Source organism: Leclercia adecarboxylata (assembly GCF_006171285.1).
Taxonomy (GTDB): Bacteria; Pseudomonadota; Gammaproteobacteria; order Enterobacterales; family Enterobacteriaceae; genus Enterobacter; species Enterobacter barmai.
On sequence record NZ_CP040889.1, the window covers coordinates 2,932,643 to 2,990,313 of the forward strand.

The 57,671-nt window shown below is 56.0% G+C and carries 51 protein-coding genes (1 of these 51 cut by a window edge); 35 read left to right on the plus strand and 16 right to left on the minus strand.

All coding sequences use genetic code 11. The annotated features are described in order from the left end of the window. The 6 genes from hrpB to fhuB form a co-directional block, all read left to right on the plus strand. On the plus strand, window positions 1-947 hold the end of the coding sequence (hrpB, locus tag FHN83_RS15765; RefSeq protein ID WP_139564348.1) for an ATP-dependent helicase HrpB. It extends 1,483 nt beyond the left edge of the window; only the last 947 of its 2,430 coding nucleotides appear in the window; its start codon lies beyond the left edge, outside the window; the stop codon is at window positions 945-947. Between the two features lie 186 nt (window positions 948-1,133). After that, a complete protein-coding gene (gene mrcB / locus FHN83_RS15770; protein WP_139564349.1) occupies window positions 1,134-3,659 on the plus strand; it encodes a bifunctional glycosyl transferase/transpeptidase in 2,526 nt (841 codons plus the stop codon). A gap of 232 nt (window positions 3,660-3,891) precedes the next feature. Beyond that, window positions 3,892-6,147 carry a ferrichrome porin FhuA gene (fhuA, locus tag FHN83_RS15775; RefSeq protein WP_139564350.1) on the plus strand — a complete coding sequence of 752 codons (2,256 nt, stop codon included), beginning with the start codon at window positions 3,892-3,894 and terminating at the stop codon, window positions 6,145-6,147. Between the two features lie 54 nt (window positions 6,148-6,201). Beyond that, window positions 6,202-6,999: a Fe3+-hydroxamate ABC transporter ATP-binding protein FhuC gene (gene fhuC, locus FHN83_RS15780; RefSeq protein ID WP_138370459.1), complete on the plus strand. Its 798-nt coding sequence runs from the start codon at window positions 6,202-6,204 to the stop codon at window positions 6,997-6,999. Further along, window positions 6,999-7,886, plus strand: coding sequence for a Fe(3+)-hydroxamate ABC transporter substrate-binding protein FhuD (gene fhuD, locus FHN83_RS15785; RefSeq protein WP_419146393.1), 888 nt, complete (start codon window positions 6,999-7,001; stop codon window positions 7,884-7,886). Before fhuC ends, fhuD begins: the two co-directional genes overlap by 1 nt. Then, window positions 7,883-9,865, plus strand: a complete 1,983-nt coding sequence (gene fhuB / locus FHN83_RS15790; RefSeq protein ID WP_139564351.1) for a Fe(3+)-hydroxamate ABC transporter permease FhuB — start codon at window positions 7,883-7,885, stop codon at window positions 9,863-9,865. Before fhuD ends, fhuB begins: the two co-directional genes overlap by 4 nt. Window positions 9,866-9,957: 92 nt before the next feature. Here the strand turns inward: fhuB and hemL are convergent, their stop codons facing one another. Continuing rightward, window positions 9,958-11,238, minus strand: coding sequence for a glutamate-1-semialdehyde 2,1-aminomutase (gene hemL, locus FHN83_RS15795; RefSeq protein ID WP_139564352.1), 1,281 nt, complete (start codon window positions 11,236-11,238; stop codon window positions 9,958-9,960). Window positions 11,239-11,423: 185 nt separating this feature from the next. Between hemL and clcA the strand changes: the two genes are divergently transcribed. Continuing rightward, a complete protein-coding gene (gene clcA / locus FHN83_RS15800; protein ID WP_039030320.1) occupies window positions 11,424-12,800 on the plus strand; it encodes a H(+)/Cl(-) exchange transporter ClcA in 1,377 nt (458 codons plus the stop codon). A 79-nt stretch (window positions 12,801-12,879) separates the two neighbouring features. Further along, window positions 12,880-13,224, plus strand: coding sequence for an iron-sulfur cluster insertion protein ErpA (gene erpA, locus FHN83_RS15805; protein WP_039030319.1), 345 nt, complete (start codon window positions 12,880-12,882; stop codon window positions 13,222-13,224). A 94-nt stretch (window positions 13,225-13,318) separates the two neighbouring features. Here erpA and FHN83_RS15810 read toward each other — a convergent pair whose 3' ends face one another. Genes FHN83_RS15810 through mtnN form a run of 3 tightly spaced genes read right to left on the minus strand, consistent with a single transcriptional unit; the run spans window position 13,319 to window position 15,451 of the window. After that, a complete protein-coding gene (locus tag FHN83_RS15810; RefSeq protein WP_138370463.1) occupies window positions 13,319-13,942 on the minus strand; it encodes a TRIC cation channel family protein in 624 nt (207 codons plus the stop codon). A gap of 17 nt (window positions 13,943-13,959) precedes the next feature. Further along, window positions 13,960-14,760, minus strand: coding sequence for a vitamin B12 ABC transporter substrate-binding protein BtuF (gene btuF / locus FHN83_RS15815; protein ID WP_139564353.1), 801 nt, complete (start codon window positions 14,758-14,760; stop codon window positions 13,960-13,962). After that, complete coding sequence (mtnN, locus tag FHN83_RS15820) at window positions 14,753-15,451, minus strand: 5'-methylthioadenosine/S-adenosylhomocysteine nucleosidase (RefSeq protein WP_039030316.1); 699 nt, start codon at window positions 15,449-15,451, stop codon at window positions 14,753-14,755. Before mtnN ends, btuF begins: the two co-directional genes overlap by 8 nt. A gap of 82 nt (window positions 15,452-15,533) precedes the next feature. Between mtnN and dgt the strand changes: the two genes are divergently transcribed. The 3 genes from dgt to cdaR all read left to right on the plus strand — a co-directional run bounded on the left by dgt (window position 15,534) and on the right by cdaR (window position 19,926). Beyond that, window positions 15,534-17,048, plus strand: coding sequence for a dGTPase (dgt, locus tag FHN83_RS15825; RefSeq protein WP_139564354.1), 1,515 nt, complete (start codon window positions 15,534-15,536; stop codon window positions 17,046-17,048). Window positions 17,049-17,178: 130 nt separating this feature from the next. Beyond that, window positions 17,179-18,609 carry a serine endoprotease DegP gene (gene degP, locus FHN83_RS15830; protein WP_139564355.1) on the plus strand — a complete coding sequence of 477 codons (1,431 nt, stop codon included), beginning with the start codon at window positions 17,179-17,181 and terminating at the stop codon, window positions 18,607-18,609. Window positions 18,610-18,768: 159 nt separating this feature from the next. After that, complete coding sequence (cdaR, locus tag FHN83_RS15835; protein ID WP_039030313.1) at window positions 18,769-19,926, plus strand: DNA-binding transcriptional regulator CdaR; 1,158 nt, start codon at window positions 18,769-18,771, stop codon at window positions 19,924-19,926. Window positions 19,927-20,064: 138 nt separating this feature from the next. Here the strand turns inward: cdaR and FHN83_RS15840 are convergent, their stop codons facing one another. From FHN83_RS15840 to map, 4 genes are all read right to left on the minus strand, one after another. Continuing rightward, window positions 20,065-20,454 (minus strand): DUF3461 family protein, encoded by a 390-nt coding sequence (locus tag FHN83_RS15840; protein WP_032616607.1) that lies wholly within the window; start codon window positions 20,452-20,454, stop codon window positions 20,065-20,067. 111 nt (window positions 20,455-20,565) lie between these two features. After that, entirely contained in the window at window positions 20,566-21,390 is an 825-nt protein-coding gene (gene dapD / locus FHN83_RS15845) for a 2,3,4,5-tetrahydropyridine-2,6-dicarboxylate N-succinyltransferase (protein ID WP_039030312.1), read from the minus strand. A 30-nt stretch (window positions 21,391-21,420) separates the two neighbouring features. Further along, window positions 21,421-24,096 carry a bifunctional uridylyltransferase/uridylyl-removing protein GlnD gene (glnD, locus tag FHN83_RS15850; protein ID WP_139564356.1) on the minus strand — a complete coding sequence of 892 codons (2,676 nt, stop codon included), beginning with the start codon at window positions 24,094-24,096 and terminating at the stop codon, window positions 21,421-21,423. Window positions 24,097-24,158: 62 nt separating this feature from the next. Continuing rightward, window positions 24,159-24,953, minus strand: coding sequence for a type I methionyl aminopeptidase (gene map / locus FHN83_RS15855; RefSeq protein WP_138370465.1), 795 nt, complete (start codon window positions 24,951-24,953; stop codon window positions 24,159-24,161). 321 nt (window positions 24,954-25,274) lie between these two features. Between map and rpsB the strand changes: the two genes are divergently transcribed. From rpsB to tilS, 20 genes are all read left to right on the plus strand, one after another. Further along, on the plus strand, window positions 25,275-26,000 hold the full coding sequence (rpsB, locus tag FHN83_RS15860; RefSeq protein ID WP_032616611.1) for a 30S ribosomal protein S2: 726 nt from the start codon (window positions 25,275-25,277) through the stop codon (window positions 25,998-26,000). A gap of 117 nt (window positions 26,001-26,117) precedes the next feature. Next, a complete protein-coding gene (gene tsf, locus FHN83_RS15865) occupies window positions 26,118-26,969 on the plus strand; it encodes a translation elongation factor Ts (RefSeq protein ID WP_039030310.1) in 852 nt (283 codons plus the stop codon). A 150-nt stretch (window positions 26,970-27,119) separates the two neighbouring features. After that, window positions 27,120-27,845, plus strand: a complete 726-nt coding sequence (gene pyrH / locus FHN83_RS15870) for a UMP kinase (RefSeq protein WP_032616613.1) — start codon at window positions 27,120-27,122, stop codon at window positions 27,843-27,845. A 168-nt stretch (window positions 27,846-28,013) separates the two neighbouring features. Continuing rightward, window positions 28,014-28,571 (plus strand): ribosome recycling factor, encoded by a 558-nt coding sequence (gene frr, locus FHN83_RS15875; protein WP_039030309.1) that lies wholly within the window; start codon window positions 28,014-28,016, stop codon window positions 28,569-28,571. Window positions 28,572-28,663: 92 nt separating this feature from the next. Further along, a complete protein-coding gene (gene ispC / locus FHN83_RS15880) occupies window positions 28,664-29,863 on the plus strand; it encodes a 1-deoxy-D-xylulose-5-phosphate reductoisomerase (protein WP_039030308.1) in 1,200 nt (399 codons plus the stop codon). A 185-nt stretch (window positions 29,864-30,048) separates the two neighbouring features. Further along, window positions 30,049-30,807, plus strand: a complete 759-nt coding sequence (gene ispU / locus FHN83_RS15885; RefSeq protein ID WP_039030307.1) for a (2E,6E)-farnesyl-diphosphate-specific ditrans,polycis-undecaprenyl-diphosphate synthase — start codon at window positions 30,049-30,051, stop codon at window positions 30,805-30,807. Window positions 30,808-30,819: 12 nt separating this feature from the next. Continuing rightward, the gene (gene cdsA / locus FHN83_RS15890) at window positions 30,820-31,677 is read left to right on the plus strand and encodes a phosphatidate cytidylyltransferase (protein WP_039030306.1); all 858 of its coding nucleotides are present in this window, start codon (window positions 30,820-30,822) and stop codon (window positions 31,675-31,677) included. An 11-nt stretch (window positions 31,678-31,688) separates the two neighbouring features. Beyond that, a complete protein-coding gene (gene rseP, locus FHN83_RS15895; protein ID WP_039030305.1) occupies window positions 31,689-33,041 on the plus strand; it encodes a sigma E protease regulator RseP in 1,353 nt (450 codons plus the stop codon). A gap of 29 nt (window positions 33,042-33,070) precedes the next feature. Beyond that, entirely contained in the window at window positions 33,071-35,488 is a 2,418-nt protein-coding gene (gene bamA / locus FHN83_RS15900) for an outer membrane protein assembly factor BamA (RefSeq protein ID WP_039030304.1), read from the plus strand. 118 nt (window positions 35,489-35,606) lie between these two features. Next, window positions 35,607-36,101 carry a molecular chaperone Skp gene (gene skp / locus FHN83_RS15905; RefSeq protein ID WP_039030303.1) on the plus strand — a complete coding sequence of 165 codons (495 nt, stop codon included), beginning with the start codon at window positions 35,607-35,609 and terminating at the stop codon, window positions 36,099-36,101. 3 nt (window positions 36,102-36,104) lie between these two features. Then, entirely contained in the window at window positions 36,105-37,130 is a 1,026-nt protein-coding gene (lpxD, locus tag FHN83_RS15910; protein WP_039030302.1) for a UDP-3-O-(3-hydroxymyristoyl)glucosamine N-acyltransferase, read from the plus strand. A 102-nt stretch (window positions 37,131-37,232) separates the two neighbouring features. Beyond that, window positions 37,233-37,688 carry a 3-hydroxyacyl-ACP dehydratase FabZ gene (gene fabZ, locus FHN83_RS15915; protein ID WP_007373234.1) on the plus strand — a complete coding sequence of 152 codons (456 nt, stop codon included), beginning with the start codon at window positions 37,233-37,235 and terminating at the stop codon, window positions 37,686-37,688. Between the two features lie 3 nt (window positions 37,689-37,691). Continuing rightward, a complete protein-coding gene (gene lpxA / locus FHN83_RS15920) occupies window positions 37,692-38,480 on the plus strand; it encodes an acyl-ACP--UDP-N-acetylglucosamine O-acyltransferase (protein WP_032616625.1) in 789 nt (262 codons plus the stop codon). Continuing rightward, on the plus strand, window positions 38,480-39,628 hold the full coding sequence (gene lpxB, locus FHN83_RS15925) for a lipid-A-disaccharide synthase (RefSeq protein ID WP_139564357.1): 1,149 nt from the start codon (window positions 38,480-38,482) through the stop codon (window positions 39,626-39,628). Before lpxA ends, lpxB begins: the two co-directional genes overlap by 1 nt. Further along, entirely contained in the window at window positions 39,625-40,221 is a 597-nt protein-coding gene (gene rnhB, locus FHN83_RS15930) for a ribonuclease HII (RefSeq protein WP_039030300.1), read from the plus strand. The genes lpxB and rnhB overlap by 4 nt, the downstream gene beginning before the upstream one ends. Window positions 40,222-40,255: 34 nt before the next feature. Beyond that, complete coding sequence (gene dnaE / locus FHN83_RS15935; protein WP_139564358.1) at window positions 40,256-43,738, plus strand: DNA polymerase III subunit alpha; 3,483 nt, start codon at window positions 40,256-40,258, stop codon at window positions 43,736-43,738. Window positions 43,739-43,750: 12 nt separating this feature from the next. Next, window positions 43,751-44,710 (plus strand): acetyl-CoA carboxylase carboxyl transferase subunit alpha, encoded by a 960-nt coding sequence (gene accA / locus FHN83_RS15940; protein WP_039030298.1) that lies wholly within the window; start codon window positions 43,751-43,753, stop codon window positions 44,708-44,710. Between the two features lie 100 nt (window positions 44,711-44,810). Next, window positions 44,811-46,949, plus strand: a complete 2,139-nt coding sequence (locus FHN83_RS15945; protein WP_139564359.1) for a lysine decarboxylase LdcC — start codon at window positions 44,811-44,813, stop codon at window positions 46,947-46,949. A gap of 59 nt (window positions 46,950-47,008) precedes the next feature. Further along, the gene (locus tag FHN83_RS15950; RefSeq protein ID WP_039030296.1) at window positions 47,009-47,398 is read left to right on the plus strand and encodes a VOC family protein; all 390 of its coding nucleotides are present in this window, start codon (window positions 47,009-47,011) and stop codon (window positions 47,396-47,398) included. 62 nt (window positions 47,399-47,460) lie between these two features. Next, window positions 47,461-48,753 carry a tRNA lysidine(34) synthetase TilS gene (gene tilS, locus FHN83_RS15955; RefSeq protein ID WP_139564360.1) on the plus strand — a complete coding sequence of 431 codons (1,293 nt, stop codon included), beginning with the start codon at window positions 47,461-47,463 and terminating at the stop codon, window positions 48,751-48,753. 28 nt (window positions 48,754-48,781) lie between these two features. Here tilS and rof read toward each other — a convergent pair whose 3' ends face one another. Together rof and FHN83_RS15965 are read right to left on the minus strand one after the other, a co-directional pair. Then, a complete protein-coding gene (gene rof, locus FHN83_RS15960; protein ID WP_039030294.1) occupies window positions 48,782-49,042 on the minus strand; it encodes a Rho-binding antiterminator in 261 nt (86 codons plus the stop codon). Further along, complete coding sequence (locus FHN83_RS15965; protein WP_139564361.1) at window positions 49,029-49,229, minus strand: YaeP family protein; 201 nt, start codon at window positions 49,227-49,229, stop codon at window positions 49,029-49,031. The genes rof and FHN83_RS15965 overlap by 14 nt, the downstream gene beginning before the upstream one ends. Window positions 49,230-49,427: 198 nt before the next feature. Here FHN83_RS15965 and FHN83_RS15970 point away from each other — a divergent pair, with 198 nt between their 5' ends. The 3 genes from FHN83_RS15970 to nlpE are packed head-to-tail and all read left to right on the plus strand — an operon-like array spanning window position 49,428 to window position 51,117. Continuing rightward, window positions 49,428-49,973, plus strand: coding sequence for a YaeQ family protein (locus FHN83_RS15970; protein WP_139564362.1), 546 nt, complete (start codon window positions 49,428-49,430; stop codon window positions 49,971-49,973). Then, the gene (arfB, locus tag FHN83_RS15975) at window positions 49,970-50,392 is read left to right on the plus strand and encodes an alternative ribosome rescue aminoacyl-tRNA hydrolase ArfB (RefSeq protein WP_039030291.1); all 423 of its coding nucleotides are present in this window, start codon (window positions 49,970-49,972) and stop codon (window positions 50,390-50,392) included. The genes FHN83_RS15970 and arfB overlap by 4 nt, the downstream gene beginning before the upstream one ends. 26 nt (window positions 50,393-50,418) lie before the next feature. Continuing rightward, window positions 50,419-51,117 (plus strand): envelope stress response activation lipoprotein NlpE, encoded by a 699-nt coding sequence (gene nlpE, locus FHN83_RS15980; protein ID WP_139564363.1) that lies wholly within the window; start codon window positions 50,419-50,421, stop codon window positions 51,115-51,117. Between the two features lie 40 nt (window positions 51,118-51,157). Here nlpE and proS read toward each other — a convergent pair whose 3' ends face one another. The 6 genes from proS to metN form a co-directional block, all read right to left on the minus strand. Then, on the minus strand, window positions 51,158-52,876 hold the full coding sequence (gene proS / locus FHN83_RS15985) for a proline--tRNA ligase (RefSeq protein ID WP_039030289.1): 1,719 nt from the start codon (window positions 52,874-52,876) through the stop codon (window positions 51,158-51,160). A gap of 111 nt (window positions 52,877-52,987) precedes the next feature. Further along, window positions 52,988-53,695 carry a tRNA (N6-threonylcarbamoyladenosine(37)-N6)-methyltransferase TrmO gene (gene tsaA, locus FHN83_RS15990; protein WP_039030288.1) on the minus strand — a complete coding sequence of 236 codons (708 nt, stop codon included), beginning with the start codon at window positions 53,693-53,695 and terminating at the stop codon, window positions 52,988-52,990. Beyond that, window positions 53,692-54,096, minus strand: coding sequence for an Rcs stress response system protein RcsF (gene rcsF / locus FHN83_RS15995; protein ID WP_039030287.1), 405 nt, complete (start codon window positions 54,094-54,096; stop codon window positions 53,692-53,694). The genes tsaA and rcsF overlap by 4 nt, the downstream gene beginning before the upstream one ends. 107 nt (window positions 54,097-54,203) lie before the next feature. Further along, a complete protein-coding gene (metQ, locus tag FHN83_RS16000) occupies window positions 54,204-55,019 on the minus strand; it encodes a methionine ABC transporter substrate-binding lipoprotein MetQ (RefSeq protein WP_039030286.1) in 816 nt (271 codons plus the stop codon). A 39-nt stretch (window positions 55,020-55,058) separates the two neighbouring features. Then, window positions 55,059-55,712: a methionine ABC transporter permease MetI gene (locus FHN83_RS16005; protein WP_039030285.1), complete on the minus strand. Its 654-nt coding sequence runs from the start codon at window positions 55,710-55,712 to the stop codon at window positions 55,059-55,061. Further along, window positions 55,705-56,736, minus strand: coding sequence for a methionine ABC transporter ATP-binding protein MetN (metN, locus tag FHN83_RS16010; protein ID WP_139564364.1), 1,032 nt, complete (start codon window positions 56,734-56,736; stop codon window positions 55,705-55,707). The genes FHN83_RS16005 and metN overlap by 8 nt, the downstream gene beginning before the upstream one ends. Before the next feature lie 187 nt (window positions 56,737-56,923). Between metN and gmhB the strand changes: the two genes are divergently transcribed. Beyond that, window positions 56,924-57,490 (plus strand): D-glycero-beta-D-manno-heptose 1,7-bisphosphate 7-phosphatase, encoded by a 567-nt coding sequence (gene gmhB / locus FHN83_RS16015; RefSeq protein WP_139564365.1) that lies wholly within the window; start codon window positions 56,924-56,926, stop codon window positions 57,488-57,490. Window positions 57,491-57,671 lie beyond the last annotated feature (181 nt).

Below are 57,671 nucleotides of genomic sequence, written 5' to 3' on the forward strand. Positions count from 1 at the left end.
CGTTTCCCGACCGCATCGCCCGCCGTCGCGGGCTGGATGGCCGCTACCAGCTGGCAAACGGCATGGGGGCGATGCTGCAGAGCGACGACGCCATGACCCGTCACGAGTGGCTGATTGCCCCGCTGTTGTTGCAGGGCAGCCAGTCGCCGGACGCGCGCATTTTGTTGGGCCTGGCCGTGGACATCGATGCCCTGATCGGTGCTTGCCCCGATCTGGTGGAGCAGTCCGACACCGTGGAGTGGGATGAGGCGCAGGGCACCCTGAAGGCGCTGCGGCGCACGCAGATTGGCCGCCTGACGGTGAACGTCAGACCGCTGGCGAAGCCCTCGGAAGAGGAGCTGCATCAGGCGATGCTCAACGGCATCCGCGACAGAGGGCTCAGCGTGCTGAACTGGACCCCGGAGGCGGAGCAGTTCCGGATCCGTTTACACTGTGCGGCTAAGTGGCTGCCGGAGTACGACTGGCCCGCGGTGGACGATGCCTCGCTGCTGGCAGATCTGGAAAACTGGTTACTGCCGCAAATGAGTGGCGTACACTCCCTGCGCGCGCTGAAAGCGCTGGATGTGAAGGCGGCGTTACAGAACTTAACCGACTGGTCGTTACGTCAACGTCTGGATACCGAGCTTCCGGGGCATTACACTGTGCCGACCGGCAGCCGGATAGCCATTCGTTATCATGAAGATAATCCTCCGGCGCTGGCGGTACGGATGCAGGAGATGTTTGGCGAGGCGACCACGCCTGCCATTGCGCAGGGGCGGGTGCCGCTGGTGCTGGAGCTACTGTCACCGGCCCAGCGCCCGCTGCAGATCACCCGCGATTTGGGTGCTTTCTGGGCCGGGAGCTATCGCGAGGTGCAAAAAGAGATGAAAGGGCGTTATCCCAAACATGTCTGGCCGGACGATCCGGCAAATACCGCGCCCACCCGGCGTACTAAGAAGTATTCGTAGTATTTGTAGGCCGGGTAAGCGCAGCGCCACCCGGCGATGGGGACCATGCGGCCTGATGCCCTCACCCCGGCCCTCTCCCACAGGGAGAGGGAGAAACACGGTTTATTTTGAGAGATTTCTTCTTCCTCCATCAGGGGGAAGAACTGAGAATCGGGCCTTTGCGCCTGATAGTTGCGGAGAGAGAGCATGGCGGGGAATGACCGCGAGCCAATTGGACGTAAAGGAAGACCTGCACGTCCGGCAAAAGAAAAGGCAGGGCGTCGACGCCTCAGAGATGAGGAGTACGACGATGATGTCGACAATGAGTATGACGATGACGCACCTGCGCCACGTAAAGGGAAAGGCAAAAAGGGTAAACCTCGTGGCAAGCGCGGCTGGTTCTGGCTGCTGCTGAAGCTGTTTATTGTTTTCGTCGTCCTGCTGGCGATCTATGGCGTCTATCTGGATCAGAAGATCCGCAGCCGTATCGACGGGAAAGTCTGGCAGCTGCCTGCGGCGGTCTATGGCCGGATGGTTAACCTTGAGCCGGACATGTCCATCAGCAAGAACGAGATGGTCAAGCTGCTGGAGGCGACCCAGTACCGCCAGGTGACGAAGATGACCCGTCCCGGCGAGTTTACGGTGCAGGCGAAAAGCATTGAGATGATCCGCCGTCCGTTTGACTTCCCGGACAGCAAAGAGGGGCAGGTGCGCGCGCGTCTGACCTTCGACGGCGATCGTCTGGAAACCATCGAGAACATGGAGAACAACCGTCAGTTCGGTTTCTTCCGTCTCGATCCGCGGCTGATCACCATGCTCTCCTCGCCAAACGGCGAGCAGCGCCTGTTTGTCGCGCGTAACGGCTTCCCGGATCTGCTGGTGGATACCCTGCTGGCGACCGAAGACCGTCACTTCTATGAGCACGATGGCGTCAGCCTGTACTCCATTGGCCGTGCGGTGCTGGCGAACCTGACCGCCGGACGGACGGTGCAGGGGGCAAGTACCCTGACCCAGCAGCTGGTGAAGAACCTGTTCCTCTCCAGCGAGCGCTCCTACTGGCGTAAGGCCAACGAAGCGTACATGGCCGTGCTGATGGATGCCCGCTACAGCAAAGACCGCATCCTTGAGCTGTATATGAACGAGGTCTACCTCGGTCAGAGCGGCGACAATGAGATCCGCGGCTTCCCGCTGGCGAGCCTCTACTACTTTGGTCGTCCGGTGGAAGAGCTGAGCCTCGATCAGCAGGCGCTGCTGGTGGGCATGGTGAAGGGCGCGTCCATCTACAACCCGTGGCGTAACCCGAAACTGGCGCTGGAGCGGCGTAATCTGGTGCTGCGTCTGCTGCAACAGCAGCAGGTGATTGACCAGGAGCTGTACGACATGCTCAGCGCGCGTCCGTTAGGCGTGCAGCCGCGCGGCGGCGTGATCTCCCCGCAGCCTGCCTTTATGCAGATGGTGCGTCAGGAGCTGCAGACCAAACTGGGCGATAAAGTTAAAGATCTCTCCGGCGTGAAGATCTTCACCACCTTTGACTCCGTGGCGCAGGATGCCGCAGAGAAGGCGGCGGTGGAAGGCATTCCGGCGCTGAAAAAACAGCGCAAGCTGAGCGATCTGGAGACCGCGATGGTGGTGGTCGATCGTACCACCGGCGAAGTGCGGGCGATGGTCGGCGGGGCGGAGCCGCAGTTCGCGGGCTACAACCGCGCGATGCAGGCACGCCGTTCGATCGGCTCCCTGGCAAAACCGGCGACCTATCTCACCGCCCTGAGCCAGCCGAACCAGTATCGTCTGAACACCTGGATCGCCGATGCCCCGATTGCCCTGCGCCAGCCGAATGGCCAGGTGTGGTCGCCGCAGAACGACGATAAGCAGTACAGCGGACAGGTGATGCTGGTGGATGCCCTGACGCGTTCCATGAACGTGCCGACGGTTAACCTCGGGATGGCGCTGGGTCTGCCAGCGGTCACCGATACCTGGCTGAAGCTGGGCGTGCCGAAAGATCAGCTGCATCCGGTTCCGGCCATGCTGCTGGGGGCCCTGAACCTGACGCCAATCGAAGTGGCGCAGGCGTTCCAGACCATCGCCAGCGGCGGCAACCGTGCCCAGCTCTCTGCGCTGCGTTCCGTGATCGCAGAAGACGGCACCCCTCTGTACCAGAGCTTCCCACAGGCGGAGCGTGCTGTACCGGCGCAGGCGGCCTATATGACGCTCTGGACCATGCAGCAGGTTGTGCAGCGCGGCACTGGCCGTCAGCTTGGGGCGAAGTATCCTGGCCTGCATCTGGCGGGTAAAACCGGGACCACCAACAACAACGTCGATACCTGGTTTGCGGGCATCGACGGGCGTGAAGTGGTGATCACCTGGGTAGGGCGCGACAACAACCAGCCGACGAAGCTGTACGGTGCCAGCGGGGCGATGTCGATTTACCAGCGCTATCTGGCTAACCAGTCGCCGGTTCCGCTGACCCTGACGCCACCGGAAGATATCGTGGATATGGGCGTAGATCAGTCGGGCAACTTCGTGTGTGGCGGCGGGATGCGTAGCGTGCCGGTCTGGACCACCAATCCGGACTCCCTGTGCCAGGCGCCAGCGCCGCAGCCAACGGGCAACCCGTTTGAGCAGTCTTCTCCTCAGCAGCAACAGCCGCAACAGCAGCAGCCGCAGCAGCAGAATGAGAAGAAGGACAGCGACGGCGTCGCCGGCTGGATCAAGGATATGTTCGGCGGTAATTAATACGGTTTCCCTCTCCTGCGGGAGAGGGAATTTTCACCTCAATTAAACATCCCACCAACAGTAACATCCCCGTTTATTAACCCTGTATTTTCCATTGTTTAATTCTTATACCCTCAATTCCTGTAGGGGCGCATATCACTTGCTATGCCGTGAATGTTTCGCATAATATGCTGCGGTCATAATAATAATTCTCGTTTACGTTATCATTCACGCTTTCATCAGAGACATACCAATGGCGCATTCTAAAACTGCTCAGCCAATGCAATCTTCGCTGCGTAAAATCGCAGTTGTTGTAGCCACAGCGGTTAGCGGCATGTCTGCTTACGCTCAGGCTGCAGAAACCCCTAAAAAAGAAGAAACTATCACCGTTACCGCAGCGCCTGCTCCACAGGAGAGCGCCTGGGGTCCGGCGGCGACCATCGCAGCACGTCAGTCTGCTACCGGCACTAAGACGGATACCTCCATTGAGAAGGTTCCGCAGTCGGTCTCCGTGGTCACCGCGGAAGAGATGGCCCTTCACCAGCCACGCTCGGTAAAAGAAGCCCTGAGTTACACCCCTGGGGTGGCCGTCGGCACGCGTGGGGCGTCTAACACTTATGACTACCTGATTATTCGTGGCTTTGCGGCCGATGGCCAAAGCCAGAACAACTACCTCGACGGTATGAAGATGCAGGGCAACTTCTACAACGACGCGGTAATTGACCCTTATATGATCGAACGCGCGGAAGTGATGCGCGGGCCGACCTCCGTTCTGTACGGCAAAAGCAGCCCGGGCGGCCTGCTTAACATGGTCAGCAAACGTCCGCTGACCGAGCCGCTGAAAGAGGTTCAGTTCAAGGTAGGTACTGACAGCCTGTTCCAGACCGGCTTTGACTTCAGCGACGCGCTGGATGACGACGACGTTTACTCCTATCGTCTGACCGGACTGGCGCGTTCCAATAATTCGCAGCAGGAAGGTAAGGGCGAGCAGCGTTACACCATTGCGCCGTCCTTCTCCTGGCGTCCGGATGATAAAACGAATTTCACCTTCCTCTCCTATTTCCAGAACGAGCCGGAGACCGGTTATTACGGCTGGCTGCCGAAAGAGGGTACCGTTGATCCGCTGCCAAACGGCGATCGCCTGTCGACCGACTTCAACGAAGGTGCAAAAAACAACACCTACTCCCGTAACCAGAAGATGGTCGGGTATAGCTTCGATCACGAGTTTAACGACACCTTCACCGTGCGTCAGAACCTGCGTTTTGCGCAGAATAAAACCTCGCAAAACAGCGTCTACGGCTACGGCATGTGTTCCGATCCACTCTATTCGAGTAACCCGGCATCCAGCCCTTGCGCGAGCGTTCCTCAATCGCAGTGGGGACACACGCTGACTCGCCAGTATGTAATTGATAACGAGAAGCTGGAAAACTTCACTGTTGATACGCAGTTGCAGAGCAAGTTCGCGACGGGCTCTCTCGATCATACTCTGCTGACTGGCGTTGATTTCATGCGCATGCGTAATGACATCGACTCGTGGTTTGGCTATGCCGGTTCCGTAGCTCCATCTGATATCTATAACCTTGATCGTAGCGACTTCGATTTCGGTTCACATCCTGGCCCGTCAGGCGCCTATCAGGTACTGAACAAGCAGAAACAGACCGGTCTCTACGTTCAGGATCAGGCGCAGTGGGATAAAGTGCTGGTTACCCTGGGCGGCCGTTATGACTGGGCTGAGCAGGACTCCCTCAACCGCGTCACGAGCACCACGGCATCACGTGATGACAACCAGTTTACCTGGCGTGGCGGCGTTAACTACCTGTTCGATAACGGCGTTACCCCGTACTTCAGCTACAGCGAATCCTTCGAGCCGTCCTCCCAGAGCGACGCACAAGGTAAGCCGTTTGCCCCTTCAAAAGGCAAGCAGTACGAAGTGGGCGTGAAGTATGTACCGAGCGATCGTCCGATCGTGCTGACCGGTGCGCTGTACCAGCTGACCAAAACCAACAACCTGATGGCCGATCCTGCGGGCTCGTTCTTCTCGGTTGAAGGTGGCGAGATCCGCGCCCGCGGCGTGGAAATTGAAGCCAAAGCGGCGCTGTCTGCCAGCGTCAACGTGGTAGGTTCCTATACTTACACCGACGTGGAGTACACCACCGACACCAACTACAAAGGCAACACGCCGGCGCAGGTGCCTGAGCACATGGCCTCCCTGTGGGGTGATTACACCTTCTATGATGGCGCACTCTCTGGCCTGACGCTGGGTACCGGCGGTCGCTTCTCCAGCTCCAGCTATGGCGATCCGGCGAACTCCTTCAAGGTCGGCAGCTACGCGGTGATGGATGCCCTGGTGCGTTACGACCTGGCGCGCGTTGGCATGGCGGGCTCGAACGTGGCGCTGCACGTGAACAACCTGCTGGATCGTGAATACGTCGCCAGCTGCTTCAACACCTATGGCTGCTTCTGGGGTGCTGAACGTCAGGTTGTCGCGACTGCGACCTTCCGCTTCTAATCTCTAAATTTGGGCACGTTTTTCGTGCCCTTTTCTTTACTTAAGTTGGCTGACATGCAGGAAAACAACCCGCAATCCGATACCACCTTTGCCCTTGATGGCGTCTCCTTTCGCGTTCCTGGACGTACGCTGCTGCATCCGCTTTCGCTGACCTTTCCCGCAGGCCAGGTGACCGGCCTTATCGGTCATAACGGCTCCGGCAAATCCACCTTACTGAAAATGCTGGGCCGCCATCAGCCGCCGTCCGAAGGCGATATCCTGCTCGATGGACAGCCGCTGGAGAGCTGGAACAGCAAAGCCTTTGCCCGCAAGGTGGCCTATCTGCCGCAGCAGCTGCCGCAGGCGGAAGGGATGACCGTCCGCGAACTGGTGGCGATTGGCCGCTATCCGTGGCATGGCGCGCTGGGCCGTTTTGGCGTGGCCGACCGCGAGAAAGTGGAAGAGGCAATTGCGCTGGTGGGCTTAAAACCGCTGGCCCATCGTCTGGTGGATAGCCTGTCCGGCGGCGAGCGCCAGCGGGCGTGGATCGCCATGCTGGTGGCGCAGGACAGCCGTTGTTTACTCCTGGATGAGCCCACATCCGCCCTCGATATCGCCCATCAGGTGGACGTGCTGGCGCTGGTGCATCGCTTAAGCCAGCAGCGCGGCCTGACCGTGATTGCGGTGCTGCATGACATCAACATGGCGGCGCGCTACTGCGATTATCTGGTGGCGCTGCGGGGCGGAGAGATGATCGCCCGTGGCACGCCGGATGAGCTGATGCAGAGCGAGACGCTGGAAACCATTTACGGAATTCCAATGGGTATTCTGCCGCATCCGGCCGGAGCGGCACCGGTGAGCTTTGTCTATTGATGCCTGATTTTATGATTAGCCGTCGCCGCCTGCTGACGGCCATGGCCCTTTCGCCGCTGCTGTGGAAAATGAACGCCGCGCAGGCTGCCGCCATCGATCCGCAGCGCATTGTGGCCCTCGAGTGGCTCCCGGTTGAGCTGCTGCTGGCGCTGGGCGTTACCCCCTATGGCGTGGCCGATATTCCCAACTACACCCTGTGGGTGAACGAGCCGCGGCTGCCGGCGTCGGTTATCGACATCGGCCTGCGTACCGAGCCTAACCTCGAACTGCTGACCCAGATGAAACCCTCTTACCTGGTCTGGTCGGCCGGGTATGGTCCGTCAGAAGAGAAGCTGGCGCGGATTGCGCCGGGACGGGGTTTTGCCTTCAGCGACGGGAAAAAGCCGCTGACCAATGCCCGTAAATCGTTAAGCGAGATGGCCCAGCTGCTGAATCTGGAAAGCGCGGCCCGTTCGCATCTGGATCACTTCGACAGCGTAATAGACAGCTACAAACCGCGCTTTGCCGGTCGCGGCGACCGTCCACTGCTGATGGTCACTCTGCTCGATGCCCGCCATATGCTGGTGTTTGGCAATAACTGCCTGTTCCAGGAAGTGCTGGATCGCTATGGAATTAAAAACGCCTGGGAAGGGGAGATGACCTTCTGGGGCAGTACCGCCGTTGGCATCGATCGTCTGGCGGCGTTTAAGGATGTGGATGTGCTCTGCTTCGATCACGGCAATGAACGCGAAATGCAGACCCTGATGGCGACGCCGCTGTGGCAGGCGATGCCGTTTGTTCGCCAGCAGCGCGTCAAGCGCGTACCGGCGGTGTGGTTCTATGGCGCGACGCTGTCGGCCATGCACTTTGCCCGCGTACTGGATAGCGCACTGGGAGGCCAGGCATGAGATCCCGGATAGCCCTTTACCCGGCGCTGTTCATAGTGATGCTGCTGGCCGTTGCGCTGGGTTTAACCTGGTGGAACCTCAATCTGGCCCTGCCGCGCACGCAGTGGGGCGCCGCGCTGGTCGCCCCCGATATCGATAATATTCAACAGATGCTGTTCCACTACAGCCTGCTGCCACGGCTGGCGATCTCGCTGCTGGTGGGGGCAGGGCTTGGGCTGGTGGGCGTGCTGTTCCAGCAGGTGCTGCGTAATCCGCTGGCGGAGCCGACCACCCTGGGTGTGGCAACCGGCGCTCAACTGGGGATGACCATCATCACCCTGTGGACGCTGCCGGGCGCGCTGGCACCGCAGTTCGCCGCCCTGGTGGGCGCCTGCGTGGTAGGCGCGATCGTCTTTGGCGTGGCCTGGGGCAAACGCCTCTCGCCGGTCACCCTGATCCTCGCCGGGCTGGTGGTGAGTCTCTACTGCGGAGCGGTGAATCAGCTTTTAGTCATTTTCCATCACGACCAGCTGCAAAGCATGTTCCTCTGGAGCACCGGAACCCTGACGCAGACCGACTGGAGTATCGTCCAGCGCCTGTGGCCACAGCTGCTGGGCGGCGTGCTGCTGACCCTGCTGCTGCTGCGCCCGCTCACCCTGATGGGGCTGGACGATGGCGTGGCGCGCAACCTCGGGCTGGCGCTGTCGCTGGCGCGTCTGGCGGCGCTGACCCTGGCGATTGTCATCAGCGCCCTGCTGGTGAACGCCGTGGGCATTATCGGCTTTATCGGCCTCTTCGCGCCGCTGCTGGCAAAAATGCTCGGTGCGCGGCGTTTGCTCTCCCGGCTGATGCTGGCTCCGCTGATCGGGGCGCTGATCCTCTGGCTCTCTGACCAGGTGATCCTCTGGCTGACACGGGTGTGGATGGAAGTCTCTACCGGTTCCGTGACCGCCCTGATTGGCGCGCCGCTGCTGCTGTGGCTGCTGCCGCGTCTGCGCAGCATGAGCGCCCCGGCGATGAACGCGGGTGACAAAGTGCAGGCCGAGCGCCAACACGTGGTGTGGTTTGCCCTGGCGGGCGGCGCGGTGCTGTTGCTGGCGGTGATAACGGCGATGGCGTTTGGCCGCGATGCGCAGGGCTGGCACTGGTCGAGCGGGGCGATGCTCGATGAACTTCTGCCGTGGCGCACACCGCGTATTTTTGCCGCCCTGATGGCCGGGGTGATGCTGGCGGTGGCGGGCTGCATCATTCAGCGCCTGACCGGTAACCCGATGGCGAGCCCGGAAGTGCTGGGGATCAGCTCCGGGGCGGCGTTCGGCGTGGTGCTGATGCTCTTCTTCGTGCCGGGCAATGCTTTCGGCTGGCTGATGCCTGCGGGCAGCCTTGGCGCTGCGGCGACGCTGCTGATTATCCTCGTCTCCGCCGGACGCGGGGGCTTCTCGCCGCACCGGATGCTGCTGGCGGGGATGGCGCTGAGCACCGCCTTCACCATGCTGCTGATGATGCTGCAGGCCAGCGGCGATCCGCGCATGGCGCAGATCCTGACCTGGATCTCGGGTTCAACCTACAACGCGACGACCGAGCAGGTGATGAGCACCGGGATAGCCATGATCGTCCTGCTGGCGCTGGTGCCGCTGTGCCGTCGCTGGCTGACGGTGCTGCCGCTGGGTGGCGATACCGCCCGCTCGGTGGGCATGGCGTTGAACACCTCGCGCATCGGCCTGCTGCTGCTGGCGGCGGCGCTGACCGCAACCGCGACCCTGACCATCGGTCCGCTGAGTTTTATCGGACTGATGGCGCCGCATATTGCGCGAATGATGGGCTTTCGTCGGACGATGCCGCACATTGTGATGTCGGCGTTAATCGGGGGGATCATGCTGGTGATAGCCGACTGGTGCGGACGGATGGTGCTGTTCCCGTACCAGATCCCGGCAGGGCTGTTATCCACCTTTATCGGCGCGCCGTACTTTATCTATCTTCTGCGGAAACAGAGCCGATAAAAAAGCCGGGTGGCGGCTCCGCCTTACCCGGCCTACAAAACCCTCGAACCGTAGGCCGGGTAAGGCGGAGCCGCCACCCGGCATATCACAACTCAAAGCTTCGCAAACACCCGACGCGCCGCGTCGATGGTGTTGTTGATATCCTCTTCGCTGTGCGCGACTGACATAAAGCCCGCCTCAAACGCCGACGGTGCCAGGTAAACGCCCTCGTCCAGCATCAGATGGAAGAAACGCTTGAAGCGTTCAACGTCGCACTGCACTACATCCTGATAGCAGGTTACGGTTTTGGCTTCGGTGAAGAAGATGCCGAACATGCCGCCGACGTGGTTCACCACCAGCGGAATACCCGTGTCTTCTGCCGCTTCCAGCAGGCCGTTTGCCAGCTGGGTGGTGCGGTCGGTAAGGGTGGTATGGATCCCCGGTTGCGCCACTTCGGTGAGACAGGCGAAACCGGCGGCCATGGCAATCGGGTTACCGGACAAGGTGCCTGCCTGGTAAACCGGACCGGTTGGGGCCAGCGCGTCCATCACCTCTCTGCGTCCGCCAAAGGCGCCCACCGGCATACCGCCGCCGATGATTTTGCCCAGACAGGTCAGATCAGGCACCACGTCGTAATAAGACTGGGCGCCCGCCAGTGCAACGCGGAAGCCGGTCATCACTTCGTCGATAATCAGCAGCGCGCCGAATTCGTCGCACAGCGCACGCAGGCCCTGCAGGAAGCCCGGCTGAGGTGGAATGCAGTTCATGTTGCCCGCTACCGGTTCAACGATGATGCAGGCGATCTCCTGCGGATACTGCTCAAAGGCGGCACGCACGGAGTCGAGATCGTTATAGGTACAGGTCAGGGTATGTTTGGCGAAGTCCGCCGGAACGCCCGGGGAGTTCGGCTGGCCGAGGGTCAGCGCGCCGGAACCCGCTTTCACCAGCAGGCAGTCGGCGTGGCCGTGGTAGCAGCCTTCGAATTTGATGATTTTGTCGCGGCCGGTAAAGCCGCGCGCCAGACGGATGGCGCTCATGGTCGCTTCGGTACCGGAGTTCACCATACGTACCATATCCATGGTCGGCACCAGTTCGGTCACCAGCTCCGCCATTTTAACTTCCATTTCGGTCGGCGCGCCGAAGCTCAAGCCGCGCTCCGCCGCTTCGATCACCGCATTACGGATAGCCGGGTGGTTATGCCCTAAAACCATCGGGCCCCATGAGCCGACATAGTCGATATAGGCTTTGCCATCCACGTCATACAGATATGCGCCATCGGCACGTTCGATAAACAGCGGTGTACCGCCCACGCCGGTAAAGGCACGGACCGGGGAGTTAACACCGCCAGGGATAAGCTCGCGGGCTGCACTGTAGAGGTTTTCAGACTTGCTCATGGCGTGGTTCCTGGCTCGTATAAAATGATTAAGCCCACTATTCTAAGTTATTCGTGGAAGGTTATGAAATTTTTGCCCCATTAATCCATTAATCCATTAACAATTGTTAAGTAATTTTCCAGAGACGGCCGGGCGGTCTCTGGTAAACTCCCTGCGGCGATTTGTATGACGAAAAATTACAGGCAATGAAAGCAGATTCTCCCTCATTTGAAGAACAACAGTTTGCGCGTGCGCAACACCGTATCAGCATCCGGCGGCTGCTCAACCGCGACAAGACACCGCTGGCGATTTTACTGGGCGCGGCGGTTGTTGGCACGCTGGCGGGGCTGGTGGGCGTCGCGTTCGAAAAGGCCGTCAATGGCGTCCTTAACTGGCGTATTGGCACCGTGGCGGGTTACGCCGATCGTGAATGGCTGGTGTGGATCCTGGCCTTTGGTTTATCAGCACTGTTCGCGATGGTGGGGTATTTTCTGGTGCGTAAATTCGCTCCGGAAGCGGGCGGCTCGGGGATCCCTGAGATAGAAGGGGCGCTCGAAGAGCTGCGCCCGGTCCGCTGGTGGCGCGTCCTTCCGGTTAAGTTTATCGGTGGGATGGGCACGCTGGGAGCGGGGATGGTACTCGGGCGCGAAGGACCGACCGTACAGCTGGGCGGCAATGTGGGCCGTATGGTCAGCGATCTGTTCAGGATGCGCAGCGCTGAAGCACGCCATACGCTGCTGGCAACCGGTGCCGCCGCGGGGCTTTCCGCCGCGTTCAACGCCCCGCTGGCGGGGATCCTGTTTATCATCGAAGAGATGCGCGCGCAGTTTCGCTATAACCTGATCTCGATTAAAGCGGTCTTTACCGGCGTGATTATGTCGAGCATTGTCTTTCGGTTATTCAATGGCGAAGGGGCGGTTATCGAGGTCGGTAAGTTAACCAACGCGCCGGTCAATACGCTGTGGCTCTATCTGATCCTCGGCATGATTTTTGGCATTGTCGGCCCGCTGTTTAATGCCCTTATTATTCGCGCGCAGGATATGTTCCAGCGGATCCACGGCGGTAACACCACCAGATGGGTGCTGGTGGGCGGCCTGCTGGGGGGCGTGTGCGGTGTGCTGGGCTTTATCGAACCCAACGCGGCAGGCGGTGGCTTTGGGCTGATCCCCATTGCAGCTGCGGGTAACTTCAGCATCGGCCTGCTGCTGTTTATGTTCATCTCCCGGGTCATCACCACCGTACTCTGCTTCTCCTCCGGCGCGCCCGGCGGCATTTTTGCCCCCATGCTGGCGTTGGGCACGTTGCTGGGCACGGCCTTTGGCATGGCTGCAGCCGCTGGTTTCCCGGCATATCATCTTGAGGCTGGCACCTTTGCCGTCGCCGGAATGGGGGCGCTGCTGGCGGCGTCGCTGCGCGCGCCGCTCACCGGGATCGTGCTGGTGCTGGAGATGACCGACAATTACCAGCTCATTTTGCCAATGATCATTACCTGCCTGGGGGCCACACTATTAGCCCAGTTCCTCGGCGGAAAACCGCTATACTCCACCATTCTTGCCCGTACCCTGGCGAAGCAGAATACTTGAATGAATTACCAGGGTATTAGATAATGACAACAAGAATTGGGTGATTTTTACCCACTAGCAGTATTCATGGGAGCATAAGATGAGTGATGACGTAGCGCTGCCGTTGCAGTTTACCGAAGCAGCAGCCAAAAAAGTAAAAGACCTGATTTCCGATGAAGACAACCCGGAGCTGAAACTGCGTGTGTACATTACCGGCGGCGGCTGCAGCGGCTTCCAGTATGGATTCACCTTTGACGATCAGGTTAACGATGGTGACATGACCATTGAGAAGCAGGGCGTCGCGCTGGTCGTTGACCCGATGAGCCTGCAGTATCTGGTGGGTGGCTCTGTTGATTACACCGAAGGTCTGGAAGGTTCGCGCTTTGTGGTAACCAACCCGAACGCGACAAGCACCTGCGGGTGTGGTTCTTCGTTCAGTATCTGATGGTATGGCCGGGTGCCCTCACCCCGGCCCTCTCCCACAGGGAGAGGGAGCAAACACTAAAAACGGGAACCTTGAGGTTCCCGTTTTGCTTTTATTACCGCCCGTTTTCGTCCAGCGCGAAGGTCGGTAGCTTCAGGTGCCAGCGGATTGCCGCCAGCCTGATTGCCAGCGTGACCGCCATTCCCAGCATCGCCGCCTGTTCCAGCGGAATATTAAAGGTGTACCACGCCGTTGCGTGGACGATCCCGCCCAGAATGCAGGCCGTGGCGTAGATTTCCGTTCGCAGGATCATCGGCACTTCGCGCGCCAGAATATCGCGGATAATCCCGCCGCCCACGCCGGTGACCACCCCCATACAGATCGCCACCATCGGGCCGGTTCCGGCCATAAACGCCTTGTTGACCCCAATCCCGACAAACACCGCGAGACCCACCGCATCCAGCACCGGCAGCAGCCATTTCGGCAGGCGGCGCGGCTGGCGGACCAGGATAATGGTTAACATGCAGGTGACCATCGCCACCACCAGGTCGGTGGGATCCTTGACCCAGAATACCGGGCCATGATCGAGGGCCATATCGCGGATGGTTCCCCCACCAACGGCGGTGACCACGCCCAACACCAGGACGCCAAACGGGTCCATGCGTAATTTACCGGCCAGCAGAACGCCGGAGATCGCAAAAACGGCTGTGCCAAGAATATCCAGCCAGTAAACGAGCATCGTAATCCTCGAGAAAATTAGTGGCTCTGCGACAGCGCAGAGCAGAGTTGTTTTGCGGCGAGGATAATACGCGGGCTCGCGCGCTCAAACCAGTCACTCTTAAGGGCAATTACCGGTATTTTTAACTGACTTTTCCAGTACTGCTCTATTTTAGGAATATCGCCTGCGGAACCGGCTACAACAATGGCCTGCGGCTGGCGCGCCAGAACCTGCTCGCGGCTAACCTGGGGCCAGGGCACCCGGCTGGCAGCAAAGATATTTTCTCCACCACAGAGTTCCAGTACCTGATGTTGCAAAGAGCCTTTGCTGGTAGTGAACAGGGGTTGCTGGCCAAACTGGATAAACACCCGCTTTTTTGGCAGTGTGCCGTAGGTGGCCTTCAGGGCGGCATACTCCGTCAGCATCTGCTGCGCGGCCTGTTGCGCTTTTTGTGGTTCAGGGCTCCAGGGGGCAAGATCGCGAAGAGCCTGCGCAACCTGCTCAATGCTGGTGGCATCGATCCACTGCACTTTTATCCCCAGCGAGGCCAACTGGTTTACCTGTCGTTCGGCATTGCCGCCGCGCCAGGCCAGCACCAGATCGGGCTTAAGCGCGACGATGCGTTCAACGTTCATGCCTTGCCAGGTGGCGACTTGTTCAATTTTAGCCGCTTCGGGGGGATAGTCGGAATAGCTGCTGACCCCGACGGGGACGATCCCAGCGGCAAACGCCAGCTCGGTATTGGCGGGGGAGAGGGTAATAACACGCGGCGCGGCCAGAAGCCACGCCGGTGTCAGCAGAAACAGCGCAACAAGCGCTCTGATGAGCGGCTTAGCCACGCGCCAGTTTCTGTACCAGCGTCTCAACCATCAGGCTGGACTGTTTGGCGGCAACCACGAGGAACTCGTCGAAGCTCAGGTGAGACTGCTGATCGGCCACGTCGGAGATGGCGCGAACCACCACGAAAGGCACGCTGAAGTTATGACAAACGTGAGCGATAGCGGTGGCTTCCATTTCCACGGCAATCGCCTGCGGGAAGTTGTGACGGATTTTCGCCAGGTTCACGGAGCCGTTAATAAACGCATCACCGCTGACAATCAGGCCACGTACGGCGTTGAGGTTCAGCTCGGCGATGCAGCTTTCTGCGGCGGCAACCAGTTTGTCATCCGCTTTAAAGCCTGCCGGGCAGCCCGGAAGCTGGCCGTACTCGTAACCAAAGGCGGTTACATCGGCATCGTGGTAGCGTGCTTCATCAGAAACCACGATGTCGCCCACTTTCAGGGTTGGCGCGAGACCGCCCGCAGAGCCGGTGTTAATGATCAGATCTGGCTTGCAGCGTTCCAGCAGCAGGGTAGCGCCCAGCGCGGCAGAAACTTTACCGATACCTGATTTCAGCAGAGCAACTTCAGTACCGTTCAGCGTGCCGGTGTAAATCTCACAGCCGCCCAGAGAGAGGGTCTGACGGTTCTCAATTTTGTCACGCAGCAGCGTAACTTCTTCTTCCATTGCTCCAATAATACCGATTTTCATAGATTTACTCGCGATGTGCCTTGTTAAGATGCATAGTCTATCATGCGGTTAAGGGGAAACGCATTCTCACGCGGGGGAGCACATGGCACCAATCGATTTTCGCACCAAAATTAACTGGCACCGTCGCTACCGCTCCCCACAGGGGAACAAGAGCGAACATGAGATCCTGCGGATCTTCGAAAGCGATCGCGGGCGTATCATTAACTCTCCGGCAATCCGTCGGTTGCAGCAAAAAACCCAGGTCTTTCCACTCGAACGCAACGCGGCCGTGCGCACCCGGCTCACCCACTCGCTGGAGGTGCAGCAGGTTGGCCGCTATATCGCAAAAGAGATTTTAAGCAGGCTCAAAGAGCAGCGCCTGCTGCAAACCTACGGACTGGACGAGCTGACGGGGCCGTTTGAAAGCATCGTTGAGATGGCGTGCCTGATGCACGACATCGGCAATCCGCCTTTTGGTCATTTTGGTGAAGCGGCGATCAATGACTGGTTCCGTCAGCGTCTTTATCCCGCCGATGCGGCCAGCCAGCCGCTGAGCGACGATCGTTGCCTGGTGCAGGATCTGCGGCTGCGCGAGGGCGAAGAGGCGCTGAACGTGCTGCGTCGCAAGGTGCGTCAGGATCTCTGTCATTTTGAGGGCAACGCGCAGGGGATCCGGCTGGTGCACTCCCTGATGCGCATGAACCTCACCTGGGCGCAGGTGGGGTGCATTCTGAAATATACCCGTCCCGCCTGGTGGCAGGGCGATCCCCCCGCGACGCACAATTATTTGATGAAAAAGCCGGGGTATTATTTCTCTGAAGAGAGCTATATCGAGCGCCTTCGTCAGGAACTCTTCCTGCCGCAGTATGGTCGTTTTCCATTAACCTGGATTATGGAAGCGGCGGATGATATCTCCTATTGCGTTGCCGATCTGGAAGATGCGGTCGAAAAAAGAATATTCAGCGTCGAGGGGCTTTATCAGCATCTTTATGATGCCTGGGGCAACCACGAAAAAGGGTCTTTATTTTCGCAGGTTGTCGAAAACGCCTGGGAGAAATCGCGCTCTAACACCCTGAGTCGGAGTACTGAAGATCAGTTCTTTATGTATTTACGCGTCAACACCCTGAATAAACTGGTGCCCTATGCGGCTGAGCGTTTTATAGACAATATCGAACAGATTTACCGCGGTGAATTTAATCATGCGCTGCTGGAAGACGACAGCGGATTCAGCCAACTTCTTGAACTGTATAAGAATGTCGCCATGCGGCATGTGTTCAGTCATCCGGATGTTGAGCAGCTGGAATTACAGGGCTATCGGGTAATAACCGGCCTGCTGGAGATCTACCGTCCGCTGCTGCAATTATCCGTGGACGACTTTAGCGAGCTGGTAGAAAAAGAACGGGTACGCCGTTTTCCGATTGAAACCCGGCTATTTCATAAACTTTCAACACGTCACCGGCTGGCGTATGTGGAATCGATCGGTAAATTAGACCGTCAGCAGACGGACTGGCCGGTGCTGGAGTTTTATTATCGCTGCCGCCTGATCCAGGACTATATCAGTGGAATGACGGACTTGTATGCATGGGATGAATACCGCAAGTTGATGGCGGTGGAATAAAGGTGAGTTTTGTAAAGACGGCCAATAAATTTTTACTTTTTCCAGAAACTTAATACCGGAACTAAGCGCAGCAAAACGAATCTGATATACACAGCAATTGTGCGTGACCTGTAAATCGAGATTAAGAAACATGAAAAAAACCACTTTAGCAATGAGTGCACTGGCTCTGAGTTTAGGATTAGCGTTGTCTCCTCTGTCTGCTAGCGCAGCGGAGACCGGATCGTCGGCAGCCACTGCGCAGCAGATGCCAAGCCTGGCGCCGATGCTGGAAAAAGTGATGCCATCGGTGGTCAGTATCAATGTCGAGGGCAGCACCACCGTCAACACGCCACGCATGCCACGTAACTTCCAGCAGTTCTTCGGCGACAACTCGCCGTTCTGCCAGGATGGTTCACCGTTCCAGAGCTCACCATTCTGTCAGGGCGGCGATGGCGGCGGCAACGGCGGCGGCCAGCAGCAGAAATTTATGGCGCTGGGTTCTGGCGTGATCATTGATGCGGCCAAAGGCTATGTTGTCACCAACAACCACGTGGTGGATAACGCCACCAGCATTAAGGTGCAGCTGAGCGACGGGCGTAAGCTCGACGCCAAAATGGTCGGGAAAGATCCTCGCTCTGATATTGCCCTGATTCAGATCCAGGATCCAAAAAAACTGACCGCGATTAAGCTCGCCGACTCTGACGCGCTGCGCGTGGGCGATTATACCGTGGCGATCGGTAACCCGTTCGGTCTGGGTGAGACGGTGACCTCCGGTATCGTTTCTGCCCTTGGTCGTAGCGGTCTGAATGCGGAAAACTACGAAAACTTTATCCAGACGGATGCGGCGATTAACCGTGGTAACTCCGGTGGCGCGCTGGTGAACCTCAACGGCGAGCTGATCGGGATTAACACCGCGATCCTCGCCCCTGACGGCGGCAACATCGGCATTGGCTTCGCCATCCCAAGCAACATGGTGAAAAACCTGACGGCGCAGATGGTCGAGTTTGGCCAGGTGAAACGCGGCGAGCTGGGAATTTTGGGTACCGAGCTGAACTCCGAGCTGGCGAAAGCCATGAAGGTTGATGCCCAGCGCGGTGCCTTTGTCAGCCAGGTGATGCCAAACTCCTCTGCGGCAAAAGCGGGGATCAAAGCCGGGGACGTGATCACCACCCTGAACGGCAAACCGGTGAGCAGCTTCGCGGCACTGCGTGCAGAAGTGGGCTCTATGCCGGTCGGCAGCAAAGTGAGCCTGGGTCTGCTGCGTGAAGGTAAACCGGTAACCGTAAATCTGGAACTGCAGCAGAGCAGCCAGAACCAGGTGGATGCCGGAACCATCTTCAGCGGTATCGAAGGTGCGGATATGAGCAACAAGGGCCAGGATAAAGGCGTGTCGGTGGACAACGTTAAAGCCAATAGCCCGGCTGCCCGTATCGGCCTGAAGAAAGGGGATGTGATTATCGGTGCTAACCAGCAGCCGGTTAAGAACATCGCTGAACTTCGCAAAATTCTCGACAGCAAACCGTCGGTGCTGGCGCTGAATATCCAGCGTGGCGACACCTCTCTCTATCTGCTGATGCAGTAACCTGTTCAGCCCCTGTTTCTGCCTGGAAACAGGGGCTTTTACTTTCCTTTCTGTGAACCCTTCCACAAGTCCATACTTCTCCCTGTGAGTTTGTGCATTCGCACAATGCGGCCCTGATTAATCTTCCTTATGCTTGAGCTCTGCTCAGAGGAGGGCGACATGGCTGGCTGGCATCTTGATACCAAAATGGCGCAGGATATCGTGGCACGAACGATGCGCATCATTGACACCAATATCAACGTGATGGACGCTCGCGGCCGGATCATTGGCAGCGGCGATCGCGAGCGTATTGGGGAATTGCACGAAGGTGCGCTGCTGGTGCTCTCCCAGGGGCGCGTGGTGGATATTGATGACGCGGTGGCGCGACATCTTCACGGCGTGCGCCAGGGGATCAACCTGCCGCTGCGTCTGGAGGGGGAAATCGTCGGGGTTATCGGCCTGACCGGTGAGCCGGAATCCCTGCGCAAATACGGCGAGCTGGTCTGTATGACCGCAGAGATGATGCTGGAGCAGTCCCGCCTGATGCACTTGCTGGCGCAGGACAGCCGCCTGCGTGAAGAGCTGGTGATGAACCTGATCCAGGCGGAAGAGCATACCCCGGCATTAACGGAGTGGGCGCAACGTCTGGGCATCGACCTCAACCAGCCCCGCGTGGTGGCGGTAATCGAGGTCGACAGCGGCCAGCTGGGCGTCGACAGCGCCATGGTGGAGTTGCAGCAGCTGCAGAACGCGCTGGCCACGCCGGAGCGTAATAACCTGGTGGCGATCGTCTCGTTAACCGAGATGGTGGTGCTGAAACCGGCGTTGAACCAGTTTGGCCGCTGGGATGCGGAAGATCATCGTCGGCGCGTGGAACAGCTGATTGCGCGGATGAAGGAGAACGGCCAGCTGCGTTTTCGCGTGGCGCTAGGCAACTACTTTACCGGCCCGGGGAGCATTGCCCGTTCGTGGCGTACGGCCCGCACGACCATGATGGTTGGCAAGCAGCGTATGCCGGAAAACCGCAGCTATTTTTACCAGGATTTGATGCTGCCGGTGCTGCTCGACAGCCTGCGCGGTGGCTGGCAGGCCAACGAACTGGCGCGCCCGCTGGTGCGGCTGAAGGCAATGGATAACAACGGCCTGCTGCGGCGCACGCTGCAGGCGTGGTTCCGTCATAACGTGCAGCCGCTGGCCACGTCGAAGGCGCTCTTTATCCACCGCAATACGCTGGAGTACCGCCTCAACCGCATTTCGGAGCTGACGGGGCTGGATCTGGGGAATTTTGACGACCGGCTGTTGCTGTATGTGGCGTTGCAGTTAGACGAGCAGCGGTGACGTTGTTTGCCGGGTGGCGGCTGCGCCTTACCCGGCCAAGGTAAAAGCAAAACGGCAACCCAAGGTTGCCGTTTTTAGTGTTTGCACCCTCTCCCGGTGGGAGAGGGCCGGGGTGAGGGCATCATGCCGCACCGGGAATTACTTATTACGGGTCAGCTTCTCAAGATCCGCTTCGATTTCCGTGATCTTGTGGGCAACCACGCTTTCCAGATGACGCAGGTCATCGAGGATCTTACGTTTCAGATCCACTTCAGTGCGATCGCGCTGGCAAATCTGATCCAGTTCATCAATCACATAGCGCAGATTCGGGCTGATCTCCTGCACCTCTTTGTAACCCTGACCGATGCCATCGGCAACGACAGTTTTACGCTGGCGCGGGTACTTAAACTTTACGCTCTTGGCGAAGAACTCACCCTTATCCTTGTGGAAATAGATTTTCAGGATATCGTTATTGGCTTCCTGACGGAGGCTGTAACGGTCAATTTCATCAGGATTAGTAATGCCCAGACTTTTCAGATTATCGTACATAGCGGTACCCTTGATCTCAACATAACCCATGAATAATTCACGAAAAAATCTATTTTCGCCACCCTCAGATATAAAAAAAGCGGGGTTGCCCCCGCTTTTTGTTATACCCGATTAATCGATGGTACGCAGCAGTTCGTTGATGCCCACTTTGCCGCGGGTTTTCGCATCGACTTTTTTGACGATTACCGCACAGTACAGGCTGTATTTGCCATCTTTTGATGGCAGGTTGCCGGAAACCACCACGGAACCCGCCGGTACGCGACCGTAATGCACTTCACCGGTTTCACGATCGTAAATACGGGTGCTCTGGCCGATGTAGACGCCCATGGAGATCACGGAGCCTTCTTCGACGATCACGCCTTCAACCACTTCGGAACGTGCGCCGATGAAGCAGTTGTCTTCGATGATGGTTGGGTTCGCCTGCAGCGGCTCAAGAACACCACCGATACCCACGCCGCCGGAGAGGTGGACGTTTTTGCCGATCTGCGCGCAGGAACCTACGGTCGCCCAGGTATCCACCATGGTACCTTCGTCAACGTAAGCACCGATGTTCACGTAAGATGGCATCAGCACGGTGTTACGGGCAATGAATGCACCCTGACGAACAGCTGCCGGTGGCACCACGCGGAAACCTTCTTTCTGGAAACGCGCTTCGTCGTAATCAGCGAATTTCATGGGTACTTTATCGAAGTAGCGGCTTTCCGCACCGTCGATAACCTGGTTATCGTTAATACGGAAAGAGAGCAGTACCGCTTTCTTCAGCCACTGATGAGTGACCCACTGACCGTCGATTTTTTCCGCTACACGCAGTGCGCCGGAATCAAGCAGAGAAATAACCTGATTTACCGCCTCACGGGTCACGGTGTCTACATTTGCCGGCGTAATGTCGGCGCGACGCTCAAAAGCGGACTCAATAACGTTCTGTAACTGCTGCATAGTTCAACTCTTTCCAGGTAAAAAAAAACATCACCCTTTATCGTTTGGATTGAGGGCTGCTGTCAACCGTTGTTGCACTTCCTGTTGCAGGGCATTATTAAGCCCACGACGGTCGGCGGTGGCGATTATAAATAAATCTTCTACTCGCTCGCCAATGGTTGTAATTCTGGCGCCGTGCAGCGAAATTCCCAGATCGGCAAAAACCTGCCCGACCCGGGCGAGGAGCCCAGGCTGGTCGAGCGCGATCAGCTCCAGGAACGATTTACGGTCGGTATGGGTCGGCAGGAAATTGACCTCGGTATCGACGGTAAAGTGGCGCAGTTTTGCCGGCTGTCGACGCGGCTGCGGTGGCTGCCAGCTGCGCTGGGTAATCGCCTGCTCTAGTCCGTAGCGAATGGGCTCGTGTCGGTCGGCCGACAGCGGGCTGCCGTCCGGCTCCAGTACAATAAAGGTATCCATCGCCATGCCGTCGCGGGTCGTGAAGATCTGCGCGTCGTGCACGCTAAGGTTACGTCTGTCGAGTTCAGCACACACCGCCGCGAAGAGGTAAGGGCGGTCGGGGCTCCAGATGAAAATCTCGGTTCCACCACGGGTCGCCTGCGGGCTCAGCAGGATCAGCGGCTTCGTCAGATCGTGCTGCAGCAGATGGCGCGCGTGCCAGGCCAGCTGGTTTGGACTGTGACGGACAAAATAGTTGGCGCGACAGCGGGCCCAAATCAGATGCAGCGCCTCCTCTTTGATATTTTCCATCCGCAACAGCGCCAGAGCCTGCATCTGGTGATGGCGCACGCGCTCACGCATGTCCGGCGTGCTCTGCATTCCGCGACGCAGCTGTTTTTCGGTAGCGAAATAGAGCTCGCGCAGCAGGCTCTGCTTCCAGCTGTTCCACAGCGTTTCGTTGGTGGCGCAGATGTCGGCTACCGTCAGGCAGACCAGGAAACGCAGGCGGTTCTCCGTCTGCACCGCTTCGGCGAACTGCTTGATCACTTCCGGATCCTGAATATCACGACGCTGGGCGGTCACGGACATCAGCAGATGGTGACGAACCAGCCAGGCCACCAGCTGCGTTTCACGTGAATTAAGCCCGTGTAGCTCGGCGAATTTCAGGACGTCTTCCGCGCCGAGGACCGAATGGTCGCCGCCGCGCCCTTTGGCGATGTCGTGGAACAGGGCGGCAATCAGGATCAGCTCCGGGTTGGTCAGGCGAGGCCAGAGCTCAACGCAGAGCGGGTGGCGGCTGCGCACCTCCTCCTGAGCAAAACTTTCCAGCTTCAGCATCACGCGGATGGTGTGTTCATCAACGGTATAGGCATGGAAAAGGTCAAACTGCATCTGACCGACAATATGCGACCACTGCGGCATATAGGCCCAGAGCACGCTGTGACGGTGCATCGGCAGCAGCCCGCGTCTTACCGCGCCCGGATGACGCAGCATGCTCAGAAACAGCGAGCGCGCCTCGGGGATGTAGCACAGCGGCTGAGTAAGATGGCGGCGGGCGTGGCGCAGATGACGCAGGGTGGTGGAGTAGATCCCGGTAATGGAGCTGTTACGCACCATGGCGTAGAACATCCGCAGGATCGCTTCCGGTTTGCGGATAAACAGCGTCTCGTCGCGCAGGTCGATCAGCGCGCCGCGCAGCTGGAATTCATCATCAATCGGGCGCGGTTTTTCATCGGCGGTCAGGGCGAGGATGGCCTCATCAAACAGCTGCAACAGCATCTGGTTCAGCTCGCCCACGCGGCGGGTGACGCGGAAGAAATCCTTCATCATCTGCTCAACCGGTTCGTTGCCTTCACCGCTGTAGTGCAGGCGCTGGGCGACGCTTAACTGACGGTCAAACAGCAGGCGGTTGTCGTAGCGGGTCACTTCCAGATGCAACGCAAAACGGATGCGCCACAGCAGATGCAGACACTCATTCAGCTCGGTGCGCTCCGCTTCGGTGAGAAAACCAAAGCCGACCATCTCATCCAGCGAGGTGGCGCCGAAATGGCGGCGGGCCACCCACTGCAGGGTATGGATATCGCGCAGGCCGCCCGGGCTGCTTTTTATGTCGGGCTCCAGGTTGTAGCTGGTGCCGTGGTAGCGCTGGTGGCGCACCTGCTGTTCATCGACCTTCGCGGCGAAGAACTTCTCCGACGGCCAGAAGCCGTCGCTGAAGATGTGCTTTTGTAGCTCGAGGAAGAGCGCGACGTCGCCGATCAGCAGGCGTGATTCAATCAGGTTAGTGGCGACGGTGAGATCGGACAGCCCCTCCAGCAGACACTCTTCCAGGGTGCGTACGCTGTGGCCGACCTCCAGCTTGACGTCCCACAGCAGGGTCAGCAGTTCGCCGATTTTTTGCGCCTGTTCATCAGGCAGCTTTTTGCGACTCAGGATCAGCAGATCGATATCCGACAGCGGGTGCAGTTCGCCACGGCCATAGCCGCCGACGGCCACCAGCGCCACGTCGCCTAACTGACCAAAACCGTAATCAATCCATAAACGCTGCAGAAGCTGGTCAATAAATTCCGTGCGGGCTTCAATCAGCGCTTCGGCGGAGATCCCGCTGTCAAAGGCGTCACCCAGCCAGCGCTGAAAAATGTCGATATGCGCTTTGATGCCCGCGCAGGTCAGCTCGGCCGTGGGCCAGACGCCGGGGTTATCCGGCTGGCCAGGCAGGGTGGGGAGTGCCGTATTGGCATACTGTTCGGGTAAAAGGTTACTCATTGCGCGCCACCCATAAGAAAAAACGATAGCCATTAAAAAAGCCGGCATTTGCCGGCTTCTTATCATGCGTCTTGCGAGAGTATCGCCGGGATGGTGTCATCCTTGCGTAACGTCAGAATTTCGCAGCCGTTGTCTGTCACCACAATAGTATGCTCGTACTGGGCAGACAAGCTCCGGTCTTTGGTTTTCACCGTCCAGCCGTCTTTCATGGTACGGATGCGGTAATCACCTGAGTTGACCATCGGCTCGATGGTAAAGGTCATGCCCGCCTGCAGCACCACGCCGCCGTCATCGGCATCATAGTGCAGAACCTGTGGCTCTTCGTGGAAGACACGGCCAATGCCGTGACCGCAGTATTCGCGCACCACAGAGAAGCCCTGGGCTTCAACGAATTTCTGGATAGCCGCACCAAGGGTACGCAGGCGAATGCCGGGTTTAACCATCTTCAGCGCCAGGTAGAGGCTCTCCTGGGTCACTTTGCACAGACGCTCACCCAGAATGGTCGGTTTACCGACGATGAACATCTTAGAGGTGTCACCGTGGTATTCATCTTTAATGACGGTGACGTCGATGTTTACGATATCGCCATCTTTCAGCAGTTTTTCGTCATCCGGAATGCCGTGGCAGACCACTTCATTAATAGAGATGCAAACGGATTTCGGGAAGCCGTGATAGCCGAGGCAGGCGGAAACCGCATGTTGCTCGTTCACGATATAGTCGTTACAGATACGATCCAGCTCGCCGGTGCTGACGCCAGGCTTAACGAATGGCTCGATCATTTCCAGCACTTCAGCGGCCAGACGACCGGCGACGCGCATCTTTTCAATTTCTTCAGGTGTCTTAATAGAGATAGCCATGTAATCTGTCCATCAGTGTCGTTTTTTTCGACAATACTAGTCTAAGTGTTGTCAATGGTATCAGTCTGGCGCACATGCTGCCAAATTGAGATTCCTTTACCGCACACACGGCCAACAATTGTTGGTTTCGGGTAGCGTTTTGTGGTATAAAGCGCGCCGGACTTCCGATCCATTTCAGATACACAGGATGGACGGGAGCGACAAATCTCACTTTGTGTAACAACACACACGTATCGGCACATATTCCGGGGTGCCCTTTGGGGTCGGTAATATGGGATACGTGGAGGCATAACCCCAACTTTTAAATAGAGGTTTTAAAACATGGCAACTGTTTCCATGCGCGACATGCTCAAGGCTGGTGTTCACTTCGGTCACCAGACCCGTTACTGGAACCCGAAAATGAAGCCTTTCATCTTCGGCGCACGTAACAAAGTTCACATCATCAACCTTGAGAAAACTGTACCAATGTTCAACGAAGCCCTGGCTGAGCTGAACAAGATCTCTTCCCGTAAAGGTAAGATTCTGTTCGTTGGTACTAAGCGCGCTGCAAGCGAAGCTGTGAAAGAAGCTGCTAACAGCTGCGACCAGTTCTTCGTGAACCATCGCTGGCTGGGCGGTATGCTGACTAACTGGAAAACCGTTCGTCAGTCTATCAAGCGCCTGAAAGATCTGGAAACCCAGTCTCAGGACGGTACTTTCGAAAAGCTGACCAAAAAAGAAGCGCTGATGCGCACTCGTGAGCTGGACAAGCTGGAAAACAGCCTGGGCGGTATCAAAGATATGGGCGGCCTGCCAGACGCGCTGTTCGTAATCGATGCTGACCACGAGCACATCGCAATCAAAGAAGCTAACAACCTGGGTATCCCAGTATTCGCAATCGTTGATACCAACTCCGATCCGGACGGTGTTGACTTCGTTATCCCGGGTAACGACGATGCAATCCGTGCTGTTAGCCTGTACCTGAGCGCTGTAGCTGCTACCGTTCGTGAAGGCCGTTCCCAGGATCTGGCTTCTCAGGCGGAAGAAAGCTTCGTAGAAGCTGAATAATAAGGTTCTACCCCTTATTAGTACCGTGTATGAATAGGGGCCCATTATCGGCCCCTTTTTTCAATTTATACTGTTTGGCCGCTGGCCGGGCAGTTCACATCTCCCGAGGATTTAAGAATGGCTGAAATTACCGCATCCCTGGTAAAAGAGCTGCGTGAGCGTACTGGCGCAGGCATGATGGATTGCAAAAAAGCGCTGACTGAAGCAAACGGCGACATCGAGCTGGCAATCGAAAACATGCGTAAATCCGGTGCGATCAAAGCAGCTAAGAAAGCAGGCAACGTTGCTGCTGACGGCGTGATCATCACTAAGATCGACGGCACCTACGGCATCATTCTGGAAGTTAACTGCCAGACTGACTTCGTTGCTAAAGATGGCGGTTTCCAGGCATTTGCTAACAAAGTTCTGGACGCAGCTATTGCTGGCAAAATCACTGACGTTGAAGTTCTGAAAGCACAGTTCGAAGAAGAACGTGTTGCTCTGGTTGCTAAAATCGGTGAGAACATCAACATCCGTCGCGTTTCTTCTCTGGAAGGCGACGTTCTGGGTTCATACCAGCACGGCGCACGTATCGGTGTTCTGGTTGCTGCTAAAGGCGCTGACGAAGAGCTGGTTAAACAGCTGGCAATGCACATCGCTGCAAGCAAACCAGAATTCGTTAAGCCAGAAGACGTGTCTGCTGAAGTAGTAGAAAAAGAGTACCAGGTTCAGCTGGACATCGCCATGCAGTCTGGCAAGCCAAAAGAAATCGCAGAGAAAATGGTTGAAGGCCGCATGAAGAAATTCACCGGCGAAGTTTCTCTGACTGGCCAGCCATTCGTTATGGATCCAAGCAAAACTGTTGCTCAGCTGCTGAAAGAGCACAACGCTGACGTAACTGGCTTCATCCGCTTCGAAGTGGGCGAAGGCATCGAGAAAGTTGAGACTGACTTCGCAGCAGAAGTTGCTGCAATGTCCAAGCAGTCTTAATCAGCGAAAAGAAGCCGCCTGAGGGCGGCTTCTTTTTGTGTACGTCTGTGTAAATCAGCCAGGCGCCTATAGAGTCTGTGTTGAATTGCGATATAACATGTCGCCAGAATTAACCCCCATCTTAATCGTTGACAGTCCCAGGAAAGAAATATGGCTACCAATGCAAAACCCGTTTACAAACGCATTCTGCTTAAGCTGAGTGGCGAAGCGCTGCAGGGGTCGGAAGGCTTCGGTATTGACGCAAGCATCCTTGACCGCATGGCGCAGGAGATCAAAGAACTGGTTGAACTGGGCATCCAGGTTGGCGTAGTCATTGGCGGTGGTAACCTTTTCCGTGGCGCAGGTCTGGCAAAAGCCGGCATGAACCGCGTTGTGGGCGATCACATGGGTATGCTGGCAACGGTCATGAATGGCCTGGCAATGCGTGATGCCCTGCATCGTGCCTATGTGAATGCGCGCCTGATGTCCGCTATTCCGCTGAATGGCGTATGTGATAACTACAGCTGGGCCGAAGCGATCAGCCTGCTGCGCAATAACCGCGTGGTGATCCTCTCCGCCGGTACGGGTAATCCGTTCTTTACGACCGACTCCGCAGCCTGCCTGCGCGGTATCGAAATCGAAGCCGATGTGGTACTGAAAGCCACCAAAGTGGATGGCGTGTTTACTGCCGATCCGGCAAAAGATCCTGCTGCAACCATGTACGATCAGCTGACCTACAGCGAAGTACTGGATAAAGAGCTGAAAGTGATGGATCTTGCCGCCTTCACGCTGGCCCGCGACCACAAATTGCCGATTCGTGTCTTCAACATGAACAAGCCTGGCGCACTGCGCCGCGTTGTTATGGGCGAAAAAGAAGGCACTTTGATCACGGAGTAATTTCCGTTGACGATAAATACAGGTAAGATTCCGCTCTACATTGTAGTGATATCTTACCTGGACGCGCCTTTGGCGTTGTCATGAATTAAACGCGACTATACTTAGCACACCTGTAGCAGCTGTGCTGGCGGATAGTCTGCCTGAGACAAGTTTTCAAGGATTCGTAACGTGATTAACGACATCAGAAAAGATGCTGAAGTACGCATGGACAAATGTGTAGAAGCGTTCAAAACCCAAATCAGCAAAATTCGTACTGGCCGTGCTTCTCCAAGCCTGCTGGATGGCATCGTCGTGGAATACTACGGTACGCCAACGCCGCTGCGTCAGTTGGCGCAGGTTACGGTTGAAGATACCCGTACGCTGAAAATCAACGTGTTCGACCGCTCTATGGGTCCGGCCGTTGAGAAAGCGATCATGGCGTCCGATCTGGGTCTGAACCCAAGCTCAGCAGGCACCGATATTCGCGTTCCGCTGCCACCGCTGACCGAAGAGCGTCGTAAAGACCTGATCAAAGTGGTTCGTGGTGAAGCCGAGCAGGGCCGTGTTTCCGTGCGTAACGTTCGTCGTGACGCGAACGATAAAGTAAAGGCGCTGCTGAAAGAGAAAGAGATCAGTGAAGACGACGATCGCCGTTCTCAGGACGACGTTCAGAAACTGACTGATGCCGCTATCAAGAAAATTGACGCGGCGCTGGCAGAAAAAGAAGCAGAGCTGATGCAGTTCTGATTTCTGTCGTAATCTGATAAAACGCCGTACAGAAGGCCTTTGGGCTTTGCTGGCGGCGTTTTGCTTTTCTGGTTCACTATTCCGGGCATCTCATGAAGCAATTAACTCTCCTTGGCTCGACCGGCTCCATTGGTTGCAGCACTCTCGATGTTGTTCGCCATAACCCAGACCACTACGCGGTGGCCGCCCTTGTCGCAGGCAAAAATGTTCACCGTATGGTGGAACAGTGTCTGGAGTTTACCCCGCGCTATGCGGTGATGGATGATGAAGCGAGCGCCCGGCAGGTTAAGGCGTTGCTGGTGGAGAAGGGGAGTCGCACCGAGGTGTTAAGCGGGCCAGAGGCTGCCTGCGAAATGGCCGCGCTGGATGACGTCGACCAGGTAATGGCCGCTATCGTGGGTGCGGCGGGACTGCTGCCGACGCTTGCCGCCATCGATGCCGGAAAATCCGTTTTGCTGGCAAACAAAGAGTCGCTGGTGACCTGTGGCCGCCTGTTTATGGACGCCGTGAAGCGCAATGGCGCGCGACTTTTGCCGGTAGATAGCGAACATAACGCGATTTTTCAGAGTTTACCGCAACCGTTTCAGGAGAACCTGGGGTACGCTGATCTCGAGCAGAATGGCGTCTCTTCTATCCTGCTTACCGGGTCTGGTGGCCCGTTCCGTGACATACCGCTGTCTGAACTGGTCTCAATGACCCCGGATCAGGCATGCCGTCACCCGAACTGGTCGATGGGGCGTAAAATTTCCGTTGATTCGGCCACCATGATGAATAAAGGTCTGGAATATATTGAAGCCCGCTGGTTGTTCAACGCCTCGGCAGCGCAGATGGAAGTGTTGATTCACCCGCAGTCGGTGATCCACTCCATGGTACGTTATCGTGATGGCAGCGTGATGGCACAGTTAGGTGAACCCGATATGCGTACGCCTATCGCCCATACCATGGCCTGGCCGAACCGCGTGCTTTCAGGCGTTAAGCCGCTCGATTTCTGTAAGCTGAGTGCGCTGACGTTCAGTGCGCCTGATTATCAGCGCTATCCGTGCCTGAAGCTGGCGATGGAAGCCTTCGAGCAGGGGCAGGCGGCAACGACCGCACTCAACGCGGCGAACGAAATCGCTGTCGCCGCCTTCCTCGATAATCGGATCCGCTTTACCGATATCGCTACGCTGAACCTGTCTGTTCTTGAGGCGATGGATTTACGCGAACCGCAAAGTGTGGATGACGTATTGACCGTCGATGCGAACGCCAGAGCCACGGCGCAAAAAGCGGTGACGCACCTCGCAAGCTGGTGATAATCCACCCGCAGGTGGTCATGCTATTTGTTAGCGTTGGGCTTCAGTGATATAGTCTGCGCCACCTGATTGCGGGTTGTTGACGTTACGTGGTCAGGTAAGCCGTGGTATGACACGGCTTTTTTACGTAAAGGCTTCAGTATTCCTGAGTACCGTTAAATCCTTTCAGGGACCAAAAACGCGTTATGTTGTCTGCGAACCAACCAATAAGCGAAAACTTGCCAGCTCATGGCTGTCGTCATGTAGCAATCATCATGGATGGCAATGGCCGCTGGGCGAAAAGACAAGGGAAGATCCGAGCCTTTGGGCATAAAGCTGGGGCAAAATCTGTGCGCCGCGCTGTTTCTTTTGCCGCCAATAACGGCATTGACGCGTTAACGCTCTATGCTTTCAGCAGTGAAAACTGGAATCGACCTGCGCAGGAAGTTAGCGCGTTGATGGAATTGTTCGTGTGGGCGCTCGACAGCGAAGTAAAAAGCCTGCACCGCCACAACGTTCGCCTGCGGATTATCGGCGATACCAGTCGTTTTAACTCACGTCTGCAGGAACGCATTCGTAAAGCGGAAGCATTAACCGGGCAAAACACCGGCTTAACGCTCAATATCGCGGCGAATTATGGCGGACGTTGGGATATTGTCCAGGGTGTGCGGCAATTGGCTGAACAGGTTCAGGAAGGGCTCATAAGGCCGGACCAGATTGATGAAGAGGCGCTGAGCAAGCAAATCTGCATGAGTGAACTGACACCCGTGGATTTAGTAATTAGGACAGGGGGAGAACATCGCATCAGTAACTTTTTGCTGTGGCAAATTGCCTATGCCGAACTTTACTTTACAGATGTTCTTTGGCCCGATTTTGATGAACAAGACTTTGAAGGTGCGCTGCATGCCTTTGCCAATCGAGAGCGTCGTTTCGGTGGTACCGAGCCTGGTGGCGACAACGCCTGATGGGGGTAGCTTTTGCTGAAGTATCGCCTGATTTCTGCGTTTGTTTTAATACCTGTTGTCATCGCAGCGCTGTTTTTACTGCCTCCGGTGGGATTTGCTATTGTCACACTGGTCGTCTGCATGCTGGCGGCGTGGGAATGGGGACAGCTTAGCGGCTTTACCTCGCGTTCCCAGCGGGTATGGCTGGCGGTGCTGTGCGGCCTGATGCTGGCGCTGATGCTCTTTATGCTGCCAGAGTACCATCACAATATTCATCAGCCGATCATTGCAGGTTCGCTCTGGCTTTCGCTAGGATGGTGGCTGGCAGCGTTGCTGCTGGTGCTTTTCTATCCGGGCTCTGCCTCGCTGTGGCGTAACTCTAAAGTGTTGCGCCTCTGTTTTGGGCTGTTCACCATCGTTCCTTTCTTCTGGGGAATGCTTGCCCTCCGTACCTGGCACTACGACGACAACCCTTACAGCGGCGCGTTATGGCTGCTCTATGTCATGATTCTCGTCTGGGGGGCTGACTCTGGCGCCTATATGTTTGGTAAACTGTTTGGCAAACATAAACTGGCCCCGAAGGTCTCCCCGGGTAAAACCTGGCAGGGCTTTATCGGCGGTCTGTTTACGGCGGCGATTATCTCCTGGGGTTATGGTGTATGGGCCAACCTCGAGGTCGCACCGGCAACATTACTGGTCTGTTCAATCGTTGCAGCGCTGGCTTCCGTGCTGGGTGATTTGACCGAGAGTATGTTTAAGCGTGAAGCAGGGATCAAAGACAGTGGCAATCTCATTCCAGGGCACGGCGGTATCCTGGATCGCATAGACAGCCTGACGGCAGCAGTTCCCGTGTTTGCCTGCCTGTTTTTACTGGTGTTTGGGACGATTTAACGGAAGGTTTTATGCTTAGCATTCTCTGGAATCTGGCGGCGTTCATTGTTGCACTGGGTGTACTAATCACGGTGCATGAATTTGGCCATTTCTGGGTTGCTCGGCGCTGTGGCGTGCGTGTTGAGCGCTTTTCCATTGGCTTTGGTAAAGCGCTCTGGCGTCGTAACGACCGCCACGGCACAGAATTTGTTATTGCCCTCATCCCCTTAGGCGGCTACGTCAAAATGCTGGATGAACGCGTAGAGCCGGTTGCGCCTGAAGTGCGCCACTACGCGTTCAACAACAAAACGGTTGGCCAGCGCGCCGCTATTATTGCTGCCGGTCCGGTTGCAAACTTCATCTTCGCCATCTTTGCTTACTGGCTGGTGTTTATCATCGGTGTCCCTGGTGTTCGTCCGGTTGTTGGTGAAATTACGCCCAACTCCATCGCGGCAAGCGCGCAAATTAATCCGGGCATGGAACTTAAAGCAATTGATGGTATCGAAACCCCTGATTGGGATGCCGTTCGGTTGCAACTGGTGGCTAAAATTGGCGATGAGAAGACGACCGTCAGCGTGTCGCCTTTCGGTTCTGACCAGCGTCAGGACAAAATTCTGGATTTACGCCACTGGACCTTTGAGCCGGATAAAGAAGATCCCGTTGCGGCATTAGGCATTCGGCCACGTGGCGCACAGATTGAACCGGTGCTGGCAGAAGTCCAGGCTGATTCAGCGGCGCGTAAAGCAGGTTTGCAAGCAGGCGACAGGATCGTTAAAGTCGATGGTCAGCCTTTAACGCAATGGATGACTTTTGTTACTCTGGTGCGCGATAACCCAGGTACGCCACTGGCGCTGGAGATAGAAAGGCAGGGGAGTCCGCTCTCCTTAACGTTGATTCCGGATACCAAACCGGGCGGCGGTAAGGCTGAAGGGTTCGCAGGCGTGGTGCCTAAAGTGATCCCGCTGCCTGATGAGTACAAGACAATACGCCAGTATGGGCCGTTCAGCGCCATCCTTGAAGCCACGGATAAAACATGGCAACTGATGAAGCTGACCGTGCAGATGCTGGGTAAATTGATTACCGGTGACGTAAAACTGAACAACCTCAGTGGGCCGATCTCGATCGCTCAGGGGGCTGGGATGTCAGCAGAGTTCGGGGTGATTTACTATCTGATGTTTTTGGCGCTCATTAGCGTAAACCTCGGGATAATCAACCTGTTCCCACTTCCCGTCTTAGACGGGGGTCATCTGCTGTTTTTAGCGATAGAGAAGCTAAAAGGCGGGCCGGTATCCGAGCGAGTTCAAGACTTTAGTTATCGCATTGGTTCGATTTTACTGGTGCTGTTAATGGGGCTTGCACTTTTCAATGATTTCTCTCGGTTGTAAGAGAGTGTTAGGAAGAACGCATAATAACGATGGCGATGAAAAAGTTGCTCATAGCGTCGCTGCTGTTTAGCAGCGCGACCGTATACGGTGCTGACGGGTTCGTAGTGAGAGATATTCATTTCGAAGGCCTTCAGCGAGTCGCCGTTGGTGCGGCCCTCCTCAGTATGCCAGTGCGCCCAGGCGACACGGTTAATGATGAAGACATTAGTAATACCATTCGCGCCCTGTTTGCCACCGGCAACTTCGAGGACGTACGCGTTCTGCGCGATGGTGATACGCTGCTCGTTCAGGTAAAAGAGCGTCCGACAATTGCCAGCATCACCTTCTCCGGCAACAAGTCGGTGAAAGACGATATGCTCAAGCAGAACCTTGAGGCCTCTGGCGTCCGTGTCGGCGAATCCCTGGATCGCACCACCCTGTCTGATATCGAGAAAGGGCTGGAAGATTTCTACTACAGCGTCGGTAAATACAGCGCGAGCGTAAAAGCGGTTGTGACGCCACTGCCGCGTAACCGTGTCGATCTGAAACTGGTCTTCCAGGAAGGTGTTTCCGCGAAGATTCAGCAGATCAACATCGTGGGTAACCACGCGTTCAGCACCGATGAACTGATCTCAACGTTCCAGCTGCGTGACGAAGTGCCGTGGTGGAACGTGGTGGGCGACCGTAAATACCAGAAACAGAAACTGGCGGGCGATCTCGAGACCCTGCGCAGCTACTATCTGGACCGTGGTTATGCCCGTTTCAACATCGACTCGACTCAGGTTAGCCTGACGCCGGACAAGAAGGGTATCTACATCACGGTCAACATTACCGAAGGCGATCAGTACAAGCTTTCAGGTGTTGAAGTGAGTGGCAACCTGGCGGGTCACTCTGCTGAGATCGAAAGCCTGACCAAATTGCAGCCGGGTGAACTCTATAGCGGTTCGAAAGTGACCAAAATGGAAGACGGCATTAAAAAGCTGCTCGGCCGTTATGGTTATGCTTACCCGCGCGTTCAGACCCAGCCTGAAATCAACGATACGGATAAAACCGTTAAGCTCCACGTTAACGTCGATGCGGGCAACCGTTTCTACGTGCGTAAGATCCGCTTTGAGGGTAACGATACCTCCAAAGATGCCGTACTGCGCCGCGAAATGCGCCAGATGGAAGGAGCCTGGCTGGGCAGCGACCTGGTCGATCAGGGTAAAGAGCGTCTGAACCGTCTGGGCTACTTCGAAACGGTTGATACCGACACCCAGCGTGTTCCAGGTAAACCGGATCAGGTCGACGTCGTTTACAAGGTTAAAGAGCGTAACACCGGTAGCTTTAACTTTGGTGTCGGTTACGGCACAGAGAGTGGTGTCAGCTTCCAGGTGGGCGTACAGCAGGATAACTGGTTAGGTACAGGTTACTCCGTCGGTATCAACGGAACCAAAAACGACTACCAGACTTACTCTGAACTCTCCGTGACAAACCCTTACTTCACCGTTGATGGTGTGAGTCTGGGCGGTCGTATTTTCTATAACGACTTTAAAGCGGATGATGCGGACCTGTCTTCGTATACCAACAAAAGTTACGGCTTAGACGGTACGCTCGGATTCCCGATCAACGAATACAACACCCTGCGTGCGGGCTTAGGTTATGTGCATAACGACCTGTCCAACATGCAGCCGCAGGTGGCAATGTGGCGTTATCTGGACTCTATCGGACAGCCTGCCAGCACCTCGAATGATGACAACGGCTTTGCCGCCGATGACTTCACCTTCAACTATGGCTGGACGTACAACCGCCTCGACCGTGGTTTCTTCCCGACCGAAGGTTCGCGCGTCAACCTGAACGGTAAAGTGACAATCCCGGGCTCGGATAACGAGTTCTACAAGGTTACGCTGGATACTGCGTCCTACTTCCCGATCGACGAAGATCATAAATGGGTGGTTCTGGGTCGTACGCGTTGGGGTTACGGCGATGGCTTAGGTGGCAAAGAACTGCCATTCTATGAGAACTTCTACGCCGGTGGTTCCAGCACCGTACGTGGCTTCCAGTCCAATAACATTGGTCCGAAAGCGGCCTACTACGGCGGCAACGACGAAGATAACTGCGATAAGGCGTCTTCTAGCGAAGTATGTAGCTCTGATGATGCAGTGGGCGGTAACGCCATGGGTGTCGCCAGCCTGGAGTTTATTACTCCTACGCCGTTCATCAGCGATAAGTATGCCAATTCCGTACGTACCTCGTTCTTCCTGGATGCAGGTACCGTATGGGATACTAACTGGCAGAATACGGCTGAAACGAGAGCTGCGGGCATTCCTGACTACAGCGATCCGAGCAATATTCGTATGTCTGCCGGTCTCGCACTACAATGGATGTCACCGCTGGGGCCGTTGGTCTTCTCCTACGCCCAGCCGTTTAAGAAATACGAGGGAGACAAAGCGGAGCAGTTCCAGTTTAACATTGGTAAAACCTGGTAATTGTCCGTTGCAACGGAATGCGTTGGCAGTGTAGCGCTGACAACTGGCGATCGCAGGATCGCCTTGCCACGCAAAGAACGGTACCCTCGGGTACCAATGGGATGGTAAGGAGTTAATTGTGAAAAAGTGGTTATTAGCTGCAGGTCTCGGTTTAGCGATGGCAACTTCTGCTCAGGCAGCGGACAAAATTGCAATCGTCAATATGGGTAACTTGTTCCAGCAGGTTGCGCAGAAAACCGGTGTTTCTGCCAAGCTGGAAGGCGAGTTCAAAAGCCGTGCAAGCGAACTGCAGGGTATGGAAAACGATCTGCAATCCAAAATGCAGCGTCTGCAGCGCGATGGTTCTACCATGAAAGCGAGCGACCGCAGCAAGCTGGAAAAAGACGTAATGGCTCAGCGTCAGACTTTCTCTCAGAAAGCGCAAGCTTTTGAGCAGGATCGTCAGCGTCGTTCTAACGAAGAACGCGGCAAGCTGGTTACCCGTATCCAGTCCGCTGTGAAAGCTGTTGCTGCCGATCAGAGCATCGATCTGGTTGTTGATGCTAATGCCGTTGCATTCAACAGCAGCGATGTTAAAGACATCACCGCTGATGTCCTGAAACAGGTTAAATAAGTAATGCCTTCAATTCGACTCGCTGATTTAGCTCAGCAGTTGGATGCAGAATTACACGGTGATGGCGATATCGTCATCACCGCTGTTGCGTCCATGCAATCTGCTAAAGCAGGCAATATCACCTTCATGGTAAGCCCGAAGTACCGTGAACATCTGGCCCTTTGCCAGGCGTCTGCTGTCGTCATGACGCAGGACGATTTGCCGTTTGCCGCAGGTGCTGCGCTGGTAGTGAAGAACCCCTACCTGACGTATGCCCGTATGGCACAAATTCTGGATACCACGCCGCAGCCGGCGCAAAACATCGCACCCAGTGCGGTGATTGACCCGACGGCGAAGCTGGGTAACAACGTATCAATTGGTGCAAATGCGGTTATCGAATCAGACGTGGTGCTGGGCGATAACGTGGTGATTGGTGCCGGTTGCTTCGTCGGTAAAAAAACAAAAATTGGTGCAGGCTCTCGCCTGTGGGCCAATGTCTCCGTATATCATGAGATCGAAATTGGCGAAAATTGCCTGATCCAGTCCAGCACCGTCATCGGTTCGGATGGTTTCGGTTATGCCAACGATCGTGGTAACTGGATTAAGATCCCGCAACTTGGCCGGGTGATCATCGGTGATCGCGTCGAAATCGGCGCCTGCACGACAATTGACCGTGGTGCGCTTGATGATACGATTATCGGTAATGGTGTTATCATCGATAACCAGTGCCAGATTGCACATAACGTTGTGATTGGCGACAATACTGCGGTTGCCGGTGGCGTTATTATGGCTGGCAGCCTGAAGATTGGCCGTTACTGTATGATTGGCGGTGCCAGCGTAATTAACGGGCATATGGAAATATGCGACAAGGTCACGGTTACCGGTATGGGCATGGTTATGCGTCCTATCACCGAACCGGGCGTCTACTCCTCAGGTATTCCGTTGCAGCCTAACAAGGTGTGGCGTAAAACTGCCGCCCTGGTGATGAATATTGATGATATGAGTAAGCGCCTCAAGGCCATTGAGCGCAAAATCGATCAACAAGACTAAGCGTTCACCCGTTTAACGCACACTTCCCGGCCTGTCGGCTTTCTTATAAACCGGCAGGCCGTGTTATTATTGCCATTCAGATATTTTGACAGGAAGAGTATTTTGACTACTGACACTCATACTCTGCATATTGAAGAGATTTTAGAACTTCTGCCGCACCGCTACCCGTTTTTGCTGGTAGACCGTGTGCTGGATTTTGAAGAAGGTCGTTTTCTGCGCGCAGTGAAAAATGTTTCTGTAAACGAGCCATTCTTCCAGGGGCATTTCCCTGGGAAGCCTATCTTCCCGGGCGTATTGATCCTGGAAGCGATGGCTCAGGCTACCGGTATTCTGGCGTTTAAAAGCGTTGGTAAACTGGAGCCGGGTGAGCTGTATTACTTCGCAGGTATCGACGAAGCGCGCTTCAAGCGCCCGGTTGTGCCTGGTGATCAGATGATCATGGAAGTGACTTTTGAAAAAACGCGTCGCGGCCTGACTCGCTTCAAAGGCGTAGCTCTGGTTGACGGCAAAGTTGTTTGCGAAGCTACCATGATGTGTGCGCGTAGCCGGGAGGCCTGATACGTGATTGATAAAACCGCCTTTATTCATCCAACCGCCATTGTGGAAGAGGGTGCCGTTATCGGCGCTAACGTCCACATTGGTCCATTTTGTATTGTTGGACCCCATGTCGAAATTGGTGAGGGTACCGTACTGAAATCTCACGTCGTTGTGAATGGTCATACGACCATTGGCCGCGACAACGTGATCTATCAGTTCGCCTCCATCGGTGAAGTTAACCAGGATCTGAAATATGCTGGCGAACCAACCCGTGTGGAAATTGGCGATCGTAACCGCATTCGCGAAAGCGTCACCATTCATCGTGGCACAGTACAGGGTGGTGAGTTGACGAAGGTGGGCAGCGATAACCTGTTTATGGTCAACGCGCACATCGCGCATGACTGTACCGTTGGTAACCGCTGTATTCTCGCCAACAATGCAACGCTGGCGGGACACGTATCAGTTGACGATCATGCCATCATTGGCGGCATGACCGCAGTCCATCAGTTCTGCATCATTGGTGCGCACGTGATGGTCGGCGGCTGCTCCGGCGTGGCGCAGGACGTCCCGCCGTATGTGATTGCGCAGGGTAACCATGCGACGCCGTTTGGCGTTAACATCGAAGGCCTTAAGCGTCGCGGTTTCAGCCGTGAAGCGATTATGGCAATCCGTAACGCCTACAAGCAGTTGTACCGTAACGGTAAAACGCTGGAAGAGGCTAAGCCGGAAATTGCCGAACTGGCGAAACAGCATCCTGAGGTGAACGCGTTCGTGGAGTTCTTCGCACGCTCAACTCGTGGTCTGATTCGTTAATGGTTGATAGTCGCCCGCTTACGATCGCCCTTGTCGCCGGAGAAACCTCCGGCGATATTCTTGGTGCAGGTCTGATTCGAGCGCTCAAAGCGCGCGTTCCCAATGCGCGCTTTGTCGGCGTTGCCGGTCCATTGATGCAGGCTGAAGGATGTGAAGCCTGGTACGAAATGGAAGAGCTGGCGGTGATGGGCATCGTTGAGGTGCTGGGTCGCCTGCGCCGGTTACTGCATATCCGCGCCGATCTGACGCGTCGTTTTACCGAGCTTCAGCCCGATGTGTTTGTGGGTATTGATGCACCTGATTTCAATATTACCCTCGAAGGTAATCTGAAAAAGCAGGGGATCAAAACCATCCACTATGTCAGTCCGTCCGTCTGGGCGTGGCGACAGAAACGCGTTTTCAAAATAGGCAGATCGACGAATCTGGTACTGGCCTTCCTGCCTTTCGAAAAAGCGTTTTACGATAAATTCAACGTTCCGTGCCGCTTTATCGGTCACACCATGGCCGATGCCATGCCGCTTGATCCCGATAAAAATGCCGCACGTGACCAGCTTGGCATTCCGCATGACGCTCACTGTCTGGCCCTGCTGCCGGGGAGCCGGGGTGCAGAAGTGGAAATGCTCAGCGCTGATTTTCTGAAAACCGCGCAAATCCTGCGTCAGACTTATCCTGACCTGGAAGTGGTCGTGCCGCTGGTAAATGCCAAACGCCGCGAGCAGTTTGAGCGCATTAAGGCAGAGGTTGCACCCGACCTGCATGTTCATCTTTTAGATGGCAAAGGTCGTGAAGCGATGGTGGCCAGCGATGCCGCCTTGCTGGCATCGGGCACTGCTGCGCTGGAGTGCATGCTGGCGAAATGCCCGATGGTCGTAGGTTATCGTATGAAGCCCTTTACCTTCTGGCTGGCAAAACGGCTGGTGAAAACCGATTACGTCTCCCTGCCCAACCTGCTTGCCCGCCGCGAGCTGGTGAAAGAGCTGCTGCAGGATGAGTGCGAGCCGCAGGCCTTAGCCGCTGCGCTGCTGCCGCTGCTGGCAGACGGCAAAACCAGCCACGAAATGCATGACACATTCCGGAAACTGCATCAGCAGATCCGCTGCAATGCCGACGAGCAGGCAGCTGACGCGGTGCTGGAGTTAGCGAAATGATGGAATTTGTTTACCCTCACACCCATCTGGTGGCGGGTGTGGATGAAGTAGGACGTGGCCCGCTGGTGGGGGCAGTTGTGACTGCCGCGGTGATCCTCGATCCTGCCCGGCCGATAATCGGTCTGAATGATTCGAAGAAATTATCCGAAAAGCGCCGCCTGGCGTTATTCGATGAAATCAAAGAGAAAGCACTGTCCTGGAGCGTTGGGCGTGCGGAACCGCATGAGATCGACGAGCTGAACATTCTGCATGCCACTATGCTGGCGATGCAGCGTGCCGTAGCCGGGCTGAGCGTGGTGCCGGAGTATGTGCTGATTGACGGTAATCGTTGTCCGGCGCTGCCCATGCCGTCGTTGGCGGTGGTAAAGGGCGACAGCCGGGTAGCCGAAATCAGCGCCGCCTCGATCATCGCTAAAGTCACGCGCGATGCCGAAATGGCCGCGCTGGATCTCACTTATCCCCTGTATGGCTTTGCCCAGCATAAGGGGTATCCTACCCCTTTCCATCTGGAAAGACTGGCAGAACACGGCGCAACTGAGCACCACCGCCGCAGTTTTGGACCGGTAAAACGCGCACTGGGACTGATGTCCTGAATCAAGACGCCAATAAGTAACGCGGAATCTGAAGATGGCTGAACCACGTTTCGTACACCTGCGGGTGCACAGCGACTATTCCATGATTGATGGGCTGGCGAAAACCGGGCCGCTGGTGAAAAAGGCGGCCGCGCTTGGCATGCCTGCGCTGGCGATCACCGACTTCACTAACCTGTGCGGTCTGGTGAAGTTCTACGGAACGGCGCACGGCGCAGGAATGAAGCCGGTGATTGGTGCCGATTTTCACCTTCAGAGCGAACTGCTCGCCGATGAAATGACGCAAATCACCGTCCTGGCGATGAATAACACCGGCTACCAGAACCTGACGCTGCTGATCTCCCGTGCCTATCAGCGGGGCTACGGCCCGCAGGGCCCATGGATCGATCGCGAGTGGCTGGCGGAGCTGAATGAAGGGTTGCTGCTTATCTCCGGTGGCCGGATGGGCGACATCGGCAGATGTCTGTTGCGCGGCAACACCGCGCTGGTGGAGCAGTGCGTCGATTTTTATAAAGAGTACTTCCCGGATCGCTTCTATCTGGAGCTGATCCGCACCGGCCGTCCGGATGAAGAAAACTATCTGCACGCCGCGGTGGCGCTTGCAGAGGAGCAAGGGTTGCCCGTTGTGGCGTCCAACGACGTGCGCTTCATCAATGCCGACGATTTTGACGCCCATGAAATTCGCGTCGCAATCCACGATGGCTTTACCCTCGACGATCCGAAACGTCCGCGCAACTATTCGCCGCAGCAATATATGCGCAGCGAAGAGGAGATGTGCGAGCTGTTTTCCGATATCCCGGAAGCGCTGGAGAACAGCGTAGAGATCGCGAAACGCTGTAACGTCACCGTCCGTCTGGGCGAATACTTCCTGCCGCAGTTCCCGACCGGCGACATGACCACCGAAGACTTCCTGGTCATGAAATCGAAAGAGGGTCTGGAAGAGCGTCTTGAATTCCTCTTCCCGGATCCGGCCGTTCGCGCCGAGAAGCGCCCGGAATATGATGAACGTCTGGATATTGAACTCCAGGTGATCAACCAGATGGGGTTCCCCGGCTACTTCCTGATCGTTATGGAGTTTATCCAGTGGTCGAAGGATAACGGCGTGCCGGTAGGACCGGGCCGTGGTTCCGGTGCCGGCTCGCTGGTGGCCTATGCGCTGAAAATTACCGATCTCGATCCGCTGGAATTTGACCTCCTGTTCGAACGCTTCCTGAACCCGGAACGTGTCTCGATGCCTGACTTCGACGTTGACTTCTGTATGGAGAAACGCGACCAGGTTATTGAACACGTGGCGGACATGTACGGTCGTGACGCGGTATCGCAGATCATTACCTTTGGTACCATGGCGGCAAAAGCGGTTATCCGCGACGTGGGCCGCGTACTGGGGCATCCGTACGGCTTTGTCGATCGCATCTCGAAGCTGGTGCCACCCGATCCGGGCATGACCCTGGCGAAAGCGTTCGAAGCGGAACCGCAGCTGCCGGAGATCTACGAGGCGGACGAAGAGGTCAAAGCGCTGATCGACATGGCGCGCAAGCTGGAAGGGGTCACCCGTAACGCCGGTAAACACGCCGGTGGCGTGGTTATTGCCCCGACCAAAATCACCGACTTTGCGCCGCTCTACTGCGACGAAACCGGCTCGCACCCGGTCACCCAGTTCGACAAGAACGACGTGGAATACGCGGGTCTGGTGAAGTTTGACTTCCTCGGCCTGCGTACGCTCACCATCATCGACTGGGCGCTGAAGATGATCAACCCGCGCCGGGCCAAACAGGGCCTGGAGCCGATTGATATCGCCGCGATCCCGCTGGATGACAAGAAAAGCTTTGATATGCTGCAGCGCTCGGAGACCACGGCGGTCTTCCAGCTTGAATCCCGCGGCATGAAAGATCTGATCAAGCGCCTGCAGCCTGACTGCTTCGAAGATATGATCGCCCTTGTGGCACTGTTCCGTCCGGGGCCGCTGCAGTCAGGGATGGTAGATAACTTTATTGACCGTAAGCACGGCCGTGAAGAGCTCTCCTATCCGGATGTGCAGTGGCAGCACGAAAGCCTGAAACCGGTACTGGAGCCGACCTACGGCATCATCCTGTATCAGGAACAGGTTATGCAGATTGCCCAGGTGCTCTCTGGCTACACCCTGGGCGGCGCGGACATGCTGCGTCGTGCGATGGGTAAGAAAAAGCCGGAAGAGATGGCCAAGCAGCGCGGCACCTTCGAAGAAGGGGCGAAGAAAAACGGCGTTGACGGCGAACTGGCGATGAAAATCTTCGATCTGGTAGAGAAATTCGCCGGATACGGGTTCAACAAGTCACACTCCGCAGCCTACGCGCTGGTCTCCTATCAAACGCTGTGGTTGAAGGCGCACTACCCGGCAGAGTTTATGGCCGCGGTGATGACCGCCGATATGGACAACACCGAGAAGGTGGTCGGTCTGGTGGACGAGTGCTGGCGCATGGGGCTGAAAATCCTGCCGCCGGACATCAACTCCGGGCAGTACCATTTCCACGTCAATGATGACGGCGAGATCGTTTACGGTATCGGCGCGATTAAAGGCGTGGGTGAAGGCCCGATTGAAGCCATCATCGAAGCCCGTAATCAGGGCGGCTATTTCCGCGAGCTGTTTGACCTGTGCGCCCGCACCGATATCAAAAAGCTTAACCGCCGGGTGCTGGAAAAGCTGATTATGTCCGGGGCGTTTGACCGTCTCGGGCCGCATCGCGCGGCGCTGATGAACTCGCTGGCCGATGCGCTGAAGGCCGCCGACCAGCACTCAAAAGCCGAAGCCATTGGTCAGGCTGATATGTTCGGCGTGCTGGCCGAAGAGCCGGAGCAGATTGAACAGTCGTATGCCAGCTGTCAGCCGTGGCCGGAACAGACGGTGCTGGATGGCGAGCGCGAAACTCTGGGTCTTTACCTGACCGGGCACCCGATCAATCAGTACATTAAAGAAATTGAGCGCTATGTCGGAGGCTACCGGCTGAAAGACATGCATCCGACAGAACGTGGTAAGATTACCACGGCTGCGGGGCTCGTCATTGCCGCGAGGGTTATGGTCACCAAGCGCGGCAATCGTATCGGCATCTGTACGCTGGATGACCGTTCCGGGCGGCTGGAGGTGATGTTATTCACCGACGCTCTGGATAAATATCAGCAGTTGCTGGAAAAAGACCGCATACTTATCGTCAGCGGACAGGTCAGCTTTGATGACTTCAGCGGGGGGCTTAAAATGACCGCCCGCGAAGTGATGGACATTGACGAAGCCCGGGAAAAATATGCTCGCGGGCTTGCTATCTCGCTGACGGACAGGCAAATTGATGACCAGCTTTTAAACCGACTCCGTCAGTCTCTGGAACCCCACCGCTCGGGGACCATTCCAGTACATCTCTACTATCAGAGGGCGGATGCGCGTGCACGGTTGCGCTTTGGTGCGTCGTGGCGTGTCTCTCCGAGCGATCGTTTACTTAACGATCTCCGTGGCCTCATTGGTTCGGAGCAGGTGGAACTGGAGTTTGACTAATACAGGAATACTATGAGTCTGAATTTCCTTGATTTCGAACAGCCGATTGCAGAGCTGGAAGCGAAAATCGATTCTCTGACTGCCGTGGGCCGTCAGGATGAAAAACTGGATATTAACATCGACGAAGAAGTGCATCGTCTGCGTGAAAAAAGCGTAGAACTGACGCGCAAAATCTTTGCCGATCTCGGCGCATGGCAGGTAGCCCAACTGGCTCGCCATCCTCAGCGTCCGTACACCCTGGATTATGTCCGCCTGGCGTTTGATGAATTCGACGAACTGGCAGGTGACCGCGCATACGCTGACGATAAAGCTATCGTTGGCGGTATTGCTCGTCTCGACGGTCGTCCGGTGATGATCATTGGCCACCAGAAAGGGCGCGAAACTAAAGAAAAAATTCGCCGCAACTTCGGTATGCCAGCACCAGAAGGCTACCGTAAAGCCCTGCGTCTGATGGAGATGGCCGAGCGTTTCAACATGCCGATTATCACCTTTATCGACACCCCAGGTGCTTACCCGGGCGTGGGCGCTGAAGAGCGCGGCCAGTCTGAAGCCATTGCCCGCAACCTGCGTGAAATGTCGCGTCTGAGTGTACCGGTTATCTGTACCGTTATCGGTGAAGGTGGCTCCGGTGGTGCGCTGGCGATTGGCGTGGGCGATAAAGTGAATATGCTGCAGTACAGCACCTATTCCGTTATCTCTCCGGAAGGTTGCGCGTCCATTCTGTGGAAAAGCGCCGACAAAGCGCCGCTGGCTGCGGAAGCGATGGGCATTATCGCCCCGCGCCTGAAAGAGCTGAAGCTGATCGATACCGTTATCCCGGAACCGCTGGGTGGCGCGCATCGTAAGCCGGAAGTTATGGCCGCGTCCCTGAAGGCGCAGCTGCTGGCTGACCTCGCAGACCTCGACGTGCTGAGCAAAGAAGATCTGCTGAACCGTCGTTATCAGCGTCTGATGAGCTACGGCTACGCATAAGCTACGCAATAATCTTAAAAGCCGCACAGTGTTGCGGCTTTTTTTATACCCGTTGTTTACCTCAACTATGCTTAGCTAATGTTTTTCAAGGAGGTAAACCGTGAACATCATTGCCATTATGGGGCCGCACGGCGTCTTTTATAAAGACGAACCCATCAAGGAGCTGGAGCAGGCGCTGGCATCGCGCGGGTTTCAACTTATCTGGCCGCAGAACAGCGCCGACCTACTGAAGTTTATCGAACATAACCCCCGTATCTGCGGCGTCATTTTCGACTGGGACGAGTACGATCTGGAATTATGCAGCGACATCAACCAGCTCAACGAATACCTGCCGCTGTACGCCTTTATCAATACCCACTCCACGATGGACGTCAGCGCCCATGATATGCGGATGGCGCTGTGGTTCTTTGAGTATTCCCTGGGGATTGCAGAGGATATTGCTAGCCGCATTCAGCAATACACCGGCGAATACCTGGATACCATCACCCCGCCGTTTACCCGCGCGCTTTTCACCTATGTGAAAGAGGGCAAGTATACCTTCTGTACGCCGGGGCACATGGCAGGGACGGCTTATCAGAAAAGCCCGGTGGGCTGCCTGTTCTATGATTTCTTTGGCGGGAACACCCTGAAAGCGGATGTGTCGATCTCGGTGACGGAGCTGGGATCGCTGCTGGATCATACCGGTCCGCATCTCGAGGCCGAAGAGTATATTGCCCGTACTTTTGGTGCCGAGCAGAGCTACATGGTGACCAACGGCACCTCGACATCGAACAAGATCGTCGGCATGTACGCCGCCCCCGATGGCAGCACTCTGCTTATCGATCGCAACTGCCACAAATCTCTGGCGCACCTGCTGATGATGAGCGATGTCGTTCCGCTCTGGCTGTCGCCCACGAGAAATGCTTTGGGCATTCTGGGCGGGATCCCGCGCCGGGAATTTTCCCATGCCGCCATTGAACGCAAAGTGGCTGCAGTCCCTGGAGCAAGTTGGCCGGTGCATGCGGTGATCACCAACTCCACCTACGACGGCCTGCTGTATAACACTAACTGGGTGAAACAGACCCTGGATGTGCCTTCAATCCATTTCGATTCGGCGTGGGTGCCCTATACCAATTTCCATCCGATCTATGCCGGTAAAAGCGGAATGAGCGGTGAGCGTCTGCCGGGAAAAGTGTTCTTTGAAACCCAGTCTACGCACAAAATGCTGGCGGCGTTTTCTCAGGCTTCGCTGATCCACATTAAAGGTGAGTACGACGAAGATACCTTCAACGAAGCCTTTATGATGCACACCACCACATCACCCAGCTATCCGCTGGTGGCCTCGATTGAAACCGCCGCGGCGATGCTGCGCGGCAATCCCGGTAAGCGCCTGATAAACCGCTCCGTTGAGCGCGCGCTGCATTTCCGTAAAGAGGTCCAGCGTCTAAAGGATGAGGCCGACGGCTGGTTCTTCGATATCTGGCAGCCGGACGAGATTGATGAAGCCGAATGCTGGCCTGTCGCACCGGGCGAGAGCTGGCATGGCTTTCGCGATGCCGATGCGGATCATATGTTCCTCGATCCGGTCAAAGTCACCATCCTGACGCCGGGAATGGACGAGCAGGGGGAAATGAGCGAAGAGGGGATCCCGGCGGCGCTGGTAGCTAAATTCCTCGATGAGCGCGGCGTGGTGGTCGAAAAAACCGGGCCGTATAACCTGCTGTTCCTGTTCAGTATCGGCATCGACAAAACCCGGGCGATGGGATTGCTGCGCGGGCTGATGGAGTTTAAGCGCGCCTACGATCTTAATTTGCGGGTCAGGAACATGCTGCCGGATCTCTATGCCGAGGATCCTGATTTTTACCGCAACATGCGCATTCAGGATCTGGCCAAAGGGATCCACAAGCTTATTCGTCAGCACGATCTGCCGCGGCTAATGCTACAGGCGTTTGATGTCCTGCCGGAGATGAAGCTCACCCCGCACCATGCCTGGCAGCGTCAGGTGAAAGGAGAAGTGGAAACGGTCGATCTGGAGGATCTGGTCGGGCGGGTCTCGGCCAATATGATCCTGCCTTATCCCCCCGGCGTGCCGCTGCTGATGCCCGGCGAGATGATCACCGAGAAGAGCAGGGCGGTGCTCGATTTCCTGCTCATGCTCTGCTCGATTGGCCGTCACTATCCAGGCTTCGAAACCGATATCCACGGCGCCAGACGGGATGAAAACGGCATCTATAGGGTACGGGTCTTAAAAGCGCCATGACCCCTTGCGCGGCACTGGGATTCGGATATAACGTTCAGGCACACCAATAAGGAGAGGCTATGCTGGGTTTAAAGCAGGTTCATCACATTGCAATTATTGCCACCGACTACGCCGTCAGTAAGGCGTTTTACTGCGATACGCTGGGTTTCACCCTGCAGAGCGAGTTTTATCGTGAAGAGCGTGATTCCTGGAAGGGTGACCTGGCGCTGAATGGTCAGTATGTCATTGAGCTGTTTTCGTTCCCTTTCCCGCCGGCGCGTCCATCCCGGCCTGAAGCCTGCGGTTTACGCCACCTGGCGTTCAGCGTGGATGACATCGACAGGGCGGTAGAACACCTTCAATCCCACGGCGTTAAGTGTGAAGCCATCCGTATCGATCCCTTCACCGGGAAGCGCTTCACCTTTTTCAACGATCCTGATGGCCTGCCGCTGGAGCTCTATCAGCAGTAACGCTTGCCTCGCCAGGGAATGCCCGGTAACGTGCCGGGCACCTTTCTGTATAAATGACGACGATGACCACAACCGAACTTCAGCGAGCCCTTCACCCTTACCGCCGACTGCTGGTGGGATTTAGCGGTGGCCTGGATTCCACGGTAATGCTGCATCAGCTCAAGCTCTGGCGTGAGCAGGAGCCCGGCCTCGAGCTGCGCGCTATCCATATTCATCACGGTCTGAGCCCGCACGCCGACAGCTGGGTCGCTCATTGCCAGCATCTCTGCCATGAATGGAATATCCCGCTGATCGTGGTCCGGGTGACGCTGGCAGAAGAGGGGCTGGGGCTCGAGGCGCAGGCGCGTAAAGCGCGTTATGCCGCCTTTACTGATGCCCTTCTGCCGGGCGAAGCGCTGGTGACGGCGCAACATCTCGACGATCAGTGTGAGACCTTCCTGCTGGCCCTGAAGCGCGGCAGCGGCCCGGCAGGGCTCTCTGCCATGCCCGCACGGGCGCGTTTTGCCGATACCGAACAGATCCGTCCCCTTCTCGGCGAGACGCGTGAATCGCTGCAGGCCTGGGCGCAGCGCTGGGATCTGCGCTGGATTGAGGACGAAAGCAACCAGGACGACAGCTACGACCGCAATTTTTTGCGCCTGCGCGTCCTGCCGCTGCTGGCAGAGCGCTGGCCGCATTTTGCAGAGGCCACGTCTCGCAGCGCCACGTTGTGCGCCGAGCAGGAGCAGTTGCTGGATGAGCTGCTGGCAGGCGAGCTAATGACATTGGTTTCGAAAGACGGGGCGCTGGCTATCGCACCGCTGCAGACGATGAGCGCGGTGCGTCGGGCTGCGCTTCTGCGCAGATGGCTGGCTCTTCACGGGGCGTTAATGCCGTCGCGCGCCATGCTTACTCGTCTCTGGGATGAGGTGGCGCTGGCCCGGGAAGATGCAACACCGCGACTGCGTTCTGGCGAAGGTGAAATCAGGCGCTTTCGGGGAGAGCTGTGGTGGGTGAAATACCATCCCTCTCTGGCTGAGCGCGTTATCGACTGGCCCTCTGTTCACCAGTCGCTGTGCCTGCCGGAAGGGCTGGGTAGGCTTTTCCTCAGCGCAGGCGGCAATCTCCGTCTGCCGCACCCGGATGAGCCGGTGACGGTGCGCTTTGGCGCCAGCGGCACGCTGCACATCGTCGGGCGAAACGGTGGTCGAAAGATCAAAAAAATCTGGCAGGAACTTAACGTTGCGCCCTGGCGTCGGGATACCACGCCATTGCTGTTTTACGGTGAAACGCTGGTGGCTGCTGCAGGTGTGTTTGTAACGCGGGAAGGGGCGGCTGAAGGGGAGCAGGGCGTACAGCTGGAATGGGAAACGTAACGGGCAGCAGGCTGCCCGTTACACAGGATCAGGACTCGCTCACCACAACGGTGCCGATTTCGGGATGGCTAAAGCTGGCAATTTTATCGAGACGCAGTTCGCGCGTTGCGCCACCGTCTTCCACGACCAGATACTCCACATTCTTTCGGGAAACCAGATCGTTAGCCTTTGCCTTCAGCACTTCGCCATCTTTTAACGCCAGCGTCAGAAGCAGGTGATGCTGGCAGGCGAGCTCGAGATTGTCGTAGTCATCGCAGTTAATTGGTTGGTATGTATCATTCATTGACATAATCGCTCACCAGTAAATTCGCAGCAGCATATGCTGCTTTTTCTCTGACCGATTCTGAAAGCGTGTCATCCGACGCCATTTCATTCAGAACTTTCAATACACAGCCCAACGCATCGGGGACATACCCCACATCGCCGCTGGCAATTTCCGCATACCGTTTGCGAATTAGCTCACAATAATTATTCACATCCCCTCCTGCCAGCGCACTGACTTTACTGTGAGATACCTTTAAGCCTACGAAGATAAACCCGGTTTAGCAAGGTGACTATACCATACTCATTTAAGCAATATCAGCAGGTTGATGTCAGAGACATTCTTAAGCCTGTAACAGCCTTTTGGCGGAGATTTCGCTACAATGCGCACCTGATTCGAAAGGAGTTCTCTCATGGCGCTTAAAGCGACAATTTACAAAGCCGCGGTCAATGTAGCGGATTTAGACCGCAATCAGTTTCTGGATGCGACATTGACGCTGGCGCGTCATCCCTCCGAAACGCAGGAGCGCATGATGCTGCGCCTGCTGGCATGGATTAAGTATGCCAATGAGCGTCTGCAGTTTACCCGTGGATTAAGCGCGGAAGACGAGCCGGAAGCCTGGCTACTCAACGATCATCTGGGCATCGATCTGTGGATTGAGCTGGGCCTGCCGGATGAACGTCGCATTAAGAAAGCCTGCACCCAGTCTGCTGAGGTGGCGCTCTTTACCTACAACAGCCGCGCAGCGGAGATCTGGTGGCAGCAGAACAAGAATAAGTGTGCCCAGTTCGACAACCTGTCCGTCTGGTACCTGGATGATGAACAGCTCGCTAACCTGAGTGCCTTTGCCGGAAGAACCATGAATTTACAGGCGACGATTCAGGATGGCGCCATCTGGTTGTCGGATGCTGAGAATAATCTGGAAATTCATCCGGAAGCCTGGCAGTCCCGGTCATGATTGTCCTGTCCCGAAGCGTCAGCCTTCCCGATCATGAAGTCGAGATCACCGCGATCCGCGCTCAGGGAGCCGGGGGCCAGCATGTGAATAAAACCTCAACGGCTATTCATCTGCGCTTTGACATTCGGGCCTCCAGCCTGCCAGAGTATTACAAAGAACGCCTGCTCGCCGCCAGCCATCATCTGATCACCAGTGACGGCGTGATTATCATCAAGGCGCAGGAGTACCGCAGCCAGGAGATGAATCGGGAAGCCGCGCTTGCCCGGCTGGTGGCGGTCATACAGGAGTTAACGGCAGTGCAAAAAAGCCGTCGGGCAACCCGCCCGACACGTGCATCGAAAGAGCGCCGTCTGGCTTCGAAATCACAAAAATCGACCGTCAAAGCACTGCGTGGCAAAGTTCGACGCCCTCAGGATTAACGGGTGGTTGAGATAAGGAATCTAAAGTGAAAACAGTGATATTTTCAGTGGTGGCAGCCAGCGCGCTGTTCGTCCTGATGGGGTGTCATAACCGTGCAGAGATGCAGGTTCTTGAGCCGACCCACGAAGAGGCGTTAAAACCGATGCAGCAGAGCTGGCGGGGCGTTTTACCCTGCGCCGACTGCGAAGGTATTGAGACCTCACTGTTCCTGGAAAAAGACGGTACCTGGGTAATGAATCAACATTATCAGGGGGCAAAAGCGCCTTCTTCTTTTGCCAGCTACGGCACCTGGGCGCGAACGGCCGATAAGCTGGTGCTGACGGATACGAAGGGCGAAAAGCGCTATTTCCGCGCCAAAGGCGAAGGGCTGGAGATGCTCGACATCCAGGGCAATCCCATAGAATCACAGTTTAACTACACCCTGGCACCGGTAACCGCTGCACTGCCGGCAACGCCGATGGCGATGCGCGGCATGTACTTCTATATGGCTGATGCGGCGATCTTTACCGATTGCGCCACCGGCAAAAAGGTGAGCGTGGCGAATAACGCCCAGCTGGAACGGGATTACGCGGCGGCGCGCGGGAGTGATACCAAACCGGTGCTGCTCACCGTCGACGGGCATTTTACCCTTGAGGCTAACCCGGACAGCGGCGAGCGAGTCAAAACGCTGGTACCGGACAGCGACGCCCGCTTTGAAGCAGGCAAAAATTGCGACAGCAAATAGCTGAAATAAAAAACCCCGCATCAGCGGGGTTTTTTGTGGCTTATGCCTTGATGGCTTTTACTAGGTAATCCAGTACGTCACCGGTTTTAATCATCTGCTTCTCGCCGTTACGACGATATTTGTACTCGATCTCGTCGTTGTCGAGGTTACGATCGCCGATGACCACGGTGTGTGGAATACCGATCAGTTCCATATCAGCAAACATCACGCCTGGACGCTCTTTACGATCGTCCATCAGCACTTCGATACCCTGCGCACGCAGCTCGCTGTACAGTTTTTCCGCCAGCTCCTGAACGCGGTAGGACTTGTGCATGTTCATCGGCAGGATCGCGACCTGGAACGGTGCAATGTTGTCCGGCCAGACGATGCCACGCTCGTCGTAGTTCTGCTCGATAGCGGCAGCAACCACACGCGTTACCCCAATACCGTAGCAGCCCATGGTCAGAACCTGATTGCGACCATCTTCACCCTGAACGGCAGCGTTCATGGCGCGGGAGTATTTATCACCCAGCTGGAAGATATGACCGACCTCAATACCGCGTTTGATCATCAGGGTACCCTTGCCGTCCGGGCTTGGGTCGCCTGCTACCACGTTACGAATATCCGCCACTTCTGGGGTCGCGGCATCGCGATCCCAGTTAATACCGAAGTAGTGTTTACCATCGATGTTCGCGCCTGCGGAGAAGTCGCTCATCGCGGCAACAGTGCGGTCAATAACGACAGGAACTGGCATATTCACCGGGCCCAGGGAGCCAGGACCGGCGTTCACGACGGCACGGATTTCCGCTTCCGTTGCGAAGGTTAACGGGCTGGCAACCTGTGGCAGCTTCTCTGCTTTCACTTCGTTCAGCTCGTGATCGCCACGTACCAGCAGGGCAACCAGCGGGTATGCGCTGCCTTCGGTCGATTTCACCAGCAGGGTTTTGACCGTTTTTTCGATCGGCAGGTTGAACTGCTCAACCAGCTCGGCGATGGTTTTCGCGTTTGGCGTATCAACCAGCTTCATCTCTTCGGTTGCAGCAGCGCGCGGCGCTTTTGGCGCCAGTGCTTCAGCAAACTCAATGTTCGCAGCGTAGTCTGAGGAGTCAGAGAAGATCACATCGTCTTCACCACTCTGTGCCAGCACCTGGAATTCATGGGATGCGCTACCGCCGATAGAACCGGTATCAGCCTGCACAGCGCGGAAATCCAGACCCATACGGGAGAAGATTTTGCTGTACGCTTCGTACATCTTGTCGTAAGTCTCCTGCAGAGACTCCTGAGAAGTATGGAAAGAGTACGCATCTTTCATCAGGAATTCGCGAGAGCGCATAACGCCAAAGCGTGGGCGAACTTCGTCACGGAACTTGGTCTGGATCTGGAAGAAGTTGAGCGGCAACTGTTTGTAGGAGCTCAGCTCGTTACGGATCAGATCGGTGATGACTTCTTCATGCGTTGGGCCAAGAACGAAGGGACGATCGCCACGATCGGCAATACGCAGCAGTTCCGGACCATACTGCTCCCAGCGTCCACTCTCCTGCCATAGCTCAGAAGGCTGAACTACCGGCATTAACACCTCGATAGCACCGGCGTTGTTCATCTCTTCACGCACGATGTTTTCGACTTTTTTCAGGACGCGCACGCCGGTCGGCAGCCAGGTGTATAACCCGGAGGCCAGCTTGCGGATCATCCCGGCGCGCAGCATCAGCTGGTGGCTGATCACCTCGGCGTCGGCAGGTGTCTCCTTCAGAGTGGAGAGCAGATATTGGCTAGTACGCATGTTGTTACGGTTCCATTTCGAAGAGTGGAACAGGCTGATCGGCAGCCTGACACAAAAAAAGTGGTTTAGTTTACCAGTGTGGCAAAGATGCCAAAAGAGAAGAGGATAAAATTACTGCGGCTCGAGGGCAAACACTTCGAAGCCCGCCGCTGTGACCCGCCAGCGAACGTTAAAATCCAGCAGCAGAACGGCGTAGGTTTTTCCGGCTTCTTCCTCTTTGCGGTAGGCCGGACGGGGATCCTGGGCCAGCACGTCGACAATAAATTCCCGCAGGCGAGGGTAGCGCTTTTCCAGCTGGATTAATTGTGGGAGAAGCGCATCGCTAAACCAGACCGGCGTATCAGCCTGAGGAGCCTGCTGGGCGTAGCTGGCGCGCGCATTCGGCAGGGCTTCGGCAAAGGGCAGATACGGTTTGATATCCACCACGGGCGTACCATCCACCAGATCCAGACTGCCGAGCTCGAGGATCACCTGATCCTTCAGACAGCGAATGCCTTTCAGCTCGATGAGCGACATGCCGACAGGGTTCGGGCGAAACGTCGAGCGTGTAGCAAATACGCCCATCCTGGCATTACCGCCGAGACGAGGCGGGCGCACGGTAGGGCGCCAGCCGCCAGCCATGGTCTGATGAAAGATAAACAGCACCCACAGATGGCTGAACGCTTCCAGTCCGCGCACGGCATCGGCCTGATTATAAGGCGCGAGCAGGTGAAGTTCGCCGCTACAGCTTTTTACCAGCCCGGGCTGGCGCGGCACGGCAAACTTCTCTTTATACGGCGAGCGAATAACGCCTATCTGCTCGAACTGGAAAGCACTCATTTCGCCGAGACGTTAAGGGCAGAGCCTACGCAAACGGCCTGACGGTAGCAGCCAGGTGTACCGCTGGTCACCTCGCAGCTGTGCAGCAGAACCGCATTGGCCTTCATTTTAGAGGCATTGATCTGCATGCGTTTACGCGCAGTGGGAATATTGGGAGGAGAATCCTGGTTGGTGGCCTGGCAAGAATCGCCGGAGACTTCACCCAGATCGCGGAACGGTTTACCCACTAAATCTTCAGCCTTGGTATAGATCCTTACCGGCGCAGGACGTGGCGCTTTTGGCTTCTCAGGCTCCACTTTTGGCGGGGTTGCTGTGCTTTTAACAGGTTCAACAGGAGATCTGCTTAGCATAGAACAGCCGCTCAGCATCAGTGCTAAAAGACAGATCGGTAAAGCACGCATAATGTTTCCTCAATGAATTATCAAATCGTCAGATATTGAATCAGTTGCCTGCATAAATGACAAGACGGGCTTTCGCCCGTCCTGAATGATATTACACAAAGGTCAGATTACCAGCCTTTAACTGCGCCGCCGTTAAAGACTTTGTTTGCTTCCTGGTAAACTTCATCAGACTGGTAGGCCTGGACGAACTTCTTCACGTTTTCCGCATCTTTGTTGTCTTCGCGGGTAACGATCAGGTTAACGTATGGAGAATCTTTATCTTCTACAAAGATACCGTCTTTCGCTGGGGTCAGGTTGATCTGGCTGGCGTAAGTGGTGTTGATAACCGCCAGGGCGATCTGCGCATCGTCCAGAGAGCGTGGCAGCTGTGGTGCTTCCAGCTCAACAATTTTCAGGTTTTTTGGGTTCTCGGTTACGTCCAGAACGGTTGGCAGCAGGCCAACACCGTCTTTCAGTTTAATCAGACCCACTTTCTGCAGCAGCAGCAGGGAACGGCCAAGGTTAGTTGGGTCGTTAGGTACCGCCACCTGAGAACCGTCCTGCAGCTCTTCTAATGATTTGATTTTTTTGGAGTAGCCTGCGATTGGGTAAACAAAGGTATTACCTACCGCAACCAGCTTGTAGCCACGATCTTTGATCTGCTGATCCAGGTATGGTTTGTGCTGGAAGGCGTTAGCATCGATATCGCCTTTGCTCAGCGCTTCGTTAGGCAGAACGTAGTCGTTGAATGTAACCAATTCAACGTCCAGGCCATACTTCTCTTTCGCCACTTTTGCTGCCGTCTCAGCAACCTGCTGCTCCGCACCGACGATAACGCCTACTTTGATATGGTTTGGATCTTTTTCGTCCTGGCCACAACCTACCAGTGCCAGAGAGCCGATCAGCGCGCCTACCGCAGCAAAGGTCTTAAATTTAAACGCCATGTTTTTATCCTTAACTCGTCGAGTTTGTGTTGTGTAACGTTATTTGTGCGTAACAGCCCGGACGATGCGATCGCCAGAGAATTGAATGAGATAAACCAGTACAACCAGCAGAACCAGCACGGTATTCATGACGGTAGCATTGTAGCCAATGTAACCATACTGATAACCGATCTGACCCAGACCGCCTGCACCGACAGCACCGCCCATCGCAGAGTAACCTACCAGGGTAATCAGCGTGATGGTGGCCGCATTGACCAGACCCGGCAGCGCTTCAGGCAGTAAGACTTTGCGTACGATCTGCATCGGCGTCGCACCCATAGCGCGAGAGGCTTCAATCAGGCCCGACGGGATCTCTAACAGCGCGTTCTCAACCATACGAGCGATAAAGGGTGCTGCGCCCACGGTCAGGGGAACGATAGCGGCCTGCAGGCCGATGGACGTGCCCACAATAACGCGGGTGAATGGAATCATCCAGACCAACAGAATAATGAAGGGAATGGAACGGAAGATGTTCACCAGCGCAGAGAGCGTGCGGTACAGCTTCGCGTTCTCAATAATCTGACCCGGACGGGTAACGTACAGCAGCACGCCCACCGGCAGACCAATGACAAAACCGAAGAAGCCGGATACGAAGGTCATCGCCAGCGTTTCCCATACGCCGCGTGCCAGCAACCACATCATTGCCTCAGACATAACCCAGTACCTCAACTTTTACATGATGCTCTTGCAGCCAGGCGATAGCAGCCTGCGTATCTTCTTGCGTGCCGTGCATTTCAGTCAGCATGATGCCGAACTTGACGCCACCGGCGTAATCCATCTGCGCGCTAATAATGTTGTTATTCACATTGAAACGGCGGGCGGTTTCGGACAGCAGCGGTGCATCCACTGACTTGCCGGTAAACTCCATTCGCAGCATCGGAACACTGTTGGCTTCAGGCTGGCTTTTCAGACGGGCCAGATAGTCTTCCGGGATATCCAGATGCAGGGTGGCCTGAATGAATTGTTGCGCCAGGGGGGTTTTAGGATGAGAGAACACTTCGCTTACGGCGTCTTGCTCAATCAGTTGCCCGTTGCTGATCACCGCCACGCAGTCGCAGATGCGTTTAACCACATCCATCTCGTGTGTAATAAGAAGAATGGTCAGTCCCAGGCGACGGTTAATGTCCTTCAACAGCTCCAGTATCGAGCGGGTAGTTGCGGGATCCAGGGCGCTGGTGGCTTCGTCACAGAGCAGCACTTTCGGGTTGCTGGCCAGGGCACGGGCAATGGCTACACGCTGTTTTTGTCCACCGGATAAGTTCGCCGGGAAGGTATCGTGTTTGTCGCTCAGACCGACCAGATCCAGAAGTTCGGTCACGCGGCGTTTGATTTCGTCTTTTGGCGTATTGTCCAGCTCCAGCGGCAGGGCAACGTTACCAAACACGGTGCGCGAGGAGAGCAGGTTAAAGTGCTGGAAGATCATGCCAATCTGGCGGCGAGCTTTAGTCAGTTCTGATTCGGAAAGGGTAGTCAGCTCCTTGCCATCCACCTGAACGTGACCTTCGGTCGGACGTTCAAGCAGGTTAACGCAACGAATGAGCGTACTTTTACCTGCACCTGAGGCGCCAATGACGCCATAAATCTGTCCAGCCGGAACATGCAGGCTAACGTTGTTCAACGCCTGAATGGTGCGGTTCCCTTGCTGGAACACTTTGGTGATATTCGAAAGTTTAATCATTAGATTATTTTTATCGTATGTAAGTTAGCCGTGGCATTTTCTGCTGCCTGATGCGGGCGATGACCGTCAACAAAACGGATGTTAAGGCATCCAGACGTCTAAATCAATCCAACTCTGCGCGATGAGCACTTTCTTGCGCAGTGAAACATGAGATACTAAGCAGACATCCCTTTTCAGGAGCAAACCGGTGGCAAAATCAGTACCCGCAATTTTTCTCGATCGTGACGGCACAATTAATGTCGATCATGGGTATGTACATGAGATAGACGAATTTGAATTCATCGAGGGCGTAATAGAAGCCATGCGTGAATTAAAAGAGATGGGTTTTGCGCTGGTGGTGGTTACCAACCAGTCAGGCATCGCGCGCGGTAAGTTCACTGAAGCACAGTTCGAGACCTTAACAGAGTGGATGGACTGGTCGCTTGCCGATCGTGGCGTTGACCTGGACGGTATCTATTATTGCCCGCACCACCCGCAAGGCACCGTAGAAGAGTATCGTCAGACCTGTGACTGCCGTAAACCGCACCCGGGTATGTTCATCTCCGCGCAAGAGTTCCTTCATATAGATATGAGCGCTTCATATATGGTGGGCGATAAACTGGAAGATATGCAGGCAGCTGCCGCAGCAGGTGTAGGCCATAAAATTCTGGTACGCACCGGCAAACCGGTCACGCCAGAAGCAGAAAGTGCAGCGGATTGCGTCATTAACAGCCTTGCAACACTGCCAGAAACCATCAAAAAGCAGCAAAAATAGGCGTTATGGCGAAAAGATGAGCGGTTGAAATAAAATTGTCTTTTTCCGCTTGTCAGTGCCGAAGAACTCCCTATAATGCGCCTCCATCGACACGGCAGATGTGAATCACTTCACACTAACAGCCGGGCCGGTTGAAGAGAAAAGCGTGAAATAATCGCTTGACTCTGAAAGAGGAAAGCGT

Excerpts from the sequence above, each read along its gene's own strand:
- mrcB (WP_139564349.1), top strand. The coding sequence starts at position 1,134 with ATGGCGGGGAATGACCGCGAGCCAATTGGACGTAAAGGAAGACCTGCA.
- fhuA (WP_139564350.1), top strand. The coding sequence starts at position 3,892 with ATGGCGCATTCTAAAACTGCTCAGCCAATGCAATCTTCGCTGCGTAAA.
- fhuC (WP_138370459.1), top strand. The coding sequence starts at position 6,202 with ATGCAGGAAAACAACCCGCAATCCGATACCACCTTTGCCCTTGATGGC.
- fhuD (WP_419146393.1), top strand. The coding sequence starts at position 6,999 with ATGCCTGATTTTATGATTAGCCGTCGCCGCCTGCTGACGGCCATGGCC.
- fhuB (WP_139564351.1), top strand. The coding sequence starts at position 7,883 with ATGAGATCCCGGATAGCCCTTTACCCGGCGCTGTTCATAGTGATGCTG.
- hemL (WP_139564352.1), bottom strand. The coding sequence starts at position 11,238 with ATGAGCAAGTCTGAAAACCTCTACAGTGCAGCCCGCGAGCTTATCCCT.
- clcA (WP_039030320.1), top strand. The coding sequence starts at position 11,424 with ATGAAAGCAGATTCTCCCTCATTTGAAGAACAACAGTTTGCGCGTGCG.
- erpA (WP_039030319.1), top strand. The coding sequence starts at position 12,880 with ATGAGTGATGACGTAGCGCTGCCGTTGCAGTTTACCGAAGCAGCAGCC.
- FHN83_RS15810 (WP_138370463.1), bottom strand. The coding sequence starts at position 13,942 with ATGCTCGTTTACTGGCTGGATATTCTTGGCACAGCCGTTTTTGCGATC.
- mtnN (WP_039030316.1), bottom strand. The coding sequence starts at position 15,451 with ATGAAAATCGGTATTATTGGAGCAATGGAAGAAGAAGTTACGCTGCTG.
- dgt (WP_139564354.1), top strand. The coding sequence starts at position 15,534 with ATGGCACCAATCGATTTTCGCACCAAAATTAACTGGCACCGTCGCTAC.
- degP (WP_139564355.1), top strand. The coding sequence starts at position 17,179 with ATGAAAAAAACCACTTTAGCAATGAGTGCACTGGCTCTGAGTTTAGGA.
- cdaR (WP_039030313.1), top strand. The coding sequence starts at position 18,769 with ATGGCTGGCTGGCATCTTGATACCAAAATGGCGCAGGATATCGTGGCA.
- FHN83_RS15840 (WP_032616607.1), bottom strand. The coding sequence starts at position 20,454 with ATGTACGATAATCTGAAAAGTCTGGGCATTACTAATCCTGATGAAATT.
- dapD (WP_039030312.1), bottom strand. The coding sequence starts at position 21,390 with ATGCAGCAGTTACAGAACGTTATTGAGTCCGCTTTTGAGCGTCGCGCC.
- glnD (WP_139564356.1), bottom strand. The coding sequence starts at position 24,096 with ATGAGTAACCTTTTACCCGAACAGTATGCCAATACGGCACTCCCCACC.
- map (WP_138370465.1), bottom strand. The coding sequence starts at position 24,953 with ATGGCTATCTCTATTAAGACACCTGAAGAAATTGAAAAGATGCGCGTC.
- rpsB (WP_032616611.1), top strand. The coding sequence starts at position 25,275 with ATGGCAACTGTTTCCATGCGCGACATGCTCAAGGCTGGTGTTCACTTC.
- tsf (WP_039030310.1), top strand. The coding sequence starts at position 26,118 with ATGGCTGAAATTACCGCATCCCTGGTAAAAGAGCTGCGTGAGCGTACT.
- pyrH (WP_032616613.1), top strand. The coding sequence starts at position 27,120 with ATGGCTACCAATGCAAAACCCGTTTACAAACGCATTCTGCTTAAGCTG.
- ispC (WP_039030308.1), top strand. The coding sequence starts at position 28,664 with ATGAAGCAATTAACTCTCCTTGGCTCGACCGGCTCCATTGGTTGCAGC.
- ispU (WP_039030307.1), top strand. The coding sequence starts at position 30,049 with ATGTTGTCTGCGAACCAACCAATAAGCGAAAACTTGCCAGCTCATGGC.
- rseP (WP_039030305.1), top strand. The coding sequence starts at position 31,689 with ATGCTTAGCATTCTCTGGAATCTGGCGGCGTTCATTGTTGCACTGGGT.
- bamA (WP_039030304.1), top strand. The coding sequence starts at position 33,071 with ATGGCGATGAAAAAGTTGCTCATAGCGTCGCTGCTGTTTAGCAGCGCG.
- lpxD (WP_039030302.1), top strand. The coding sequence starts at position 36,105 with ATGCCTTCAATTCGACTCGCTGATTTAGCTCAGCAGTTGGATGCAGAA.
- lpxB (WP_139564357.1), top strand. The coding sequence starts at position 38,480 with ATGGTTGATAGTCGCCCGCTTACGATCGCCCTTGTCGCCGGAGAAACC.
- rnhB (WP_039030300.1), top strand. The coding sequence starts at position 39,625 with ATGATGGAATTTGTTTACCCTCACACCCATCTGGTGGCGGGTGTGGAT.
- dnaE (WP_139564358.1), top strand. The coding sequence starts at position 40,256 with ATGGCTGAACCACGTTTCGTACACCTGCGGGTGCACAGCGACTATTCC.
- accA (WP_039030298.1), top strand. The coding sequence starts at position 43,751 with ATGAGTCTGAATTTCCTTGATTTCGAACAGCCGATTGCAGAGCTGGAA.
- FHN83_RS15950 (WP_039030296.1), top strand. The coding sequence starts at position 47,009 with ATGCTGGGTTTAAAGCAGGTTCATCACATTGCAATTATTGCCACCGAC.
- tilS (WP_139564360.1), top strand. The coding sequence starts at position 47,461 with ATGACCACAACCGAACTTCAGCGAGCCCTTCACCCTTACCGCCGACTG.
- rof (WP_039030294.1), bottom strand. The coding sequence starts at position 49,042 with ATGTCAATGAATGATACATACCAACCAATTAACTGCGATGACTACGAC.
- FHN83_RS15970 (WP_139564362.1), top strand. The coding sequence starts at position 49,428 with ATGGCGCTTAAAGCGACAATTTACAAAGCCGCGGTCAATGTAGCGGAT.
- arfB (WP_039030291.1), top strand. The coding sequence starts at position 49,970 with ATGATTGTCCTGTCCCGAAGCGTCAGCCTTCCCGATCATGAAGTCGAG.
- proS (WP_039030289.1), bottom strand. The coding sequence starts at position 52,876 with ATGCGTACTAGCCAATATCTGCTCTCCACTCTGAAGGAGACACCTGCC.
- tsaA (WP_039030288.1), bottom strand. The coding sequence starts at position 53,695 with ATGAGTGCTTTCCAGTTCGAGCAGATAGGCGTTATTCGCTCGCCGTAT.
- rcsF (WP_039030287.1), bottom strand. The coding sequence starts at position 54,096 with ATGCGTGCTTTACCGATCTGTCTTTTAGCACTGATGCTGAGCGGCTGT.
- metQ (WP_039030286.1), bottom strand. The coding sequence starts at position 55,019 with ATGGCGTTTAAATTTAAGACCTTTGCTGCGGTAGGCGCGCTGATCGGC.
- FHN83_RS16005 (WP_039030285.1), bottom strand. The coding sequence starts at position 55,712 with ATGTCTGAGGCAATGATGTGGTTGCTGGCACGCGGCGTATGGGAAACG.
- metN (WP_139564364.1), bottom strand. The coding sequence starts at position 56,736 with ATGATTAAACTTTCGAATATCACCAAAGTGTTCCAGCAAGGGAACCGC.